The sequence below is a fragment of the Marichromatium bheemlicum genome, from assembly GCF_012276755.1.
Taxonomy (GTDB): Bacteria; Pseudomonadota; Gammaproteobacteria; order Chromatiales; family Chromatiaceae; genus Marichromatium; species Marichromatium bheemlicum.
This window is the reverse complement of record NZ_JAAXKX010000021.1, coordinates 1-56,255: the sequence shown is the minus strand read 5'-3', so window position 1 is coordinate 56,255 and position 56,255 is coordinate 1. Positions and strand designations below refer to the sequence as shown.

Genomic DNA, 56,255 nt, shown 5'->3' with positions numbered 1-56,255 from the left:
CGGCGCCACCGCCAAGGCGAGGCCTCGCATGTCCGATCCGCAGCACCTCTATCTCTCACTGATCCCGCAGGCGCTGATCGCCTCGATGCTCGACCCCCAGGCGTTCGGTAGCTACTACTCGATCGGCGCCAAGGTCCACGTCCAGGGTGAATCGATCTTCTTCGAGGTCGACCCCGGGTTCCGCAACGCCGACTTCCCCTTCGAGCTGATCGCCGAACGCTGTGTGCGCACCCCCGAGGGCGCGCTCAAACGCTCGGTCTATCTCGCCATCTACCGGGTGCTCGAACGCATCCCGGTCGCCGCCCTCGGCAACCTCCATCTGGTCACCAACGACGGCAAGACCCTGACCCTCGAGCGCACCCCCTACAGCCCCAGCCCACAGCCGCGCTCGCACCTCTACCAGGAGTTCAGCCCGGTCACCCCGCTGGTCGCCAGCCGGCTCGAACCGCACGATTTCTGCGACTTCATCACCGACCCGGGCAATCCCGTGCACGTGCCCCGGGTGGTGTTCTCCGAACTCCACCTCGGCGCCCTCGCCACCGACCCCGAACACGGTGCCGCTGACGACCTGCCCTACCCCAATCTCGCCCATCTGCGCGACGTCCTGGTCGAACTCAACAGCGACGCCACCACCAAATCGAGCAAGTTGGTGCTGCGCCAGGTCAAGGCCGGGGTGTTCTACCGCATGGTGCGCAACGGCTTCTATGTCGGCGATCAGCAGGACTTCGCCTACTATCGCTTCCCCGATCACGGGATGCTCGAGGACCAATACCGCGACTGGTGGCGCTCGGCCCAGCTCGGTCCGCTCGAATGACCTGCAACCCCGTCAGGGAGACACCCGATGAATGAGATCGCCTTCTGGATCGCCCCCGTCGCCGCCCTCAGCGCACTGGTGGTCGCGACGCGCTTCTTCCGCGAGATGCTCGCCGAGGACCAGGGCAACGCGCGCATGCGCGAGATCGGCGACCATGTCCGCCACGGCGCCATGGCCTATCTGCGCCAGCAGTACCGGCTGATGCTGCTGGTGTTTGCGTTACTCACCGCGCTGTTCGCGCTGCTCTCCCACGGGTTCGGCCTGCAGAGCACCTGGCTGCCGGCGACCTTCGTCTGCGGCGGGCTGTTCTCGGCGCTGGCCGGCTACATCGGCATGCAGACGGCCACCCGCGCGGCCACCCGTACCGCCGCGGCGGCACGGACCTCGTTGCCCCAGGCGCTGCGCATCGCCTTTCGTAGCGGCGCGGTGATGGGGCTAGTGGTGGTCGGGCTCGGACTCGGTAACATCGTCGTCTGGTTCGCCCTCGCCGACTGGTTATTGCCGGCCGGCGAGGATACCGGGGTGCGCATGGTGCTGGTCACCACCACGGTGTTGACCTTCGGCATGGGCGCCTCGATGCAGGCGCTGTTCGCCCGAGTCGGCGGTGGCATCTTCACCAAGGCCGCCGATGTCGGCGCCGACCTGGTCGGCAAGGTCGAGAGCGGCATCCCCGAGGACGACCCGCGCAACCCGGCGGTGATCGCCGACAACGTCGGCGACAACGTCGGTGACGTCGCCGGCATGGGCGCCGACCTGTTCGAGTCCTACTGCGGCTCGATCCTCGCCGCCTGCGCCCTCGGCGCCGCGGCCTATGTCGGCGACCCGACACTCCAGATCAAGGCAGTGGTAGCACCGATCGCCATCGCCGGGCTCGGCGTGCTGCTGTCGATCCTCGGGGTCTTCCTGGTGCGTACCCGCGAGGGCGCCGACCAGCGCGCCCTGCTCGGCGCCCTCTCGCGCGGGGTCAACACCGCCGCAGCGCTGATCATCGTCGCCAGCGCACCATTGCTGTGGGCGCTCGGCGTCGCCAACCCCTGGGGGATCTGGGGCGCGGTGGTCAGCGGACTGCTCACCGGCATCGTCGTCGGGCGCGCCACCGAGTACTACACCTCGCCGAGTTATGCGCCGACGCTGCACATCGCCAACCAGGCCGAGGGCGGACCGGCGACGGCGATCATCGCCGGCATCGGGGTGGGGATGCTGTCGACGGCGGTGCCCATCCTCGCCGTCGGCGCCGGCACCCTGGTCGCCTTCCTCTGCGCCTCGGGCTTCGACCCGGGCGCGCTCAATCAGGGGCTCTACGGCGTGGCGATCGCCGCCGTAGGGATGCTCTCGACGCTCGGCATCACCCTGGCGAGCGATGCCTACGGGCCGATCGCCGACAACGCCGGTGGCAACGCCGAGATGAGCGGCCTCGGCCCCGAGGTCCGCGCCCGCACCGACGCCCTCGACGCCCTCGGCAACACCACCGCCGCCACCGGCAAGGGCTTCGCCATCGGCTCGGCGGCGCTCACCGCGCTGGCGCTGATCGCCTCCTATGTCGAGGTGGTACGCATCGAGCTGATCCGCACCGGGGTCGCCAGCCTCGAACTCGGTCACGAGGTGGTGGTCGCCACCGCCGGGGCGACCCTCGCCGACTTCATGGACTATTTCGACGTCACCCTGCTCAACCCCGCGGTGCTGGTGGCGGTACTGCTCGGGGCGATGGTCGCCTTCGTCTTCAGTGGGCTGACGGTGCAGGCGGTGGGCCGCGCCGCCGGGCTGATGGTCGAGGAGGTGCGCCGTCAGTTCCGCACCGACCCCGGCATCCTCGCCGGCACCTCGGAGCCGGACTACGAGCGCTGCGTGGCGATCTCGACGCTCGGCGCCCAGCGCGAGATGCTGGTGCCGGCGCTGATCGCGGTGAGCGCGCCGGTGGCGGTGAGCCTGCTGCTGGGTGTGGCGGGGGTGATCGGGCTGCTGGTCGGGGGGCTGTCGAGCGGTTTCGTGCTGGCGGTGTTCCTATCGAACTCGGGCGGCGCCTGGGACAACGCCAAGAAACACATTGAGGCCGGGCACCACGGCGGCAAGAACTCACGCGCCCATCGCGCCTCGGTGATCGGCGACACCGTCGGCGATCCCTTCAAGGACACCTCGGGACCGAGTCTCAACATCCTGGTCAAGCTGATGAGTGTGGTGGCCATCGTGATGGCGGGGGTGAGCACCAGCCACAGCCTACTGTGAGGGTTGACCGTTGACCGCCCGGCCCACGCCGGGCCGGGCGGGGGAACTAGATATGGGTCGAGAGCGGGGCCTCGTGGGCCAGCGGCTCGCCCAGCTCGTCCCAGCTGAACAGGTTGAAGGCGCGATGGCCGTTGTGATCGAGCACCCGCAGGTCGTCGGTCTCGGTAAAACCGTTGGTGACCTTACGGAAGTGGCCGCCATAACGCTGTTCGGCCAACTCCAGCGGGATCTCATAGGCGAGAAACTTGGGGATCCCCTTGTTGTTGAGGCGATCGAGCAGCTTCGGGTTCTCGATCGAATCGTAAGAGGTCAGGATCACGATCGGGCCGTTTCCGGTCAGGAGCATGACGCATTTCATAACCAACTCCCCTGGTTGACCACCCGCGCAAGCGCGGTGCGGTGATGAAGGCAGGACTGCCTGTCAGGTCGGCATGCGCAAACCGGCATGCCTCCGAGGCCCGATTCTAGCACCGCCTCGAAACCGCAGGGCCGCAGTCGATCTCAAACCAGCGGGTCAGACCCCATATGGCTCCCGACACCAATCACGCAGTATCCGCAGGTCGCGTGCCGGCAGGTAGGCATAGGCCCCCATCAGATCGGCATGCACCGCTGCGGCGAGCCGGTGCGACACCCGCGGGTCGGAGAGCATGTGGAAGTACCAGGCGAAGGGATAGCCCTGGCTGCGATCGAAGGCGTGGAGCCGATTGGCCAGGGCCGCGCCACGCACCCCATCGACCCACTGTAGTGACACATCCGGGGTACCGGTAGCCGCCACCGGCCGCGCACGGTCATGTCCATCCTCATCGCGTACCGCGACAATCCAGTGGTGACAGAATTGCACCTGCTCGGCGGCTGAGCTTCGTATCCAGTCGGCGAGAAAGCGCGGTAATCCACAACCGTACCCGGTCCGGGCGAGCAGCGGCTGTAACCGCAACACACGCCGCAACACCAGACGCGGCGGCGCCACCGGCTCGGGTTCGAGTCTGGGGAAGTCGGTCGGATCGACGAATTCGGCAAGCCCCTCCGGGTACCAATCGGGGTCGGTCAGCGGGCGCTCGAGTACCTCTCTCAGCTCCTCGAGCTCGATTTGGATGGCGGCCTCGGGGGCCGGGCCAGTGGCAACGCTCAGATAGTGGGTACGGCCCTCGACGCGGGTGACGAACAGCCGCCCCAGGGGCAGGCCGTCGAGCAAGCGCTCCAGATCTCCACCCGCGGCGGCGAACGCGGCCTCGGCCCAGGGGCGGACCTGCTCAGCCACCCGCCGGCCCTCGAGGTCGATCACGCCCCCCAGTCGATACCAACCACCACGGGTGAGGACATGGCGCAGCGGTTGCCCAGGAAACATCGCCTGGAGGCGCTCGCTCAAGGCCGCAACCCCACCCCCTGGCGACCAATCCCGACAGACCCGGGCGATGGCCTGTTCGAGTTCGCCGACAGGCGGACGGACGGAGGTGTTGGCGATCATCGTCATCGGACTGGACTCGATTCGGTGACAGGAGCACGGGCCGGCCCCGGCTCATGCGTGGGTGGCGAGCAGCAGCCCGCTGGCCGCATCCGGGTCATCGGTCAGGGCGGCGCACCCCGAGGCGCCGGCGCCGACCAGATAGAGGCTCACCCCGAGCAGCTCGCGATAGGGCTCGCGGACGCCGACCTCATCCTCCAGACAGAGGGTGAAGTGCAGCTCGTCGAAACTCTCGCGCAACGCCTGCACGGTCTGCGCGTTGGCACCGATGCGCGAGACCACGGCAACAACCTGCTCGATGCGCTCGGGCGCGATCATGCCGCCCCCCCGGCCGGGGCAACGCCCTGGCGCATGACCTTGGCCAGCCACGGCGGAGCATGCCCGGCAAGCACGTCCTGCAGCGCACGCAGGTGCTCCCGGATCTCACCACCAGCACCGAGGCGGATCGGGTGGACGTCGACCTTGACCACCTTGGCCGCCGCCGGCCCCCCGATCGAGGCGACGTAGAGCAGCTGACAGTCGGCGATCAGGCCGGCACGATAGCTGTTGCGATCGTCCTCGGCCCGACCGTCGTCGATCTCACGGACCTCGATCAACCGGATCTCCGCGGTCGAGACCTGATAGACCAGGAAGCGGCGCGCCGCGCCGAAGTGACCATCGAGCTGTTCGCCCGAGTCCGAGGCGCAAGCGACCCGGATCGAGCCCGGCAGCTCACCCTCGACATAGGGCTCGGGCAAGGGGGGCGGTTGGGTGTCACCGACCTCGCCCCTGAGGATGGCGAGCGCATCCTTCAGCCGCTCGGGCTCGAGATCGGCGAGCGCGCCGTCGGCACCCTGGCGCAGATCGCGCAATCGCAGACGCTCGAGCGTGTCAGCGGTCGGAGGTAGCCCCAGGGCGGAGTCGAGCACGCGCAACAGACGCGCGACACCGATCTCGGGGAGGATCCGGGCGGCAAGCCCGATGCGCAGCGCGATGTCGTCGGAGAGTGGTACGGCGGTCATGAGGGTGACTCCCTGGTGTTGGCGGGACCCGTCCCAGCGCATCGGGACGGGCCGGATCCGGCTCAGGCCGGGACGATGCAGTCCTCTTCCATGCAGGCGTCGAGGCACTGTGGCATCCCCGGCTCGCCCTCGCCGTCGCACTCGGTACAGGTGGCGGCATCGATCCGGTAGACCCCCTTCCAGGGGCTGATCGAGTGGCTCGGGCAAGCCTGCTCGCAGTCGCCACAGGCGGTGCACAGGTCGCGCAGGATTTGATAGGCCATGATGGGGTGCCTCCTCAGGGCGGTTTAGTCGTCCACGCGGCGGAAACGCAGCGTCGTGGGGAAGTTCGGCGGCGGGCTGATCGGGTCGATGTACCAGCGCGAGCCGTCGGTCAACGCCACCTCCCCGCCCCAGCGCTCGGCGCTGTCCTGCTCGACCGAGGCGATGGTCTCTTCCATGTCCTTCTTGGCGACATAGAAAAGCAGCGCCCCGGTTTCGTTCTTGCGGATCATCACGTTAGGCATCGGTTTCGCCTTGTCTGCGATGCGGCGGGAAAAACCGCGAAGACGCGAAGAGCGCCAACAGCACCTACCCCGTCCACGGCATTCGGTTTCCAGGCTCTCCGGCCCGCGCGCATCTGATGGATCGGCACACATGGGGTGCTTACGGACCTGCTTGTGTTTCGCCCCGGGCGACCTTGCGAACAGCCTTTGCGTCCACCAAGAGTCGGGCGAGCGATGGTCGGCAGCGCACCCCACGTGCGTGGCTCGACCGCGAAGGCAGCGGGACGCGCCCATCACACCTTTGCGTCCTTGGCGCCTTCGCGGTTCCAGGTCAGCGCACCAGGTCGTAGTTGAAGTCGGTCACGCCCATCTCGCGCGTCTCCTCGTCAAGACGCTCGAGCACCGCGTTGACCAGGGTGGTGAGGATGTACATCGCACCCTCGTAGCCCAGGGTGGTCATGCGGTGGAGGTGGTGACGGTCGAAGATCGGGAAGCCGAGGCGGATCAGTGGTACCTCGGCGTCCTTGCCCTTGTGCAGGGTGTCGCGCTGGATGAACTTGCCGTAGCTGTTGCCGATCAGGAAGTCGGGCTTGTCGGTGAAGCACAGCGAACGCAGGTGCCAGAGGTCGTGGTTGATGTAGACCTTGCCCGAGGCGCCATAAGGCGACTCGGCGAGCAGCTTCTCGACGGCCTTCTTCCAGCGCTTGTTGGCGTGGCTGCAGAGGATGTGGGTCGGCTCGGCGCCCAGCTCCATGAGGAACTGGGTCATGCCCATGACGAAGTCGGCGTCACCGTAGAGCGCAAACTTCTTGCCGTGCAGCCAGGTGTGGCTGTCGGTCATCATGTCGACCAGACGACCGCGCTCGCGGGTCAGCGACTCGGGGATCGGCTTGCCGGTGAGTTCGGAGACCTTCATCAGGAAGTCGTCGGTCCACGCCAGCCCCATCGGGATGTTGAGTGCCGGGACATCGTGCTTCCAGGTCTGCTGGGTGAACTTCTTGGTCTTGACCAGCTGCCAGGGCTGCAGCAACAGGGTGTCGACGGCGTTGGGCGCGTCCTTGACCTCGGCGATCGGGGTGCCGCCGTCGTACATCCGGTACGCACCGTCGGCCGGGGTATCGAGCACCTCGGCGGGATCGCACAGCAGGCTGTAGTCGACCCCCATCTCCTGCATCATCCGGTGCATCACCCGGTAATTGCCGAGATAGGTCTCGAAGCCCGGCACCAGGTTGATCTTGCCGTTGGAGCCGACCGCCTTGTCTTCCATCGCGTTGAGGGTGAAGTAGCGCTGGATGCCCTCGAACATGTTGTCCCAGCCGGTGGTATGGCTGCCGACGAAGCTCGGGGTGTGGGCGAAGGGCACCGGGAAGTCCTCGGGGACATGCCCCTCCTTGCGCGCGTTGCCGATGAAGGCGTTGAGGTCGTCACCGATGACCTCGGCCATGCAGGTGGTGGAGACGGCGATCATCTCCGGCTTGTAGAGCGCGCGGGCGTTCTCCAGCCCGTCGAACATGTTCTTCTGGCCGCCGAACACCGCCGCGTCCTCGGTCATCGAGTCCGAGACACAGGCCACCGGCTCCTTGAAGTGACGGTTGAAGTAGGTGCGGAAGTAGGCCACACAGCCCTGCGAGCCGTGCACATAGGGCAGCGTCTTCTCGAAGCCGAGCGAGCAGAGCACCGCGCCGAGCGGCTGACAGGCCTTGGCCGGATTGATGGTCAGCGCCTGGCGCTGGAAATTGAGTTCTTGGTACTCGGCGCTGGTGGTCCAGGCAAAGGTCTCCTCGATACGCTCGGGCGAGACGATCTCTTCGACGGTCGCGCGCTTGTTGGCGAGGCTCTCGGCATAATCCGCGTCACAGAACAGCGGGTAACAGGGCTTGATGTTGTCGACGGTCTGGCTCATGGCGTGTGCTCCTACCGCGCCGCAAATCCGCGGACGACGGCATCGGGTCCTGGGAAAGAGAAGATCTTGAACCGCAAAGACGCAGAGGACACCAAGGGGTACTGGCAGGTCGGCTGGCTCCACCGCACGGCAGAAGGCCAAACCTTGGTGGACACCTTTGCGCCCTTCGCGCCTCGGCGGTCCATCTACTGCAGTGCTGCCTCAGGCGCTGGCGGCAATCGCCTCGGTCTCGACCGCGGTCGGCTTGAGCCAGGGGGCCTGCATGCTGTTCCAGCAGGGGTTGTTGACGGTCATGTCCATGTCGCGGGCGAAGATGGCAAAGCCGTCGTAGCCGTGGTACGGACCCGAGTAGTCCCAGGAGTGCATCTGGCGGAAGGGCACGCCCATCTTCTGGAAGATGTACTTCTCCTTGATCCCCGAGCCGATCAGGTCGGGCTTGACGCGCTTGACGAAGGCCTCGAACTCGTAACCGGTGACGTCGTCATAGAGCAGGGTCGCATTGCCCATCTCCTGAATGGTGCGGTCGTAGTCGTCGTTGTGGGCGAACTCGTAACCGGTGCCGACGACCTCCATGCCGAGGTCCTCGTAGGCGCCGATGACGTGACGCGGTCGCAACCCGCCGACATAGAGCATCACCTTCTTACCCTCGAGACGCGGACGGTACTTGGCGATCACCGCCTCGTACTCGGTCCGGTACTTGGCGATGACCCGTTCGGCGTTGGCCTGGATGGTCTCGTCGAAGAAGGCGGCGATCTTGCGCAGCGACTCGGCGATCTTGGTCGGCCCGAAGAAGTTGTACTCCATCCACGGGATGCCGTACCTCTCCTCCATGTAGCGGCTGATATAGTTCATCGAGCGGTAGCAGTGGATCAGGTTGAGCTTGACCTTAGGGGTCAGCTCCATCTCCGGTAGGGTACCGTCGCCCGACCACTGAGCCACCACCCGCAGCCCCATCTCCTCGAGCAGGATGCGCGAGGACCAGGCGTCACCGCCGATGTTGTAGTCACCGATGATGGCCACGTCATAGGGGCTAGTCTCGAAACCCTCGTCGTCATCGCGGTTGCCGAGCACGTGATCGCGGATCGCGTCGTTGGCGATATGGTGCCCGAGCGACTGCGACACGCCGCGAAAGCCCTCGCAGCGTACCGGCACCACCGGCTTGCCGTGCTCCTTGGTCTTTTTCTTGGCCACCGCCTCAATGTCGTCGCCGATCAGGCCGATCGGACACTCCGACTGCACGCTCACGCCCTTGACCAGGGGGAAGAGCTGCTCGATCTCGTCGATCAGCTTCTCGAGCTTCTTGTCCCCGCCGAAGACGATGTCCTTCTCTTGGAAATCGGAGGTGAAGTTCATCGTGCCGAAGGTGTTCACCCCGGTGTGGCCGGTGTAGTAGTTGCGACGCCCGGCGCGCGAATAGGCACCACAACCGACCGGGCCGTGGGAGATGTGCACCATGTCCTTGATCGGCCCCCACACCACGCCCTTGGAGCCGGCGTAGGCACAGCCGCGGATGGTCATCACCCCGGGCTGCGACTTGCGGTTGGAGATGATGCACTTCTTCGACTGCTCGACCGACTGGTCGTTGGCCGCGAGATGCTTGGCGCGGTCCTTCCGCGCCTTGTCGGGATAGGCCTCGAGCACCTCTTGGATGAGGGCCTTGGTCTCTTCGAGGGTCATGGTCGACATGCTGTGTCCTCTATACGGCGCCGCGGCCAATCCGCCGACGGTCGCGCGGTGAGAAACGCTGGGGGGGCAGGACGTCGCCGACGGCGGCGTGTCCGCACAAGGGGTTGGAACGGGGTTCAGGCCACCGCCTCGTCTGCTGCGGTCTTACCGACGATGCTCTCGTCCTCTTCCTCGAGCACGCCGAACTCCATCAGCAGGTCCTCGAGTGCATCCATCGAGATCGGCGTCGGCACCACGAACATCTGGTTATCGATGATCTTCTGCGCCAACGTGCGGTACTCGTCGGCCTGGCCCGACTTGGGGTCGTACTCGATGACCGTCATGCGACGGATCTCGGCACGCTGCACGATGTTGTCGCGGGGGACGAAGTGGATCATCTGGGTGCCGAGCTGACGCGCAAGCTCCATGATCAGCTCGTCCTCGCGGGCGGTATTGCGGCTGTTGCAGATCAGCCCGGCGAGACGCACGCCGCCAGAACTGGCGTACTTGACGATGCCCTTGGCGATGTTGTTGGCCGCGTACATGGCCATCATCTCGCCGGAACAGACGATGTAGATCTCCTGCGCCTTGTTCTCGCGGATCGGCATCGCGAAGCCACCGCAGACCACGTCGCCGAGCACGTCGTAGAAGACGAAGTCGAGATCCTCCTCGTAGGCACCCTCTTCCTCGAGGAAGTTGATCGCGGTGATGACGCCGCGACCGGCGCAGCCGACACCCGGCTCGGGACCGCCGGACTCGACACACTTGATGTCGCCGAAGCCGACCTTGAGCACGTCCTCAAGCTCCAGGTCCTCGACCGAGCCGGCGTCGGCGGCCATCTGCATGATGGTCTCCTGGGCCTTGGAGTGCAGGATCAACCGGGTCGAGTCGGCCTTGGGGTCGCACCCGACGATCATCACCCGCTTGCCCAGCTCGGCGAGCCCGGCGACCAGGTTCTGGGTGGTCGTCGACTTGCCGATGCCGCCCTTGCCGTAGATGGCGCACTGTCGTGTTGCCATGGTAGGTTCCTCTCGTTGGCCCGCACTCGCGAGCGTTGCTCGATGTCATCCACACAAGGGCATTTGCAGCCCTTGTGCCAACATCAAGCAAACGACCTACCGCATTGATTATGATCGATTATTGAAAGCCGATCGGGGTCCACTCGGATGGTCGCATCCACGACAAAGCCGTAAGGGGTGTATGGATAGCAACAGACAATCGACCCACCGTGTCGCCCCGCCGCTGCCCTCGCTCCCGGCCCGCGTCCGCCTCCCGCTCAACCGCTGCAACCTGCCGGCGGTGATCCTCGGTAGCCTCACCTATCAAAAACACCCGATCGATCTCGAACTCGACGGCATCGCCCCGCTCCACACCCCGCTCCTGCGCAACCTCGACGCCATCCCCGAGCCCCGCGACCGCGCTCACCACTTCCAGGACTACATGCGTTGGCGCTTCCTCCTCGATCGCCCCGAAGAGGCCGGACTCGGCCGCGACAGACGCGGACGCGCCAAGGCCGACTACCGACGCCTGGTGCGCGGTTGGTCGTTCGACGCCGATGGACGCGAAGGGGCGGTACTCAAGCGCTGGGTGGAGAGCCGCTTCGGCCTACTCGCCCGCCACCATGCCGGCCCCCTACACGAACGCACCAGCGAGACCTATCTGCGTTATATCGCCGCCGGCGCCCAGGGTCTCTATGCCACCAACGCCCTCGAGGCCCAGCTCGACCTGCTCTACACCTATGGCCAGTACGAGTTGCAGCGCCGCGACCCCGGGCGCACCCACCTGCGGCTCTATCGCGGGGTCAACCGCATCGACGAACACGAGGTCCTCGAACGGGTCGGACGCCATCGCTACCGCGTGCTGCTCAACAACCTCAACAGCTTCACCAGCGAGCGTGAGCGCGCCGACGAGTTCGGCGACTACATCCTCGAAACCGAGGTGCCGCGCCCCAAGGTGTTTTTCTACAACCGGCTGCTCCCCGACCTGCTCAAGGGCGAGGACGAGTACGTGGTGATCGGCGGGGTCTACGAGGTGCGGATCTCGGTGCTATGAGCCGCCGGGCGGCGCGGACAGGGAGGGCGCGACGCGGATCCAAACCGGCGAGCCCCGGCCTCGGAGACGGGTGGGCACGCCGAGGGAGCGAACCATGGAGCAGCCGAGCGACACGGCGACAGACCGAAACCATCCCGCCACCGCCCCGACCATCCTGCTCGCCTTGACCCTACTTGGCAGCGGCTGCGCGGCGCCGCCCGAGCGCCCCGCGCCGGAACCGGTCGACGCCCCAGTCGCGACCGCACCCGCCACGGTCGCCACCGAACCACAACCACCTGGAACACCCCCGACCACCGACCCCGGACCGCCGAGCGGGCCGAGCGACGCCGCCAGGCGCACCATCCGCATCGATCTCGGCGAGCAGCGCTTCACCTATATCGAGGACGGCGAGCCGGTGCACAGCGGCCCGATCTCATCGGGCCGCGCCGGCCACCCCACCCCGCGCGGGCGCTTCGCCGTGCTCGCCAAGGACATCGACAAGGTCTCCTCGCGCTACACCAACCAGCTCGGCTGGCAGGCGTGGATGCCCTACGCCATCCAGTTCCACGGCCACTACTTCCTCCACGAGGGCTGGCTTCCCGGCTACCCCGACTCGCACGGCTGCGTACGCGTCGGCGAGCAGGATGCCCGCTTTCTCTTCGAGCGCCTGCGGCTCGGCGACCGCGTCGAGGTCGTCGACTGATGCCGAGGCAGCGCAGCCTTTACCCGAGATTTCACTATCAGCAACGCCCTCGGTCTTGCGCGGGCGCTGCTCCAGCATGTCCTCGATCACCGCAGACGTGGAGGCTATGCGCCCCATGACCAGATCAGCGCTCGACATCATGGTGCAGGCAAGGGTTTATCAAAATTAATGAAATCGATATTCGTTTTCATTTAAAATAGGCATCGGCACGGGGATCTCGACGAACGGCCGCGGCATTGCATGCGAAGGACGGATCCTGGCCGACGGCGCACCGCGAGCGATGCCCGACTCACGCTTCACCAGGCGGTTGCTCGGTCTGCACATCAAATAGATCGAACACGAGATCGACGACAGTCACCTCTGCCACTGCCCCCCGTATCGCAAACGCCCACCAAGCCGTCCTGTCTCCCCGCCGCCGACACGCCATTCAGCCCGCGAGATTGACTCACGTCCATCGCGGCGCAGGCACGACGTCCCTCTTAAGACAGGTGGTTCAACATGACTCGACGCAATACCAGAGACCCGGCTGCGTGGCCCCGAACCGCGTGCAACGGACGCCGAAGACAGCCGGTCGCCCTGGCAATCGCCGGCGCCTTATGCCTCGGCACCACCGCAAACGCACTGGCCGAGGAAGCCGACGATGCGGCAAGCGAGGCCGCGGTGACCCTCGACACCCTGACGGTCACCGCGCGCCGAGCCGCCGAGCTAGCCAAGGACATCCCCTTCAGCATCTCCACCGTCAGTGGCGAGCAACTCGAGGAGCGGCGGCTGCGCTCGCTGAGCCAGATGCTGCAACAGACACCGAGCGTCGACTTCGTCTCGAACATGGGTATGAGCAACCGGACGCTGCGTATCCGCGGCGTCGGTTCGCTGCAGAAGGTCAGCGGCGAGGACACCTCGGTCGTCATCAACCTCGACGGCCTGCCGCTCTCGGCGACCAGCTCGACGATGAACCTGCTCGACGTCGAGCGCGTCGAGGTCCTCAAGGGTCCACAGGGCACCCTGTTCGGGCGCAACTCCGAGGCCGGGGCCGTCAACATCACCACCCGCCGGCCGACGCGCTGGACCGAGGGCTATGTACGCGGCGAGGTCGGTGAGGACAATTACTGGATGCTTGAGGCGGCAGTCGGCGGGCCTGTGACCGAGACCCTCAGCGCCCGCATCGCCGCGCGCACCTCTCGGATCGACAGCTTCGTGACCAACGAGGTCGACGGCGACCCGGTCGTCGAGCCGACCGATCAGGCCGTCCGCGGCTCGCTGCTGTGGGAGCCCGTCGTCGGCACCAGCCTGCTGCTCACGGCCGGTCACGAGGAGCAGAAGGACAGCGACGTCGACTACGTACTCTACCCCTACAGCGATTCCCCCAGGGTGAACCAACCCTCGGGCAGCCTCTCCGACAGTCACCGGATGAACCGCTTCACCGCCGAACTCAACCATGAGCTGAAACATGCCGTGCTGACGCTCTTGAGCGGCTACTCGGAGTCGGACAACAAGAACACCACGCCCATCTACGAGGGACGGACCTATCAGCAACTCGTCGGCACGCAACCGGACGCGCGCTGGAGCACCGTCTCCGACGAGACCGTCTATAACAACGAGATCCGTCTATCCTCCAAACCCGGATCCGAGCTCTTCTGGGTCACCGGTGTCAATTACTATTACTCCGACCGCACCTGGGACAGCCGCGACAACTACGACAACTTCTATCCTTACAATCCCTACAACGCCAGGATCGACCGCGACTTCACCACCGAGGCGCTCGCCGTCTTCGGCGAGACGACCATGCCCATACCGAACATGGAGCGCCTCAAGCTGACCCTGGGCGCCCGCTACACCTGGGAGGAGAAGGACTACGAGGCCGACTGGGTCGCCAATCCCAGCAATCCCAGCTCGATCCGCACGGCGCACGACGAGCAGAGCCTGAGCGACGACTACCTGACCGGTCGCATCGCCCTGGGCTATGCGCTGACCGAGGAGATCAACCTCTACGGTCTCTTCGCCCGCGGCTATAAGAGCGGTGGCTTCAACCAGGAGGGCACCAACTTCACCGCCGGTGGCGAAGACCCGCCCTACAAGGCCGCGACTGTCAACAGTCTGGAGACCGGCTTCAAATTCGAGAGCGCCGACGGTCGCTTCGGACTCAACGGCGCGCTCTTCTACAACAAGGTGAAGGACGACCACCTGCTGAGCTTCGATCCCCAGTCGATGTCGACCCTGGTCGAGAACTACGACACCGAGAGCAAGGGTGTCGAGCTGGAAGGCGTCTGGCGGGTCGGCAACGGCCTCACCCTCAGCGGCGCGGTCACCTACCTCGACGCCCACATCCTGGTCGACGGCGACGACAGCGCGAGTCCCGTCAAGGACGACAACGAGGTACCCGAGGTGCCGAACTGGGGCGCCAGCGTCTCCATCAACTACATCAGGTCGCTACCGGCCTTCCTGGGGCTCGACTCGCCCACCCTGAGCACCGAGCTGACCAACCGCTACGTCGGCTCACGTCCCGCCAACCCCGAGAACCACTTCGAACTCGACGCCTACAACAAGCTCGACCTGCGCATCGGGCTCCAGGAAAAGGGCGTGGAATTCTATGTCTGGGGCGAGAACCTGCTCGACGAGGACTACGATCTCTACGGCTACCACATCGCCCCCTACTACCCGGGAGGCAACAGCGCCCGTATCGGCTATCCGGGTCGGCCACGCAGCTTCGGCGTCGGACTGAGCTACGTCTTCTGAGCCACACCCGCCATGCCCGGGAACGGATGACCGGGCATCCCCTCCTCCACAGCCCACCACGGACGAAGACGCAGCGCCAACCGTGAGCCCATCGACGGGGAGACCATGCCAAGGAAGGCCTGCGGGTCGACCCCGTCCGCAGCGTCTTCGCGACCCGATCAACCGTCGAAGGAACGTGGGATCCGGTCAGCTCGTCGGTCGCTGCCCCGTTCATCGAGGCCGACGCGCATGAACCACGCGCGGCGCACAGACCGCGTCCTCAGACGATCGTGTAGGGATCCGGGCAGGTGCGCCGCGCCACGCCGGCGCCGAGCGCATCGATCGCTCGCATCTCCTCGGCGTCGAGGACGAAATCGTGGATCGCCTGGTTCTCGACCATGCGCTCTGCCCTGGAGGTCTTGGGCAGCGCGGTGCGACCGCTCTGCAGGTGCCAGCGCAACACGACCTGACCGGGGCTCTTGCCGTGACGCCCGGCGATGGCGACCAGGACCGGGTCACGCAGCAACTCGAAGGCCCCGCTGGCGAAGGGCGCATAGGCGGTGACGACGATGCCCTGCGCGCGGCAGAAGGCCTCCAGCTCGGGGTCCCGGCAATAGGGGTGAATCTCGACCTGATTGACCGCGGGACGGTACGCCGGCTCGGGCACGTCGGCGATCAGCTGGCGCAGATGGTCGATGGTGAAGTTGGAGACACCGATGGCGCGCGCCGCGCCCTTGTCGGCAAGCTCACAAAAGGCGCGCCAGATGGTGGCACGGACGCGCCGCGAGACCTCCGGGTCGCCGCCGGGCGGCGCGCTGAAGCTCCCCGGCCAGTGCACCAGCAGCAGGTCGACATAGCCGAGCCCGAGATCATCGAGGCTGTCGACCATGTCGTCGCGGACCCGCTGGGCGATGTCCTCGACCCGATCGGCGTCCCAGGTCCGCTTGTGCGAGACGTTGAGGTGCGGCGGCGCGGCCGGATGGGCGAGCTTGGTGGTGATGAAGACCGCATCGCGAGTCAGGGCGCCGCTGGCAAAGCGCTGACCGAGCAGGGTGCCGACCATGCGCTCGGTCCCGTAGACATGGGCACAGTCGAACGCCCGATAGCCGTTGTCCAGCGCCAGATCGACGGCGCGCCAAGCCTGTTCGGGGAGGAAGCCCTGGAAGGCGGTCGCGCCCACCCAGTCGCCGAAGGCGGTGCCGAAGGCGAGGGTCGGCATCCGCACGCCGTTGTGCAGGGTGACGGTTCGCAGGTCATGGTGCGCGTCGCGCATGTCTCGCACTCCCAGGGTTGGTCATGTCGAGGCAACACTAGCAGCGCGGCGACGACGGACCAACCCGGCCCGTCGCGCCAACCGACCGGCCTCAGCCGCTGACCTGCACCTCGGCGCCGAGCATCCGCCGCAGCGTGCCGTCGCGATCAATCAAATGGTGCTTGAGCGCGCCGACGAGGTGCAGCGCCACGGCACCGATCAGCAGGTTACCGCCGAGACCGTGCAGCCAGTGACCGAGCTGCGCCAACAGCGCGTTGATCGGCACCACCTGCTGCGGGTCGGCCGGGTCCGGGTTCGGCGCCACCAGCTCCAGCCCGAACAGCGACACGCCGTGCCCGCCCAGCGCCGACATCATAAAGCCGGAGACCGGCATCAGCACCGTGGCGACGATCAGCAACCAGTGCACCACTCTGGCCAACCACTGTTCGATCTGGGTATAGCGCCCGACGTGCGCAGGCCAGCCGTTACGGATGCGCCAGAGCACTCGCAGTGCCACGAACAACACGATCAGCACGCCGAAGGACTTGTGCCAGGGGTAGAGCGCATAGACCCCGGCCTGTTCCATGTAGAGCCCACTGAGGGTCAGCACGATCATCATCACCGCGACGATCCAGTGCAGCGCGATGGTATTGCCGCTCAGTCTGGTGGGAGTATCTGGACGCATCGTTCAATCTCCATCTGGTGCCGCCGCAGCGGCGGCGATTGGGTTTCAGGACGGCCAGATTAGGCCGCCCCCAACCATGCTTCCAATGCATAGATGAGATAATGCATATTCACCGGATGGATCTTCGTGACCTCGACTTGAACCTGCTCGTGGTGCTGCGCCAGCTCTTGGAGGAGCGTCACGTCTCGCGCGCCGCCGAGCAGCTCGGTATGAGTCAGCCCGCCGTCAGCCGGGCGTTACAACGCTTGCGTACCCTGTTCGATGACCCGCTGCTGGTGCGCACCTCCGGCGGCTATGTACCGAGCGCGCGCGCCGAGCGACTGCTGCCGAGGCTGCGCCAGCTGCTCACCGAGACCGCGCGACTGGTCGCCGACCCGGCCTTCGACCCGGCGACCTCGACCCAGACGGTGCGCTTCCACGGTCCCGAGCCTGAGATCGGCTGGTTCCTGCCACCACTGTTCGCACGCATGAGCCAGCTGGCGCCGGGAATGGTGTTGGAGGTCCAGAGCGAGCCGCGCGAACACTTCGGCCAGCTCGAACGCGGCGAGGTGCACTTCGTGCTTTCGGCGCTCACCCCCGCCACCGGCGCCGGCGAACTCCACCGCACCCCCCTGGCGCCACTGACCTTCGCGCTGGTGATGCACGCCAACCACCCGCTGGCACGCGGCGAGCTGACGCTCGAGCGTTATATCGCCGCGCGTCACGGCCTGGTCTCGTTGACCAGTCGCGGCGGCGGCCTACTCGGGCAAGAGCTGGTCGAGCAGGGACTGCTGGCACCCGGCGAGCGGCTCAACGAGCCGCTGCGCCTGTCGAGCTTCAGTTCTATCGCCGCCTTCTGCGAGCACAGCGACGTCGTCTTCCGTCTGCCGCGGCGCTTCGCCGAGACACTGAGCCGGGGCCGCGCGCTGGTGGTGCGTGAGGCACCGACCACCACCACCCTGGATCGCCCGCAGATCCACCTCTACTGGCACGAGCGCTTCCACCGCGACCCGATGTGCCTGTGGATCCGTCACCAACTCAAGGCCGCACACGGGCAGTCGGTCGACACCGAACACTGACACGCGACGCACGACACCCTCACACCCCGTTGGCCTCGGCCCACGCCTTGAGCTGCTCCAGCACGCTCAGCAACGAGCGTCCGAAGGCGGTGATCTCGTAGGTCACGGCGATCGGGCGGGTGCTGAGCACGGTACGCTCCACCAGCCCCATCTCCTCCATCTCCCTGAGCCGCTGCGCGATCATCTTCCTGCTGGCACCGCCGAGCTGGCGCGCCAGGTCGTTGAAGCGTACCGGTCCGTCCTGCAGGTGCCAGAGAATCGAGCCCTTCCACTTGCCACCGATGATGCGCATCCCACGCTCGATCGGACAGGGCTCGGGACAGGCATCGAGGACGGCCTTGCACCCATCGGGTATCGGTTCGAGGGAGGGCTTCGGTGTCTTCATGTAGTTACAAAAAGTATACTGATTGACGATGGTTACCGGTTGTCACACCATACCACCACAGTCTCACACGGTGGAGCCGCAGCGATGTCGAACATCCTCATCATCAACGCCCATGAGCCCTACCCGTCCTCACCCGGCCGGCTCAACGCCACGCTCGTCGACCGCGCCCGTACCTGGCTCGGGGACCAAGGTCACGCCATCCGCACCACTGTCGTCCACGATGGCTACACGCTCGCCGACGAACTCGACAAACACCAGTGGGCCGACATCATCCTGCTGCAGACCCCGGTCTACTGGATGAGCGTGCCCTGGACATTCAAGCGCTACATGGACGAGGTCTACTCGGCGGGCATGGAGGGTGAGCTGTGCGAGGGCGACGGTCGCACCCGCCGCGACCCTTCCAAACAATACGGCTCCGGCGGCACCCTGACCGGCAAGCGCTATATGCTCTCACTGACCTTCAACGCCCCCCGGGCGGCCTTCGACGACCCCGGGCAATATCTCTTCCAGGGCCGCTCGGTCGACGACCTGTTCTTCCCCGTGCACATGAACTTCCGCTTCTTCGACATGACGCCGCTCGCGACCTTCGCCTGCTACGACGTGATGAAGAACCCGGACATCGAGCAGGCCCTGAGCCGTTTCGATGCCCATCTGGCAGAACACATCGAGGCAACCGCGACATAGCGGACCGGTCCCGGCGATGGTACTGCCAGCCAGTCCTATCCGACTGGCGGTGCATGACGGCGGCATGTCGTCAATAATCGGGAGCAGCTCAGGTAGAGCGATAGCGGCAGGCCTGCAAGGAACATGACGCCCAGGCCACAGCGCCCCTGATCAAGTCTCGGGACGCGGGATCGGCAGAGACCGGGGACGTGGGGGATGGAGCTGGCGGACGGATTCGAACCGACGACCTACTGATTACAAATCAGTTGCTCTGCCAACTGAGCTACGCCAGCCTTGAGGTAGGAGACCCGGCACCCAAGAAAGGTGCCGGGGGTGGCGATTCTAGCGCGAAGCGCACCCGATGCTCAAACGCCGTCGTCCGTCCCGACCGACGGCACCGACCCCAGCGCCGAGGAGACCGCCGATGAGCCGGATCCAGCCACCCGGACGTCCGTTCGACGACCCCGAGCTGTGCGCCAGCCGCGCCGAACTGGCGCGCGCGCTGCGCACCGTCCTCCCCGCCGAGGCGGTACTCGCGCGCGAGGAGGAGGTGCGCCCCTACGAGTGCGACGGGCTCTCGGTCTATCGCCAGACGCCACTGCTGGTGGTCCTGCCGCGCGATGTCGCCGAGGTGCAGCAGGTGATGCGGCTGTGTCACCAGCGTCGGGTGCCGGTGGTCGCGCGCGGCGCCGGCACCGGCCTCTCGGGCGGCGCCTTGCCCTGCGGCGAGGGCATCGTGCTCAGCCTGGCGCGGCTCGACCGCATCCTCGCGCTCGACCCCGAGGCGCGGCTGGCGCGGATCCAGCCCGGGGTGCGCAACCTCGCCATCAGCGAGGCGGCCGCCGCCCACGGGCTCTACTACGCCCCCGACCCCTCCAGCCAGATCGCCTGCACCATCGGCGGCAACGTCGCCGAGAACTCGGGCGGGGTGCACTGCCTGAAATACGGCCTGACGGTGCACAACGTGCTCGCGCTCAAGCTGGTCAGCGCCGCGGGCGAGCTGATCGAACTCGGCGGCGAGGCGCTCGACGGCCCCGGCTACGACCTGCTCGCGCTCTATATCGGCTCCGAGGGCATGCTCGGGATCACTGTCGAGGTGACGGTACGGCTGCTGCCCCGCCCGCCGCTGGCGCGCGCCCTGCTCGCCGCCTTCGACGACGTCGGCCGGGCCGGCGCGGCGGTGGGCGAGATCATCGCCGCCGGCATCCTCCCGGCGGGACTGGAGATGATGGACGGCCCGGCGATCCGCGCCGCCGAGGACTTCATCGGTGCCGGCTACCCGGTCGAGGCCGCCGCCATCCTGCTCTGCGAGCTCGACGGTACCGAGGCCGAGGTCGCCGCTCAGGTCGAGGCGGTCGAGACCCTGCTCGCGCGCGCCGGCGCCACCGAGGTGCGGGTCTCGCGCGACGAGGCCGAACGCGTGCGCCTCTGGCAGGGGCGCAAGTCGGCCTTCCCCGCCGTCGGTCGGATCTCCCCCGACTACTACTGCATGGACGGCACCATCCCACGCCGCGCCCTGCCCGAGGTGCTGTGCCGCACCGCCGAGTTGGCCGCCGAGCACGACCTGGCGGTGGCCAACGTGTTCCACGCCGGCGACGGCAACCTGCACCCATTGATCCTGTTCGACGCCAACCGTCCCGGCGAACTCGAACGCACCGAGGCGCTCGGCGCCCGTCTGCTCGAGCTGTGCGTCGAGGTCGGCGGCACCATCACCGGCGAGCACGGGGTCGGGGTGGAGAAGCTCGGACAGATGTGCGTACAGTTCAGCGCCCGCGAACTGGCGCAGTTCCACGCGGTAAAATCGGCCTTCGACCCCGCGGGACTGCTCAACCCCGGCAAGGGCGTGCCGACGCCACGACGCTGCTCGGAGTACCGTCAACTGCCCTCGCCCGCACACCCGCACCGACATTGATCGGCCCGGCGCGCGCCGGGCCCACGCCAGCGAGGACGTGACCGTATGACCCGAACCCCATCGATCAGACCGCTGCCGACATGGCGCGCGACGGCGGCGTTGCTGCTCGCGCTCGGCGCGCTCGCGCCGCTGCGCGCCGCGCCGCTCTCGGCGACCCTGATCGCCGAACGCGCCTGCCCGGCCACCGTCGCCATCCGTCACGACGCCAACCCCGGGGCGATCCATCTCGACCCGGGCGCACGCTACCCGGTGGTCGGTGCCAACCGCCCCGACCAGCCCAGCCACTACCTGCTGCGCCTGCAGGGCGTCGAGCCTTCCCAGCGCTGGGTGGCACGCGACTGTGGGCGGCTGGTCGAGGTCGCCGACACCGCCACGCCGCCAGCCCCAACCGGCGAGCCGCGCTATCTGCTCGCGGTGAGCTGGCAGCCGGCCTTCTGCGAGCGCCGTGGCCGCGCGCCGGAGTGCCGCAACCAGACCCCGCAGCGCTTCGACGCCCGCGCCTTCTCGCTCCACGGGTTGTGGCCGCAACCGCGCGACAACGTCTATTGCGACGTCCCGGCGAGGGCGCGGGCGCTGTCGCGCGACGGCGACTGGCAGCAGCTGCCAGCGCTCGCGCTCGCACCCGACACCCGGCGCGAACTCGACCGGGTGATGCCGGGCACGCGCTCGGCGCTGCACCGTCACGAGTGGGTCAAGCACGGCAGCTGCTACGGCGACGACCCCGAGGGCTATTTCGCCGACTCGCTACGGCTGCTCGCCGCGCTCAACGCTTCGCCGGTCCGTGACCTCTTCGTCTCGCGCATCGGCCAGCACCTGCGCGCGAGCGAGGTACGCGCGGCCTTCGACAAGGCCTTCGGCAAGGGCGCGGGCGAGCGGGTGCAGCTAGTCTGTCACGACGGTCTGATCAGCGAGCTGCGCCTCGCCCTCAAGGGGCCGATCGAGGCCGGGCACGGGCTCGACGCGCTACTGCGCGCCGCGCCACCGCGCGCCGCCGGCTGCAAGGGCGGACGCGTCGACCGCGCTGGTCGCGACTGAACACATCGCCCCCCTGCACCCCCGACCGACATCTGTACAATGTGCCCTCGACTTCAGGAGCACGGAGACACTATGGCCAAATACGACATCTATGGGATCGGTAACGCACTCGTCGACATGGAGTTCGAGGTCGACCCCAACGATCTCGGTATCCTCGGCATCGACAAGGGCGTGATGACCCTGGTCGACGAGCAGCAGCAGGCGGCGATCATGCATCACCTTCGTGAACGCCAGCATCAGCGTGGCTCGGGTGGGTCGGCGGCCAACTCCGTGATCGCGGTCGGTCAGTTCGGCGGCAGCGGCTTCTATTCCTGCAAGGTCGCCGACGACGAGCTCGGCCACTTCTATATGCAAGACCTGGTCGAGGGCGGTATCGACACCAACCTCCACACCGAGAAGGAGGCCGGCGACACCGGGCGCTGCGTGGTGCTGGTCACCCCCGACAGTGATCGCACCATGTGCACCTTCCTCGGCATCAGCCAGGGGCTGTCGCCCCAGGAGCTGGTCGAGGAGGCGCTGCGCGACTCGGGCTGGTTCTACACCGAGGGCTATCTGGTCACCTCCGACAGCGCCCGTGAGGCGGCCAAGGCGGCCAAGCGCATCGCCGACGAGGCCGGCGTCAAGACCGCCTTCTCGCTCTCCGACCCCAACATGGTGAAGTTCTTCAAGGACGGCCTGCTGGAGATGATCGGCTCGGGCGTCGACCTGCTGTTCGCCAACGAGTTCGAGGCCATGGGCATGGCCGGCAGCGAGGACCTCGGCGACGCCGTCGCCTATCTCAAGACCCTCAGCCACAGCTTCGCCATCACCCGTGGCCCGCAGGGCGCACTGGTATGGGACGGCGCACAGATGCTCGAGATCGCCCCGGTGCCGGTCAAGGCGGTCGACACCGTCGGTGCCGGCGACATGTTCGCCGGCGCCTTCCTCTACGGTCTCAGCCAGGGCTGGGATCATCAGCGCGCCGGCGACCTGGCCTCGGCGGCCTCGGCCCGACTGGTCACCAGCCTCGGTCCACGTCTGACCAGGGAGCAGGCCCAAGCGGTGCTGCGCGACTTCGCCTGACAACATCCGCCCCGGCACGCCGGGGCCTCGGCCCCGGCGTCATCGCCCGTTACCAGCGGGCACCATCGATCACCCCGGTAACCCCACCATCATGAAGCTCCTTGCGATCGACACCTCAGGTGAGACCTGTTCAGCCGCCCTGTTGCAGGACGGGACCCTGACCCAGCGCCTCGAGACCGCCCCCAGACGCCACGCCGAACTCATCCTGCCGATGATGCAGCAGCTCGTCGACGAGGCCGGGCTGCGGCTCGCCGACCTCGACGCGCTCGCCTTCGCGCGCGGGCCGGGATCCTTCACCGGGGTGCGGATCGCCGCCTCGGTGATCCAGGGCGTGGCCTTCGGCGTCGACCAGCCGGTGATCCCGGTCTCGACCCTGGCGGCGATCGCCCAGGGCGCCTACCGTCGCAGCGGTCACACCCGGCTGCTGGTGGCGCTCGACGCGCGTATGGACGAGGTCTACTGGGGGGCCTTCGAGATCAACGAAGCCGGGCTGGCCGAGGCACGCGGCAGCGAGCGCGTCTGTGCACCCGAGGCGGTGCCACAGCCCGAGGGTGAGGGTTGGTACGGGGTCGGTCCCGGCTGGACGGCCTATGACGCGCGACTACGCCTGCGGATCGGCACGGCGCTCGCCGGGGTGCTCGAGGAAGGGATCTGCGAGGCGCGTGATCTGGCGCTGCTCGCCGAGGCCGAGCACCGGCTCGGTCACGAGGTGGTACCGGAACTGGCCATCCCCGTCTATCTGCGCGATCAGGTCACCCGCAAGGGCTGATCCCGGGAATGACCGACGATCGGCGCCTGCTCATCGACTGCTTCATGGCGGCGATCGCAGCCGTCGGCGGCACCCCGGCGGTCACCCGCGCACTGGAGGCGCGGGCGCCGCGTCATCCGGTCGAGCTGTTCGCCATCGGCAAGGCCGCCGCCGCCATGGCCCGAGGCGCCTGCGACGCCCTCGGCGACGAGGCGATCACCGGCGGCCTGCTGATCACCAAGCCGGGCCACGCCGACCCAGCAGACCTCCCCCGACTCGACTGCCGCTACGGCGGTCACCCACTACCCGATGTCGGTAGCCTCGATGCCGGGCGTGCACTGATCGCGCGGCTCGCCGCGCTGCCCGCCGGGGTCGAGCCACTCTTTCTGATCTCGGGCGGCGCCTCGAGCCTGGTCGAGGTGCCGGTCGCCGGGGTCGATCTCGACACCCTGGTGCGGGTCAACGACTGGCTGCTCGCCAGCGGCCAACCGATCGCGACGATGAATCTGGTGCGCAAGGCGCTGTCGCGGATCAAGGCCGGCGGCCTGCTCGCCGCCTGCCCGGCGGGGTGCACCCCCCGGGTGCTGGCGATCTCCGACGTCCCCGGCGACGACCCCGGGGTGATCGGCTCCGGGCTGCTGGTGCCCGAACCGGAGCTGGCGGCACGCTGCACCGGGCTGCACGGGCTGCCCGACTGGCTCGACCGGCTGGTCCGCCACGGACTGGCCGCGCGCCCTGTACCCACCGGCCCTGGCCCGGAGATCGAGCTAGTGGCCACCGCCGCCCACGCCCGCGCCGCCGCGCTCGCACACGCCCGCGCACGCGGGCTCGCCACCTGGGCACAACCCCAACCGCTCGCCGGGGACGCCGCCGGCGCCGGCGCGCACCTGGCCGCCCGGCTCGCCGCCACGACCGCGCCGGGGCTTTACCTATGGAGCGGCGAGACCACGGTCACACTGCCGCCCCGCCCCGGACGCGGCGGGCGCAACCAGCACCTGGCGCTGGCCGCGGCCATCGCCCTCGACGGTCGCACCGACGTCACCCTGCTCAGCGCCGGCAGCGACGGCAATGACGGTCCCACCGAGGAGGCCGGGGCGCTGATCGACGGGGCGAGCTGCACGCGGGCACGCCGGCTCGGGCTCGACCCCGGCCAATACCTCGCCGCCGCCGACGCCGGCACCCTATTGGCCGCCACCGGCGAGCTGCTGCGCACCGGTCCGACCGGCACCAACGTCATGGACCTGGTCATGGCACGCAAGCACTGAGCAGACGATCAGTCGCGCAGGTAATCGAGCTGGTCGACGTTGAACGGGGTCGGGGTCAGACCGAGCCGGGCGAAACTGTCGTTCTCGGTGCAGACATTGCTCTCGAGCAGCATCTGGATCTGGTCGCGACTGATCGGGAACCAGGGATAGCGGTCGAACAGCCCGGCCATCGCCCGGACCGCAAACACCGGTGCCGGGACCATCGCCTTCTGCTTGCCCACGGCCGCGGCGATGGTGCCGAGGATCGCCTTCCAGCTCAGCCGCTGTGGACCACACAGACTATAGGTCTGGGACTCGGTGCGCGGCTCGGCGAGCGCCAGGGTGAAGGCGCGGGCGACGTCGTCGATGTGCACCGGCGCCAGCTCGAAGGCCCCGGCCTGCTGCGGCAACAACCCGTCGTAGAACAGCGGTGCCGGGATCGGCGCGGCGATGATGTCCTTGTTGAGCTGCGAGCAGAACTCCATGCGCCCACGCGGGTCACCGAAGACCACCGAGGGACGGAAGATGGTCCAGGCCAGGCCCGAGTCCCGGAGTGCCTGCTCGGCGGCGAACTTGGTACGCTGATAGGCCGTACCATCGGGTCGCACCCCATTGGCACTCATGAGCAGGAAGCGACCCACGCCGGCGGCCTGGGCCGCGGCGATGGTATCGACCACGCCCTGATGCTGGAGCCCCTCGAAGGTGATGCCGCGCGCCGGGAACTCGCGCAGGATACCGATCAGATAGATCACCGCGTCGGCACCGCGCACGCAGGCATCGAGCGCGGCGCGCTCGGCCACGGTACCGGTCACCAGCTCGCACTCGGCACCACGCTCGACCTTGGACTCGCTGCCCGGACGCACCAGCAGCCGTGGCACATGACCGGCGCCGAGCAGGTGATCGACCAGATGGGTACCGACGAAACCGGTCCCGCCAATGATTGCAACCTTCATCTCGTAGAACTCCTGTTCACACAACCCGCGCCCAACGCGCGGCTGGACGCTCGAAACCGACACGGACACGGCGTCCGTCCCCGCCTACGGCGAAGGATGTGGGGGCACGAGCGAATGGAGCGAACCCCGGGTGGGGCAGCAAGGGGACGACCGGGGCGCTACGCGAGGCCCCGGCGGGACGACGCCTCAGTGGCTGGCGATCTCGGCGGCACGGTCACCCGACTGGGTGGCCGGCGCACGCTCGAGCACGCCCTGCCAGCGCACTCGACGCACGCTCCGACGCGCCGCACCAAATACCCCGGCAATCGCCTCGTTGGCGCTCTTGCTGGCATCGCGCACCACGACCTGGCGGCCCTGGGCGAGCTTGATGCAGAGTTCGCAGCGCACCCGATGACCGTGGAGCCGGTCGAACTCCTCCTGGATGGTGGCCTGTGTCTCGATACGCTCATCGGTGAAGCGGTCCTCGAGCTTTTGGGCCTCGGATTCAATCTGACGACGAATATCGGCATCGAGCGCGAGGGTATCGCCGCCTATCTTAATGGACATACTTGATCATCTCCCAAGACTCGGTCCGGGCGGAAAGAACAGACCGCGATGTCGATGACCGAGTGGATTCGCAATGAGGGCTACCGCATCGACTGTGATGGCGTCGCAGAGACTTCTCCGGGGAGGAGAACGGACGCGGTGCGATGGACTGCGGCAGTGCCGTGGATCATGGCGGCAAGACCGACGAAAAGCAAGGGCCCCGTCCCTGCCCACGGCCCCTGCAACCGATCAGCAAGCCCTCACAATGATCCGGATCAGCGATTGTCAGCATCGCACAACCCGTTGGGCAGATCGATCGGGACGGAGCAGACCGAAGACACCAGCTCATGTACCCTCTTGGTCTTGTCGTCCAGCTCCCCCTCTGCAGATGCCGCACACCACCAGCGATTGGCTCCTGTTGTTCGCCCTGACCGTGCTCTGGGGCTCATCCTTCGCCTTCACCCAGGTGGCCGTCGAGGCATTACCGGTACAACTGGTGGTCGCCGCGCGACTGCTGATCGCCTGCGCCCTGTTGCTGCCGGCGGCACTGTTACTCGCCCGGCGTCCAGCGCACAGCCCGCGGCTGTGGGCGGTCTATGGACTGATCGCGCTGTTCGGCAGCGCCCTGCCCTACTCACTGGTGACCTGGGGACAGCAGACGGTGGCCAGCGCCCAGGCCGGCATCCTGATGGCGGCGATGCCCCTGGCGACCCTCGGCATGGCGCACTATCTCGTCCCCGGCGAGCGTATGAACCGCCATCGCGCCGGGGGGTTCCTGATCGGTTTCTGTGGGGTGGCAGTCCTGCTGGGCCCAGCGATCTGGCGCGAGGTCGACCCCCAGCAGCTCCCGGCGATGGCCGCGATCCTGCTCGCCGCCTGCTGCTACGCCATCACCTCGATCCTGGCGCGCCTGCGACCACCGAGCGACGCGCTCTACAGCGCCGCGGCAACGACCACCTTGGCGACCCTGATGCTGCTCCCGGCACTGCTCGCGCTACCGGCCGACCCAACCGCCACCCTACCCACGGGACGCCACCTGCTCGCCCTATTCGCCCTCGGTGCCGGCTCGACCGCGCTGGCGGCAATCCTCTACATGCATCTGGTCAAGCGCACTGGCGCGGCCTTCGTCTCCCAGCTCAACTATCTGATCCCACTGTGGGCGCTGGGGGTGGGCGTCGGCCTACTCGGCGAGCCGCTCGCCCCACGCCATCTGATCGCCCTGGCGTTGATCCTCGGCGGCATGGCCGTGGTGCGACGCGAACACCAACCCCCGACCAAGATCCGTGTGGTTCAATCGAGTTCGGATTCGAACAGGTCGGCGAAGGCGCGGGCAAAGCGTCGATAGGCCTCCCAGCCGTCCTGATCCATCACCTGATCGATCACCCAGCGATTTTCCTGCCCCTCGCCCATCAGCCGCTGGATCTCGAAACCGAGATGACGGAACCACGGATAACTCGGCCCCTCGTCGGTAAAGCCGTACTCGGCATAGTCCCCGGAGCGGGTATTGAGGCGCTCGATAAAGGCCGCACCGTGCGCACCCGGTCCGAGCAGGTCGGTGGCGTTGTCCTGGACGTGGTCGAACACCCGCCGCGCCAGCCCGGTGATCAGGATCCGGCGTCGCTCCTCGTCGAGACGGGTGTGGGCGAGCCGATCGGCGATCTGGATCAGGAACACCAGATATTCCTCGATCACCGCCAGGCGCTGAGCGTCGTCACGGTAGGCGAAACGCGCGCAGTGCAGGTTGATCGCACGATCGAGGGCGATGCGCCAGGCGATGAAGGCCAGCGCGCCAGCGATCTCGTCGAGCGCGCGGGCGCGCTCCGGGTTCGACCAGTGACTCTTGATCCGCAATGCCATTGTCTGTCCCCTGTCGGTTGTCGAACGTGCTCAATCGCGCAGCACCGGATGGACCCAGTCGATGCCCTCACCCCGGTACGACACCCCAGCGGTCACGAACCTGCGCAGCCCCGAGCGCAGCTCCGGGGGCAGCGGCCCGACCCGGCGTTGCAGCGCCCCGAAACCGACCCCCTGACGCACCAGATAGACCAGATAGCTGTGCCACAGCGCCTCGGCGTCGACGCCGCGCCGCTCGCGTAACCTCGAGGCCCCGGCAGCCCGGCCCAACACCGCATCGAGACGCGCCAGCCCCGGCACCGCAGCCCCCGTCTCCCAACCCGCGAGCAGCGGCTCGAGCCAGCCCCAGGCGGCCGGTGCAAGCGCCAGCTCGCGCCGCCCTCCCCCGGGGACCTCGACCGTCCCCAGGGCGCGATCGAAGCACTCGGGCTCAAGCAACGCCAGCTCCCGCCGCGCCACCCCGGAGAGCAGCAGCGCGCAGAGCCCCCGCACCTCGGCATCGACATCGCGCAACAGCAGCTCAATCTCGGCCGGTTCGAGCAAACGCGGCAGACGCGGCAGGTCGATCACCGCCGCGCGCGGCCCCTGGGCCTCGAGCGAGGCCGCCTCCACACCCGCATCGAACACCCGCACGCGAGGCTCGACCAAGCGTCCGTCCTCCCCCTCGCCGTCGAGACGCACACCGACATAGGAGACCCGGGGCGCACTCGCCCGCTCGCCGAGATAATCGGTCAGCCAGGTCAGAAACAGCGCGGCCATGAAGGCCGCGGCGAGCCCGATGAGCAGGTCACGCGGGTAATCGGGACGTAACGGCAACGTCGGCGCATAGGCCCACTCGACGACCTGGATCGGGGGGTACTGCGCGAAGTCGCGCAACGCGATCTCGGCCAGGCGCTGGGCATTCTCGGCGAAGCGCGCCTCGTGCCGTTCCAGACCCTCGCGCAACCCCTCGAAGGTGGCAAAGTGATGGGTGAAGGTCTGCACCGCGTGCTGTTGTCGCTCACGCTCGGTCTCGAGCAGGGCGACACGCGCGCGCGCCGCCTCCAACGCCTGGCGGGCCTCGTCGCGCACGGTGATGCGCGCGACCAACAACGCGCGTTCCAACGACTGCTCGAGCGCCGCCTGCTCACCCGGCAGGTCACGCAACGCCGGATCGAGATCGATATAGGCCTGGGTGTAGCGCGCATAGAGTTGGTCGAGGCGCTCGCGACCGCGCTCGACATACTGCTGCAATCGCGCGATATCAGCCCGTTGTTCACGCGGGATCAAGCGCTCGCCACGCGCCACCGCCTCATCGAGGGCCTGCAACCGGGCCAGCGCCTCGACCTCTTGACTACGCGCCTCGCCGAGCGCGTCGTTGAGGTCCTCCAACTCGGCCAGCACGCGACTCTCGGCGCGCTCGATACCGACGATGTCGTGCGCCGCTGCAAAGCCCTCGAGCTCGGCGCGCGCCGTCTCGATACGCCGCTCCAATTGCGTCTGCTGCTGTTCGAGTTCGCTGCTGGTGAGACCGACACGGCCCTCGACCTGCGCGGCGCGCAACCGCTCGTAGGCACGCGCCCAATGATTGACGATCAGTGCCAGACGCTCCGGGTCGCCGCCCTCGGCACGCAGCTCGAGCAGATTGGTCTCGGGGACCGGCACCACGGCGAGGCCAGCGCGCAGCTCCGGCACGTCACGCACCACCCCGACCGCCGCGAGATCAACGGCAAGCTGTTCGAGCAGCGCCTCACCGAGCAACAACCGACGCTGGATCATCACATGCTCGGGGTCGGCGCTGGCACTCGGCGCATCGACCGCCTTGGGCTTGACCGTGAGTACCGAGGCGGTGGCGCGATAGACCGGCTCGCGCCCATAGACGATGCCCAGCGCCAGGGTCACGCAGAGGACACTGGCCAGGACGAAGACCAGGGCACGACGGCCGAGCAATGGATGTATTCGGGCGACACGATGCGAGGAGCGGCGAGTCACGGGCAATCACCTCCGGGCAGGGCGCGCCCATTGAGGTGGCGCGCCGGATGACGACGACGGAGCAGACGGCCATGGCCTTGCCACTCCTTGCGCATGGTCGTCGAGCCCATCCCCGGCATCGCCCTCAGGCCGTCGCGGCGGCGACGAACCTGGCACAGTTGGCGCTCAGGTCGCCGCGATGCAGATCGCCCCCGATCAGGAGGATGGCGTCGCGACCGTAAAATTCGAGTAGTGACTTGACCCGATCGAGACGCATCCCGCCCGCCGGGACCGGCAGCATCGGGCGCAACCCGGCAAAGGGACGGCTGGCCCCCGCGACCAGCGCGCGACACACCTCCGGGGTATAAGCAAAGCGCCCGCCCCAACTCGGGAAGATGGTCGCATCGGCCCCGGCCAGACGATTGAACAGGCCATAGAGCACAGCGTGCGCGAGCCCGCCGTCGGGGCTGGCGCAGTGCGCGCCCTGGAAGGCGGGATGCGCGAGGATCGGCAACCCCAGGCTGTCGTCATCGGCCAGCGCGCGCATGGCATCGAGGCCGACCAGCCCGGGACAGACCAGCAACCCGCCGGCACCGACCGCGCGCGCCAACCGCGCGCGTGCCCTCAGCTCGTCGGCCGGCGCGGTGACATTGGGAAGATAACGCGCGTGACCACCACACTCACGATTGGCGCGCGCCACCGCCTCGGCACACAACCGCACCCGAGGCTCGAAGCGACAGAAGGACTGGTCGGTGAGCCCGTGGTCGTCCTTGATCAGGTCGATACCGCCGCACGCCAACCGGTAGGCCAGCTCGGCCAGCTCGGCGGGCGAGCGCCCCATCGGCTTAAGCGCGGTGCAGAGCAGCGGGCGCGCCGGATCGCCGCAACAGGCACGCAGCCCCTCGCGCCCGAAGCGCGGACCGCGATAACCGGCGGCGAACCCGGGCGGCAGTTCGAGGTCGACCAACCGCACCCCGGACTGAAGGCTGATGTTGCCGAACACCAGATTGATCAGCTGGGTCAGCTCGGCCCCCGCCGCCTCCACCGCATAGGCCACCACCAGCTCGAAGCGCCCCGGCGCGAGCGGGCGCAGCGCGCGCACCTCGCCGATCACCTGATCATGGATCGCGGTCTCGGCGATCAGCTCGGGGGGGAACTCGACGGTCTGCTCGACACAGATCGCCCGTGCCCGCGCCTCGGCCTCGGCGGCGCTCGCGCGCAGGTGATAGGTGGCGGTCAGTCGCTCGCCGCTCAGCGCGAGCCGGGTGCTGTCCTGCATGACGATGGGGTCCGGTGACGATCGAGGGCCATAGACTAGCCGATCCCCCCGCAGGGGTCTCGATCACCCGACCCCTGGACGCCAGGCGGCCCGCGCCAGCCGACACAACCGATGGGGACGCAGTCGATGTCCCGGCGGAAGCGCCGGATGCTCGAAGGGTTGAGGGTCGGGACGCATGCCGAGACGCGCCATCAGCGCCAGCGAGCGCTGGTTGTGGAGGCTGGTGAAGGCAACGATCTCGTCGAGCCCGAGGCGGGCGAAACCGAAGCCCAGCGCCGCGCGCGCCGCCTCGCCGGCGTAGCCCTGGCCCCAGGCATGATGGGCCAGACGCCAGCCGATCTCGACGGCAGGGGCGAAGGGTAGCTCGGCGCCACAGCGATGCAGCCCGACGAGCCCCAGGAAGGCACCCTCGGCGCGCCTCTCCACGGCCCAGAAGCCCCAGCCCTGAACAGCGATCAAGTGCCGGCAGCGCGCCGCCATGGCCGTGCTCTCGGCGCGACTGAGCGGACGCGGCAGCCAAGCCATCACCCGGGGATCGGCGTTGAGCGCGGCGAAGGCGGCGAGGTCGCGCCCGTGCCACTGACGCAGCCGCAGCCGCGCGGTCTCGAGCACGGGTGCCACGACCTCAGAGGTCCTCGGTCCGCTCGGCGCGCCCCATGGTCTCCAGACGCACCGCGGCGAGCGCCGCCTCGTCGATCCCCAGCGGCTCGCCGACCAGTCGCTCGGCGGCGCGCACCAGGGCCATGGCGTCGAGCCCGTACTCGCGCATCAGGTACTGACGGCTGGCGCCATGGGCATAGGTATCGCGCAACCCGAGACGGATCAGCCGGGCGCCGATGCCGCGCTCGGCCATGAGTTCGGCCACCGCCGAGCCGAGCCCGCCGACGATGCTGTGGTTCTCCAGGGTGATGACCCCGAGCCGGGCGCTGGCGAGCGCCGCGCGCACCCGGGGGTCGTCGAACGGCTTGAGGGTGGAGACGTGCAGATGCCCGACCGAGAGGCCGTGGGCACGCAGCGCGCCGGTGGCACGCAGCGCCTCCTCGGTGCAGATCCCGGAGGAGAGCACGATCAGGTCCTCGCCCTCGCCGAGCAACCGCGCCCGCCCCAACACCATCGGCTCGGCGGGGTCGAACAGCCGCGGCACCTCGCCGCGCAGCATGCGCACATAGACCGGTCCCGGTACCGCCTGGGCGAGGTCGAGCACCTGCTCGACCTCGGTGGCGTCCCCGCACTCGAGCACCGTCATGTTCGGCAGCAGACGCATCAGCCCGATGTCGTCGACCGCCTGGTGGGTGACGCCGCCCGGGGTGGTGATCCCGGGCAGGAAACCGATCAGCCGCACCGGCAGGTTCGGATAGGCGATCGACATCGCCACCTGGTCGAAGGGCCGGCGCGAGACGAAGACCGCGAAGGTGTGGACATAGGGGAAGAAGCCTTCGCGCGCCAGCCCGGCGGCGAAGCCCATCATGTTCTGCTCGGCCATGCCCATCGAGAAGAAACGCTCTGGATAGGCGTCGCGAAAACCGTCGGCCTCGCACGAGCTGGTCAGGTCGGCCGAGAGCACCAGCACCTCGGGACGGTGCTCGGCCCAGCGCACCAGGTGACCGTGATGTGGCCGCTGCACGATCTCCATCAGTCATCTCCCTCGGACAGGCCCGCGAGCAGACCACGATACAGGTTGAACTCCGCCTCGCTCTTGAAGCGCACGTAGTGGAGCTTGGGCCAGCGCTCGCGCAGCCGGTCGATGCCGCGACAGGCGTCGGTGCGCGCGATCACCACCCGTGGGGCACTAAGCCCACCGACCCCGGCACCGGCCTCGGCCAGTGCCTCCGGGTCATGGCCATTGACCTCGCGCACATCGGCGCCGAAGGCCCGCAGCCGCGCGGCCAGCGGCTCGGTGGTCATCACCGTATCCATCGGGCCGTCGCATTGCTGGGCGTTGGCATCGACATAGATGCCGATGTTGCCCAGCCGGTGATGGGCCAGCGCGGCGAAGGCCTCCCAGGTCTGTCCCTCCTGGAACTCGCCGTCGGACATGAACACCCACACCCGACCGCTGTCTCCGCGCAGCCGCCGCGCCAACGCGATCCCACCGGCCTGGCTCAACGCCTGACCCAGCGACCCAGCGGTGACCTCGTGACCCGGTGAGTGCTCGGCGCCGATCAGCTCGACGGTACTGCCGTCGCGATTGAACGCGGCGAGCGCATCCGGCCCCAGCCGACCGAGTTCGATCAACAGCGCGTAGAGCACCAGCGCATAGTGCACCGGGGAGAAGATGAAGCGATCGAGTTCGGGCGCGGGCGCACCATTGTAGTCGGCACCGGTGAAGGCGTGCGGATTGTCCGCCCCGGGCACCCCGGCGAAGGGTCGAGGGATCGGCGGCGCCGTGCTCGGCCCGAGCTGCATCACCCGCAGATACAGAGTGGCGAGGATCTCGGCCGAGGAACAGGCCTGACTGAGATAACCGCCGTTGTTCTCGAGGGTGTGCTCGAGCACCCGACGCCGAATCGCGGTGGCGACACGACGGATGTCGCCCGGCGCGATCGCGACACCGGGGCGCACTGGGATGGATTCCATAGATGTGATCGTCTCGACTGCCTGCTCTTCAAGCCGCGCACCGACCAGGCCGAAGCGCTGCCCCGGACGACCCTCGCCCGGCGAGGCAAAATCCTAGCATGAGCAGCCACCTGGCGCGGAGAGGATGGAGCGCCGGCGGCCAGCCGCCCCCCCCCACGATCGGTCACCGAGGCCCCGGCCGCTGCGTGCGCCGCGTCGACTCCGCGACAAGCGCGACCACAGCCCCTTGTCGCAAAACCATCAATCCACGGCGACCCAGATGGCAAGCCATTGAATCCAATAGCCTAAAACGCTGGCACCGGCTTTGCAGACAAGCTCTGTCAAGTGCCGTACGGAGCCTATCGATGAAGGATTCAGCCCGACCGATCACCATCAACGACACCACCCTGCGCGACGGCGAGCAGTCGGCCGGGGTCGCCTTCTCGCTCACCGAGAAGCTCGCCATCGCCCGCGCGCTCGACGCCCTCGGCGTCCCCGAGCTGGAGATCGGCATCCCGGCGATGGGCGCCGACGAGCGTGACGCGATCCAGGCCATCACCCACCTCGGGCTCTCGGCGCGGCTGATGCTGTGGTGCCGGATGCGCGAGGACGACATCGCCTGCTGCGCCGGGCTCGATGCCGACCTCGTCGACCTCTCGATCCCGCTCTCCGACCAGCAGCTGGCGCGCAAGCTCGGCCGCGACCGCAACTGGGCGCTGCGCCAGATCGCGCGCTGCGTGCCCGAGGCGCGCGCGCTCGGGCTGGAGGTCTGCATCGGCGCCGAGGACGCCTCGCGCGCCGATCCCGAGTTCCTCGCCCGCGCCGCCGAGGTCGCCCAGGCGGCCGGTGCGCGCCGCTGCCGCTTCGCCGATACCGTCGGACTGCTGGAGCCCTTCGGCGTCTATGCACGCATCGCTACGCTGCGCGCCGCCTGCGACCTGGAGATCGAGATGCATGCCCACGACGACCTCGGGCTGGCCACCGCCAACACCCTGGCCGCGGCCCGTGCCGGCGCGACCCACCTCAACACCACGGTGCACGGACTCGGCGAGCGCGCCGGCAACGCCGCGTTGGAGGAGGTGGTGATGGGGCTCAGGCACACCCAGGGGATCGACCCCGGGGTCGACCTGCACGCCTTCGAGCAGGTCTCGACCCTGGTCGCCCAGGCCTCGGGTCGCCCAGTGGCCTGGCACAAGAGCCTGGTCGGCGACGGCGCCTTCACCCACGAGGCCGGGATTCATGTCGACGGCCTGCTCAAGGACCCGCTCAACTACCAGGGCATCGACCCGGCCGAACTCGGGCGCAGCCACCGCCTGGTGCTCGGCAAGCACTCGGGCCGCCAGGCGGTACGTCAGGCCTATGCCGAGCTGCTGCACCAGGAGGTCGGGCTCGATCAGGCCGAGCGGTTGCTGCCGCTGGTGCGCCGCTTCGTCACCGCGACCAAGCGCGCACCGGTGGCCGCCGACCTGCAGCGTTTTCTCTGCGAACTACCCACGGCAACCGCCCACATCGTTTGAACCGGAGCCGCCGATGAACGACGACCGCGATCTGCACGACCTGGTCAGCGCCGAGGACTTCCTCGAGCACTTCGAGATCGACTACGACCCGGCCGTGGTCCGGGTCAACCGGCTGCACATCCTGCAGCGCTTCCACGACTACCTGGCCGACGCCGAGCCCCTGCCCAAACAGGCCGAGGCCCGTCACCAGCGGCGCGCCGAGCTGCTCACCCGCGCCTATCACGACTTCGTTGCATCCGACGCGCGCACCGAGCGGGTGTTCCGGGTCTTCCATCTGCACGGGCCGCGCAGCGGCGTGCGCGTCGACCTCCAACTCGACCCGGCGGGAGCTGGCCATGCGCCCCAACTTTGAGTTCGGCGACGCGGTGCGGGTGATCCGCAATCTGCGCAACGATGGCACCTTCCCCGAGGGCGCGCGCGGCGACCTGCTGGTGCGTCGCGGCGCCGTCGGTCATGTGCGTGACGTCGGTACCTTCCTCCAGGACCAGATCATCTACGCGGTGCACTTCATCGAAGAGGGCCGCGTGGTCGGCTGCCGCGAGGAGGAACTGCAGGCGGCCGACGCGCCCTGGACCCCGAGCCGCTTCGAGTCGCGCGAGCGGGTCGCCGCCACCCGCCGACTGGCGTTGCGTGGCGAGGTACTGGTCGAGCCAGGTGAGGTCGGCGAGGTGCTGCGGGTCGAGCGCGATCACCCGCAGGGGGTGTGCTATCAGGTGTTGTTCGCCGGGCGTACGCCGCTGCTGGTGCCCGAGTCGGCGCTGGACCAACCCGAAGATCACCCCGAACCTCAGGAGGCCGGATGAAGGCGTGCATCGACCCCTATCACCTGATCCGCGCCTCGGCCTCCCGCTTCCGGTGCGCGCCGACGCGGCTCGATCCCACCCAGCGTGCCGAGGCCGAACGGCTGGCCGAGCGCAGCCAGCAGCTCGAGGCGCTGGTGCTCGCCACCCCGGAGGCGGCGACCACGCAGATCAGCGCCGGGCAGATCGACACGGGCCTCACCGAGCTGCGCCAACGCTACCAGGACGAGCGCGCCTTCGCGGCAGCGCTCTCCGATAGCGGCCTGGATGTCGCGGCACTACGCCGCGCCCTGGAGCGAGAGCTACGCTTCGACGCCGTGCTGCGTCGCATCGGCGCCCAGGCGTCGGCACCGGGCGAGGACGCGCTGCTGACCTTCTATCAGCGCCACCGCGACCGCTTCGCCCAGCCCGAGCGCCGCGAGGCCCGCCACCTGTTGATCACCATCAACCCCGATTACGCCGAGAACCGACCCGAGGCCGCGCACACGCGCATCGCGGCGCTGGCCGAGCGACTCGCCGCCGACCCGGCTGCCTTCGGCGCGCTCGCCAGGCGTCACTCGGAGTGCCCGACCGCGCTCGCAGCGGGGCGCCTCGGCATCCTGAGACGCGGCCAGCTCTACCCCGCGCTCGACGCCGCGCTGTTCGCACTCGCGCCGGGGGCGATCAGCGCTGTGCTCGAGAGCCCGCTGGGGCTCCATCTGCTGCGCTGCGAGCACGTCTACCCGGGGCAGACCCTGCCGTTCGAGGCGGTCCGGGAGCGATTGCGCGCCCAGCTCGGCGAGCAGGCCGCGCGCGCCCACCAGCGCGACTGGATCAACGCGCTGCGTGGGCGCATGGCGGTGACCTGAAGGCCGCTCGGATCAGGCCACCTCCTTGTCGTTGCCCTGGACCTGGCGGATCAGCGGATAGAGGTGCTCGGTCTCGCGCTGGATGCGATCCATCACCAACGCCATCATCTGCTCGGTGTCCTGGAGGAAGGCGGCATGATCGCCGATGGTGAGGCTGTGACGCTGCTGCGAACACCATTGCTTCACATAGGCGGCGAAGATGCGTTTGATCTCGGTCGAACCCGAGAGGAAGCGATTAGCGGTGTTCTTCACCCGCTGCTCGGAGTGGGCGATGAGCCGACCGCAGAGTTCGCGATCGACCAGCTCCATGTGCTCGCGGATACGCGTGGTGAGATCAAAGAAGAGATCGCAGGCGACCTCGGTGTCACACATCGAGCGCTCTCGCACCAGATAGAGAAAGACGTTCGAGAGTTCGATGATCTTGTGGTTCTGGGCATGCAGTTGGGCAAACGCGACCATGGCCATGCTCCTCCGGCTCGATTGGTGGTAAGCGCAATCGTTCAGGACCCGACGACCGGTGCGGCCACGTTTTTCAGATCGCGGCTCATCGTCCCATCCGGCCGGCGTCCGGCCAGTCTACATCCAGAGCGAGCGGGTGCGAAGCGCGTAGCGGCCAGCGGCCAGCGGCCAGCAAGCGTTTGAACCGCGAAGGCGCCAAGGGCGCGAAGGGGGAATAAGCCAACAGCCTCGTAGGTTGGGTTAACCGTCCGCCCACCATGCCATCGACGAAGCTGCGGCGTTCGTCGACGGTTAACCCAACATCAGGCGCGATCGCAGGCTTCAACGCATGAACCGCGAAGCGGCCAAGGGCGCGAAGGGGGAATAAGCCACCAGCCTCGTAGGTTGGGTTAACCGTCCGCCCACCATGCCATCGACGAAGCTGCAGCGTTCGTCGACGGTTAACCCAACATCGGGCGCGATCGCAGGGCTTCAACGCATGAACCGCGAAGCGGCCCAGGGCGCGAAGGGGAGAAGAGCCTCCAGCGGTCAGCCGCCAGCCACCAGTGGCGGTCTACCCTCAAACACGGCTGCCAGCCTCGTAGGTTGGGTTAACCGTCCGCCCACCATGCCATCGACAAAGCTGCGGCGTTCGTCGACGGTTAACCCAACATCGGGCGCGATCGCAGGGCTTCAACGCATGAACCGCGAAGCGGCCCTGGACGCGAAGGGGAGAAGAGCCTCCAGCGGTCAGCCGCCAGCCACCAGTGGCGGTCTACCCTCAAACACGGCTGCCAGCCTCGTAGGTTGGGTTAACCGTCCGCCCACCATGCCATCGACGAAGCTGCGGCGTTCGTCGACGGTTAACCCAACATCAGGCGCGATCGCAGGCTTCAACGCATGAACCGCGAAGCGGCCAAGGGCGCGAAGGGGGAATAAGCCACCAGCCTCGTAGGTTGGGTTAACCGTCCGCCCACCATGCCATCGACGAAGCTGCAGCGTTCGTCGACGGTTAACCCAACATCGGGCGCGATCGCAGGGCTTCAACGCATGAACCGCGAAGCGGCCCAGGGCGCGAAGGGGAGAAGAGCCTCCAGCGGTCAGCGGTCAGCGGTCAGCCGCCAGCCACCAGCCTCCAGCGACCAGCCTCCGGTCGCCAGTGGGTAGGCGCCCTCGACAACAGCACGGCGAGCCGTCAGCCGTCGCGCACGTCCTTGACGTCCACAGGCGGCCACAGGCCGGCTGATCGCTGGCAACCTGAACACCTCTTTGCGTTCTTTGCGGCTTAGCGGTTCAATCCGCTGGCCGCTGGTAGCTGGTAGCTGGTAGCGAACAGCTGACAGCTCCCCCTCCTCACCCCACCACCGGGAAGGTCACCGCCACCGCCGAGGCGAAGGCCAGGGCGTTGGCCAGGGCGCCGGCGAGCGGGTGGTTGACGCGGCGATAGACCCAGCCGCTCAACAGCCCGTAGACCAGGAAGAAGACCAAGATCGCCGGGATGATGATCACCAGGAAGAACAGCTCGGCGAGGTTGAGCGCCACGGCCAGCGCCAGCGACAGCAGGAACAGCAGCTTGGTCGCGGCATAGGCGCCGCGCCCGGCGCCCTGCCCCCGGGTCAACCACTCGTCGGTGCCGAAATAGAGCGCGGTGCCGCAGAGGATCGCCAGCACCAGCGGCAGGCGGTGGGCGTCGGGCACTAGGGTGGTGACGAAGCGATCGACCGGCAGGGTCAGCGCCACCCCGAAGTAGAGCATCACCGCGAGCGTGGCCAGCGCCAGCCGCGACCAGTCGACCGGAGACGCGGCGGGCGGCTCGCCACCCACGCCGCGCCGACGCACCCACCACAACCCGGCCAGGGTGAGCAGCCCGTAGAGCCCGAAGTGCAGCGACAGATAATCACCGAGCAGGATCGGCAGCCAGCCGGTGGGCAGCGGCCACAGCAGCAGCGGGGTCAGGATCGCAGGGGCCACCGCCACCGGCCACAACCGCCGCCAGCCGAGCCCGGCGCCGCGCGGCGTCGCGGCCGCCCGTGGCAGCAGCGCCGCCAGCGGCCAGGCGAGCGCCACCAGCCCGAGAAAGAGCAGTGCCAGCGCACCGCCACGCCGATCGACGCCGCCCGCGCTGACATGGCCGAAGCTGCGATCGAGCCAGTCGAGCGCCAGACGCTGCCCACCCTCGGCATAGAGCACGCCGATGTGCTCGGCGCCCTCGACCAGCATCAGCCCGCGCCCGTCGCCCGCCTCCGGCGCGCCGTGGATCTCGCCCGGCGCCACCTCGGTGTCGAGCACCGCTGCGAGCCGCTCGAGCCCCTGCGCGTGCAGCATCTCGGGTTCGAGCGCGCCGTAGACCAGCAACAGGTTGCGGATCGAGGCAACCTCGGTCTCGGGCGAGAGATAGGGCGAGAGCAGCACGTTCGCCACCACCGTCTCGGGGTGGGCCGCGGCATGGCGCGCGAGCACGTCACCGGCCATCGAATGACCGAGCAGCGCCACCCGCCCGCTCGGATCGGCGTGTTCGAGGGCGAGCGCCACCGCCGGGGCGAGCCCGGCGCTGAGGGTCGCGAGACGCCGTTGCTGGTCCTCCAGCGAGGCGACGAAGGGGGCCGGGTTGCGCCCGTGACCGGCGAAGTCGAAGGTGACGGCGACATAGCCGTTACGCGCCAGGGTCAGGGCATAGGGCTGCATCATCCGCTGCGAGCCGGCGAAGCCGTGGGCGATCACCACCGCCGGGGCACGCTCGACCCCCGCGGGTCGGTACAGCGTCAGCGGCACCCCGTCGACGCGCTGGGTGCTGATCTCGACCCCGGCGCTGGCCGCGTGCAGCCGCCACAGTGAACCGAGGATGGCGACCAGGGCGATGACGGCGACGAGCAGGCGCAGCAGACAGCGCCCCCGACAACGGGCGAGCGATGGCATGGACATGGGCGATATCGAGGATTCCGGTGGTTGCAGGGACCGCCCCGACACCCTAGGTCCCGGGACGGGCGTGCTGAACGCCCATTCTAAGATGACGCCGGGCGCGATCTCCAGAGCGGCCAGCGGCCAGCGGCCAGCGGCCAGCGGCCAGCGGCCAGCGGCCAGCGGCCAGCGGATTGAACCGCTAAGCCGCAAAGGACGCAAAGAGGTGTTCAGGTTGCCTGCGGTCAGCCGGCCTGTGGACGCCTGTGGACGCCAAGGACGTGCGCGACGGCTGACGGCTCGCCGTGCTGTTGTCGAGGGCGCCTACCCACTGGCGACCGGAGGCTGGTCGCTGACGGCTAGCGGCTGACGGCTGACGGCTGATTCCCCCTTCGCGCCCTTGGCTGCTTCGCGGTTCATGCGTTGAAGCCCTGCGATCGCACCCGATGTTGGGTTAACCGTCGACAAACGCCGCAGCTTCGTCGATGGCATGGTGGACAGACGGTTAACCCAACCTACGAGGCTGACGGCTGACGGCTGATTCCCCCCTTCGCGCCCTGGGCTGCTTCGCGGTTCATGCGTTGAAGCCCTGCGATCGCACCCGATGTTGGGTTAACCGTCGACAAACGCCGCAGCTTCGTCGATGGCATGGTGGACAGACGGTTAACCCAACCTACGAGGCTAGCGGCTGGTGGCTGGCAACCGCTGCGCCCTCCGCAACCGGATCACGACCTCGCGACGCTCGTCCCCGTCTGCCCGGCGCGCTCGCCAGCGCAACCGTCGGGCGGGTAAACTCAGCCCAACCTGGGGCACCGGCGCGGTCCGCCCCCATCCATTGCTGAGGAGAACAGAATGCTCGACAAGAAACTGCTCGATATCCTGGTGTGCCCGGTGACCAAGGGTCCACTCATCTTCGACAAGGCGCGCAACGAGCTGATCTCGGTCTCGGCCCAGCTCGCCTACCCGATCCGCGACGACATCCCGGTGATGCTCGAGGACGAGGCACGCAGGCTCTCCGCCGATGAACTCGACACCTACCGCGAAGCCAAGGCGGGCTGAACCGGCCCGCAGGCTCGGTCACATCCTCGCGCTCGGCCTGCCGCTCTGGCTCGCCGGCTGCGCCAGCGGTGTGCCCGAGGCCATCCGCCACGCCACCGGGGTGGCCACCACCCCGGCCGCGGCACAGCAGGCCCCGATGGCCCATCTCGGCGAGCGGGTCCGCTGGGGCGGCACCATCCTCGCGGTGCACAACCACGCGGAGCACACGACCATCGAGCTGCTCGCCCGCCGGCTCGACGGCCGCGGCGAGCCCGCCCCCGACGCCCCTGGTCAGGGACGCTTCCTCGCCGAATTCCCGGGCTTCGTCGAGCCCACCGATTATCCCGAGGGGCGTACGCTGACGGTCGTCGGCATCCTGCTGCCGACCCGCACCCGTACGGTCGGTGACTATCCCTATCGCTACCCAGTGGTCGCGGTCGAGCTCTCGCACCTATGGCCGAAGCCGGTCCCGGCGCCACGCTATCCCCCCGGCGTCTACACTCCCTATCCCTGGTACGGCCCCTACGGTCCCTGGCGAGGCCCGTGGTACGGTCCGTGGTGATGCGCCTCGGGAAATATGCGGGGCTCTTGCTCGGGAGCTTGCTGCTACAGGGTTGCGCCGGGACACCCGAGTACTGCCACCATCCCGTCGGCGCCGCCACGCTCGCCCCGCAGACGGCGCGCGCCAGCGATCAGGGCGCGGTGGTGAGCTGGGGCGGCGTGTTGCTCAGTACCCGCAACCTTGCCACCACCACCGAGCTGATGGTCGAAGCGCATCCGCTCGATGACTGTGGCCGCCCGCGTACTGCTCAGCCCGGCCGGGGTCACTTTCTGATCCGGCAGCCGGGGTTCCTCGACCCGGTCGATTACCGCCCGGGGCGCGCGCTCACTGCCACCGGCCGGGTCGCACTGCGCCCAGGCGATCCACCACGGCTCGACGAGGCATCGCTGCAACTCTGGCCCACCCCGGAGGCCGCGCACACGGCCCGCGTGCCGCTGACCCGTCCCTGGATCAGTATCGGCATCGGCAGTGGCGGCATCCACGGGGTCGGCGGCGGCATCGGTATCGGTTTCTGAGGCCGTCCTCGGTGAACGGCGATCAGGCGACCACCACCAGCCGCACCGCATCGAGACGCAGATGGGTCTTGCCCAGATAGCGCTCGAGCTGGTCGCGCTGGGCCTCAAGCAACGCGATCTCGTCGGCGCGCACGTTGGGATTGACCGCGGCAAGCGCGTTCAGGCGCGCCAGCTCGGCCTCGAGCCCGGCACGCATACGCACCCGCGCCGCACCCTCGAGCCGCTCACGCGCCTGCTGCGCCAGTGTCTCGGCGCGCAGCAGCATCGCCGCCAGGCGTGGTGCCTGGGATTTGATCAACGAGCGGGCGAGCTTGATGTTGCGGGTCAGGCACTCGCCGCCGAGGCTCTCGTGCGCCAACCCCTCGGCCAGATCATTGCCCTCGGGATCGATCAGCAGACGTAACGGGGTCGGCGGCAGGAAACGCCCCACCCCGAGCTCACGCGGGGCGACGCACTCGGCGACATAGAGCACCTCGAGCAGCATGGTGGTGCGCTCGAAGCGCGCGTCTCGCATCAGCGTCACCGCCGAGGTGCCGAGATCGGAGTCGCACAACAGCTCCATCGCCTCGCGCACCATCGGGTGCTCCCAGGTGAGGAATTCGCGGTCCTCGTGGGCGAGCGCGTCGGCACGATCGAAGGTCGCCGTCAGCCCCTCGGCGTCGAGCCTGGGGAAGCGCTCTTGGAGCATCTTCTGCCCCGGTCGCACGATCACCGCACCACCGCTACCGGGCTCGTACTCGACCCCAAAGGCGTCCCAGAAACGGTTGATGTAATCGGCCACGTCACGCCCGGCATCCTCGGCCTCGATCGCCTCGACCAGCGCGGCCGAGCGCTCGGGACGGTGCGAGTGCAGCTCGAGCAGGCGATCACGACCGCCGGCCAGGTCCTGCTCCAGCGCCGTGCTGCGCGTGCGCGCGGCATCGAGCAACGTCGGCAGACCCTCGGGATCGCGCAGGACCTCGAGCAGCTGCTCGGAGAGCGACTCGAACACCGCGGTGGCCGCCGGACGCGGGTGCTCGAAGGCACCCAGTCCCTCGGCATACCAGCGATACAGGATCTCGCCCGGACCACCGGCGAGATAGGGGACGTGGATGCGGATGGTCTCGCGCTGACCAATACGATCGAGCCGACCGATGCGCTGCTCGAGCAGATCGGGCTCGAGCGGCAGATCGAACAGCACCAGATGGTGGACGAATTGGAAGTTGCGCCCCTCGCTGCCGATCTCCGAACACATCAGCAGCTGGGTGCCGTCCTCGTCGGCGGCGGCGAAATAGGCTGCGGCACGGTCGCGCTCGACGATCGACATACCCTCGTGGAACACCGCGGCATGGATCCCGGCACGTCGCTGCAGGGTCTCGCGCAGGGTCAGCACGGTCGCAGCATCGGCACAGATCAGCAGCACCTTGGCCGGACGCAGCGCGCGCAGGGTCTCGATCAGCCAGTCCACCCTGGGGTCGTGCGCCTCCCAATCGGGACCAAAACCGCGCTCCGGGTTGAGCCGTGCGCCGGTGCCCGGGATCGCGGCGAAGGCCGCAGGCTCGGGCAGGGGGTGGGGGATCAGCTCGCGCACGGGGAAGCCATCGATCGCCGCGCGGGTGTTGCGGAACAGCACCCGCCCGGTGCCATGACGATCGACCAGACGCTCGATCAGCGTGGTGCGGTCGACCCCCTCGATGTCACCGACCAGCCCGGTGAGCAGTGCCGTCTGGTCCGGGTCGAGCGGGGTCTCGTCGAGCAGCCGCGCGGCCAGCTCGGCGACCGGCGCATACTCGGCCTCCTCGGCCTGGAAGCTGGCGTAGTCGTGGAAGCGCGCCGGGTCGAGCAGACGCAGTCGGGCGAAGTGCCCGGCCCGCCCGAGCTGCTCGGGGGTGGCGGTGAGCAGCAGCACCGCCGGGGTGATCTCGGCGAGCGCGGCGATCAGGTCGTACTCGAGGCTTGCCTCCTCCTCGCCCCAGGTGAGGTGGTGGGCCTCGTCGACCACTAGCAGATCCCACTGACCATCGAGCACCGCACGCGCGGCATCGGGCTCGCCGGCGATCAGATCGAGGCTGCAGAGCACCTGCTGCTCGGCGTGGAAGGGGTTGTCCTCCTCGATGGCATCGAAGCGTTCGCGATCGAACAGCGCAAGACGCAGATTGAAGCGTCGGCGCATCTCCACCAACCACTGGTTGAGCAGCGGTTCGGGGGTCACCACCAACACCCGGCGCGCGCGCCCGGTGAGCAGCATGCGGTGCAGGATCAGGCCGGCCTCAATGGTCTTGCCCAGCCCTACCTCGTCGGCGAGCAGCACCCGCGGCGCGGCACGCTCGGCGACCTCGGCGGCGATATAGAGCTGGTGCGGCACTGGCGCGACCCGACCGCCAAGCAGGCCGAACACCTCGCTCTCGGCCTCGCGCTGACCGCGCAACCAGGTCTGGTAGCGCAGGCTGAACCAGCGATCGCTGTCGATCCGGCCGGCGAGCAGACGCTGTTGCGGCCGATTGAAACGCTGGCGATCGTCGAGTTCGAGTTCGGGCAGCTCACACCGCAGCCCCTCACAATCCTCGCAGACATAGGTGATCAGACCGCCCTGGGTACGGGTGTCGGTCACCACCAGCTCACGTCCAGCGCGATCGCGAATCCGTTCACCAGGGGTGAGTTCGACCCGGACCAGGGGCGCGGTCTGACGCGCGTAGAGTCGCGTCTCACCCACCGCCGGGAAGGCGATCTGCACACAGCGTGCGTCAACGGTGGAGACGATGCCCAGACCCAGCTCCCCCTGGGCCTCACTCAGCCAGCGCTGGCCGGGTACGAAATCATCCATCATGCTCAATATCAAATCGTCGGAGAAAAGCGCGCTATGCTACACCGACGCTCTCGGCAACCCCAGGGGCAAAAGGCAAAGAAACCAGCCAGCTACCAGCCATCGCACCTCCCCCCCGATGATGGCGAGAGACACGACAGACTCCGAGGGCAGAGGATCCAGGCACGCGAACGCGTGGACGCGACATATCCACGAGCGTCTTGCACTCGACCGGCAAAGACACAGCCGCGATCGCCCGCGTCATCCAAAGGGACTTGAGCCCCCCCCTGCGCCGATCCGTCCCGCCGCCAGTGACGGACGCGCCCTTCCCCATGACTAGCGGTTGGCACCGCTCCCTGCCGCGCGCGCGCGTGCCTCGAAGCCACGCAGCACGCGTTCGAGTTCGAGCAGGTGACGGGCCTGGGGGTCGAGCCGACGGGCATGCGCGAGATAACACCGGGCACGTTCGACGTAACCGGCATCGCCACCCAGGCGGTGGAGATAGAGCAACAGCGCCTGCACCAGCGCGGAGGCGAACAGGGTCGACTCCGGGGCCTGGTCGGCGAGCCACTGCAGCTCGCGGATCGCCGGCTCCAGCTCGCCGGCGTCGACCGCAGCGACTGCGGCGCGATAGCGCTCGCGCCACTCCAGGTCGGGGATGCGCGCGGCCGGGACGCGCGCGCGCCGGGCCCCACCACCGAGCCGCTCCGACCACCGCGACCAGGGCCCGGGCTCGCCCTCGACCAACAGCGGCAACAACGCCAGACGCTGCAACGGCGAGGGCGCTGGCCGGGTGACGAGCAGATAGAGCGCGGGGATGAAGAACAGCGTCAGCAGGGTCGAGAAGGCCAACCCCCAGACGATCGCGGTGGCCACCGGCCCCCACATCAGTGACGCGCCGGCGAGCCCGGTGGCCAGCGACACCAGCCCGGCGATGGTGGTCAACGAGGTGATGATGATCGGCACCACCCGGCGGCGCGCGGCGGCGACGATGGCGCGCGTCACCCCCAGCCCATGGGCGAGATAGCGGTTGGCGGTGCTGATCAGCACGATACAGTCGTTGGCCGCGATCCCGGCCAGCGCCACCACGCCGTAAAGGGTATAGAGACTGAGCGGGTTGGCGCTGGCGAACAGCCCCACCACCACGCCGATGAAGGCCATCGGCACGGTGGCGAGCACCAGCAACGGTTGGCGGTAACTGACGAACTGGGCGCCGAGGATGAGGTAGATCAGCCCGAGACCAACGAGAAAGAGCACCAGGATGGCGTTGAGGCTCTCCTCGATGTCGTCGTTCTGCCCGGTGAGGTCGATGTCGACCCCGGGGTAACGGCTGCGCGCCTCGGCCCAGAAGGCACGGATGGCGGCATTGGCGCTGACGGTGTCGGTCCGCGCGCTGTCGATGTCGGCCTCGACGGTGATCGCGCGCCGGAAGTCGTAGTGCCGGATGTTGCTGGTGGTGCGCTGGGTCTCGACCCGCAGCAGCTTGCCGAGGGCGATCTCGCTACCGTCGGGCAGCCCCACCGGATGATCGAGGAAAGAGCGGGTGTCGAGCAGCGCGCGCGGCGCGCCGCGCACCCGCACCTCGAGCCGCTCACCCTGGTGCTGCATGCTCGCCACCACCTCGCCATCGGCATAGAGGCGCACCATCCGCACCACCTCCGCCGGGCTCAGCCCGGCGCGCACGATGGCATCGGGGTCGAGGCGCACCTCCAGCTCCATGCGCCCGCGAGTATCGTCGTCGCTGATGTCGACCACCCCCGGGGCGGCGGCGAGGAAGCGCTTGATCTCGGCGCTGGCCGCGCGCAGCTCGGCGACGTCGTCGCCACGCACCTTGACGTTGATCGCCTTGAGCGTCGGCGGCCCGATCTTGCGCCGCAGGAAGGAGACCTCGAGCGGTCCCGGCACCGCCTCGACCGCCGCGCGCACCGCCGAGATCAGCGCCTCGACCCCGCGCCGTCCGGGCGCGGCCGGTTCGAGGCTGACGAACACCTGCCCCTTCTCCTCGCCGAACATCGGCTCGGTCTCGGTGAAGCGCTGCCCGGCATAGCTGATCAGCGCCCGCGCCTCACCCTCACGCAGCTCGGCGCGCACCCGCTGCTCGATCGTCTCGAGGGTGGCGAGGGTCTTCTCGACCTTGGTGCCGGGCGGCATCTCGACGTTGATGTAAAACAACCGATAGAGATCGGTAGCGAAGTAATCGACCCGCACCAGCCCGCCGCCGACCATCGCCACCGCGCCGCCGAGCAACACCACGCCGAGCGGCGCAAGCCACCAGCGCAGCCCGAGGAAGCGCACCAGTGCCCGCGCGAAGCGCCGCCGCAGCCAGTCGGTGGCGCGCAGTCGGGCGCGCTGCACCTTGCCGGGATGAGCCGGGTCGACGCGCGCCTCGAGCATGTGACTCGGCAGCATCCAGTAGGCCTCGACCAGGCTGATCAGCAGCGCTAGGGTGACCACTGCGGGGACGAACTTCATGTAGTCGCCGAGCACCCCGGGGATGAGCATCAGCGGCAGGAAGGCGGCGATGGTGGTGAGCACCGCCGAGCCCACCGGCACCGCCACCTCCTGCAGCCCGGCGATGGCCGCGGCCACCCCCTCGTAGCCCTCGCGTAGCTTGTAGTAGATCGCCTCGACCACCACCACCGCATCGTCGACCAGCATCCCCAGGCTGATCACCACCGCCAGCAGGGTGGTCGAGTTGAGCGTCTGGCCGAACAGCGCGAGCAGGATGAACACCCCACCGAGCACGAAGGGGATGCCGATGCTGGTGAGCACCGCCACCCGCAGGCCAAGGAACAGCCACACCATCACCAACACCAGCGCCAGCCCGACCAGGGCGTTGCGCTCCATCACCCGCACCGCGTGCTGGGTGGCCAGGGTCTGGTCCTCGAGCAGCACCAGCTCCAGCCCCAGGGTGGCGAACCCGGTGTTGGCCCCGTCCATGTAGTCGCGGATGCGTGCGAGTAGCTCGATGTTGTTGATCTGGTCGGCCTTGAACACCGACAGCAACACCGCTGGACGCCCCCCATAACGCACCAGCTCGTCAGGTTCGTCATGACCGCGCACGACCTCGGCCACCGAGCGCAGCGGCAGCTCACCCAGTGCGGTGACGATCGGCAGGTCCTCGAGATAACGTGGGTCGTCGCTGGTGCCGAGCACGCGCACGAACCACTGCTGATCGCCCACCGAGATGCTGCCGGCGGCGAGATCGCGAAAATAGGCGGTAACGGTATCGGCGAGATCGACCGGCGAGACACCGAGCCCGACCAGGTGCTCGGGGGAGAAGTCGACCTGCAGCTCGGGGTCGGTCTGGCCGATGGTCTCAACCCGGTCGACCCCGGACATCCGCTGCAGATCCTTGCGCACCTGCACCGCCGAGCGGCGCAGCTGCTCGTCGGCGGCGCGCCCCACCAGCGCCAGGGTCGCGGTGGGGAAGGCGTTGGCGCTACTGACCTCGACGATCTCGGGCTGGCGTGCCTCGGCCGGCAGCTCACGCAGCTGGCTCTGGATCTCGCGCCTGAGGTCGTCCATGCGCTTGTCGAAGGCCGCGGGGCCGATGTCCTCGAAACGCACCAACACAGAGGCGATCCCCTGGCGACTGTTGCTGCTGACGAACTTGGTGTCGTCGACCCGCTCGATGCCCTCCTCCAGCGGCTCGGTCACCCGGGTCTCGACGTCCTCGGCCGAGGCCCCGGGCCACACCACCCGCACCGTCACCCAGTTGAAGTTGACGCTCGGGTCCTGCTCGCGCGGCAGCTGCAGATAGGCGATAGCGCCGAGCACCACCACCAGCAGGAAGGTCAGGTTGGTGAGGACGTGATTGCGGATCAGCTGCGCGAACATAGCCGTCTCAATCCGCCCTCACCGCCTCGCCGTCCTCGACCCGGAAGCGCCCGTCGACGATCAACCGCGTGGTGGGAGCCAAACTGGTGGCCGCCGGATGCCCCGCGCGTGCCTCGGGCAGCGACTGGAAGCGCGCGCGACCGTCCTCGAGCACGAACACCCCGAACCCACCATCACGGCGCACCAACAGATCGGCGGGGATGCGCCCGCCACCGACCCGCCAACGCAACCGCCCGGCGGCCCCCGGCGGGGCCGGCTCGGCGACGAAGCGCAGCCTCACCTCGTAGGTACGCAGCCGCCGTTCGAGCAGCGGTAGCACGGTACGCAACCGCACCGGGTGATCACGCAACCGACCGACGAAACGCACCTCGGCGGCGGCCTCCAGGCCACCGAGATCCTGCTCCTGGACCTTGGCGCTGACCTCGATGTTCTCGTCGTCGAGCAGGCGCAGGATCTCGGTGCCGGGTACCGCATAATCGCCGACACTGGCGATACGTTCGATCACCACCGCGTTGAGCGGTGCGACGATGGTGCACTTGGAGGCGGTGTATTCGGCGGCGTCGAGCGCGGCCTGGAGCCGGTCGAGTTCGGCCTTGCGGGTGCGCGCGTCGGCCTCGCGCTTGTCGAGTTCCTCCTGCGAGATGCTGCGCCGCGCCGAGAGCCGGCGTGCGTTGTCGAGCTGCAGCTCGCTGAACTCCAGGGTGGCACGCCCGGCGGCGAGCGCGGCCTGGGCGCGCGCGACCTTGATCTCGTGCGGGGTACAGTCGAGCCGGGCGAGGACCTGACCGCGCTCGACCCGATCACCAACGGCCACATCGATCGCGGCGATCACCCCGTTGATCTCGGCACCGAGCCGGGTGTCGTTGAGCGCCACAGCCTCGGCCGGCGCCTCGCGTACCGGGTGGACCAGCACCGTGCCCAGCTCGACCGTGGTCACCGACAGCACGGCCTCCGCACCCGCCAGCGCCGGTAGCAGCAACAAGACCCCGTTGAAGAATGATCGCGGCATCATCGCAACCCTGGGTCCGACGGGACCCTGTCGGCGCTATCTTGATGGTCGGCAAAGGGCTTCGCCCAGGGGCTCGGGCACGCGTCGGTCACAGCCCCTCCCCCCTCACCGAGACGCGTCCCCCAAGCATAGACCGCTCCGCGACAGAGTCGGGGTGGCCGTGTAGCATTGGCCGACGTCGACGAGCACATGCCGGACGCGCACGCCCACCACCGGCGTCATCACACGAGGTACAGTCATGAGCCCGACGCTTCTCATCCTGTTGGTCGCCCTGGCACTGCTCGCCGTCTATGCGGTCGCCGTCTACAACGCCCTGGTACGGCTCAAGCACCAGGTGGCCAAAAATTGGTCGAACATCGATATCGCACTCAAGCAGCGCCACGACGAGCTGCCCAAGCTGGTCAGCGTCTGTCGTCAGTACATGCGTTACGAACAGGAGACCCTGGAGCGCGTGGTCGAGGCGCGCGGAGCGGTGTTCGCCGCCCGCGAGCGCGGTGACCTGCGCCAGCTCGGTACCGCCGAGACCAGCCTGCGCGCCGGGCTCGGCCAGCTGCTGGCGCTCGCCGAGTCCTATCCCGAGCTGCAGGCCGACCGCGCCTTCCGCGACCTCGGGGCACGGATCAGCCAGCTCGAGGACACCATCGCCGATCGCCGCGAGCTCTACAACGACAGCGTCAACCTGCTCAACGTCCGCATCGCCCAGTTCCCCGACCTGCTGATCGCGCGCCGACTCGGCTTCACCCCGGCCGACCTCCTCGAATTCAGCGAGGCGCGCGCCGACGTCGATCTCGACGCCTTGTTCGGCTGAGCCGGCGACCATGCTCGAGACGCTCGCCGATGCCCTGACGCAGGCCCCCGCCGAGCAGTTCTGGATCGGCTGGGCGATGGTCACCGCCGCGGCGCTGTTCGCGCTACGCTGGACCCTCGGCCGCTATCACGACCTGCGCCGGGTCACCGACACCCCGACGGCGCGAATCCGCTCCGCCGCCCAGGGACAGGTCGAGCTGCAGGGACTGGCCGCGCCCCACCAGGCGCCCCTGCTAGCACCGCTCACCGGGGCCCCCTGTCTGTGGTATCGCTACCGTATCGAGGAGCGCCGCAACAGCGGTCGTCAGCAGCGCTGGGTCAAGGTCGAGGCAGACAGCTCCGAGGCCCCCTTCCTGCTCGATGACGGCACCGGACAGTGTCTGGTCGACCCACGCGGCGCCCGGATACGTTGTCATCGCACACGAGTCTGGTACGGCCCGCACCGCGGCGCCCCGCCCGGCACCTCACCGAGCGCCTGGCAGCAACTGCTCGGCGGCGCACGGCGCTGGCGGATGCGCGAGGAGCGCATCGAGCACCACGACCTACTCTATGTCCTCGGTCACCTCGAGACCCCGCGACGCGGTCCCGAGGCGCGCGATCGCCTCACCCGCGCCCTGTTGAGCCGCTGGAAACGCGATCCCGAGCGGATGCGCGCGATCGATCGCAACGGCGACGGCGAGATCGATCTCGACGAGTGGGAGCGGGCACGTGCCCAGGCCGCGCGCCTTGCCGAACACGCCGAACGCCAGCTCGCCGCGACCCCGGCGCTGGCGCGTGTGGGACGCGGCCCCGCCCCCCGACTACGGCCCCTGATCGCCAGCGGCGACGAACCCACCCTGATCGGTCAGTTACGCCGGCGCACCGTGCTCGGCGCCATCCTCAGCGGCGCACTCACGTTCGCCAGCGCCCTGGCCGCGCTGCTCCGACACGGCGTCTGATCGACGACGCCACGACCGCCACACCGACCGCCCATCCGGACGGGGCAGGCCACGCTTGCACGGCCGATGCCCGCCACCACAGTGAGCAACAGCCCCGCGCACCAGCCTGGCACGCCACGTGCTGAACAACCGGCACATCGACATGTCCTGTCGGCCGATCTGCACCAGGATCGTCGGCCCCTGACCCCTGATGGACCCAGATATGCGCACAGCCCTTCTGCTCTCTACCCTTGTTCTCTGCACCAATGTGTTCGCCTCACCCGCCACAGTGCTCGACGTCGGTGCACGACTCGATCTCATCTGGGTGCTGGTCGCCGCCGGACTGGTCTTTTTGATGCAGGCCGGATTCACCGCGCTCGAGTCCGGCCTGGTGCGCGCCAAAAACAGCTACAACGTCGCGATCAAGAACATCAGCGACTTCCTCGTGGCGGTGATCCTGTTCTGGCTGATCGGCTTCGCGCTGATGTTCGGCACCAGCCAGAACGGCTGGATCGGGCTGCACGGCTTCAACGGCGCGTTGCTCGACGCGCCCGGCGACTACGCCTTCTTCCTCTTCCAGGCGACCTTCGTCGGCACCGCCGCGACCATCGTCGCCGGCGCCGTGGCCGAGCGGATGAAGTTCAACGCCTATCTGATCATCTCGGCGATGATCAGCCTGCTGATCTATCCGGTCTCGGGACACTGGGCCTGGGGCAGCGCCTTCGCCGACACCACCCCCGGCTGGCTCGAGGCGATGGGCTTCATGGACTTCGCCGGATCCACCGTGGTGCACTCGGTCGGCGGCTGGGTGGCGCTCGCCGGGGTGATCGTGCTCGGCGCGCGCCGCGGGCGCTTCGATGCGCGCGGCGAGCCGCAGCCCATCCCCGGTCACAACCTGCTGCTGGCCACCCTCGGCATCTTTATCCTCTGGTTCGGCTGGTTCGGCTTCAACGGCGGCAGCGCCCTGGCCGCCGATGCCTCGGTCCCCAAGATCATCCTCAACACCGTACTCTCGGCGTGCGCCGGCGGGCTCGCCAGCCTGCTGCTCGCGCTCACCCTCAACCAGGGGCAGGTCCCGGTCGAGCGGGTGCTCAACGGCACCCTCGCCGGGCTGGTCTCGATCACCGCCGGCTGCGCCTTCGTCGAGCCGGGCAACGCGCTGTGGATCGGTGCGATCGGCGGTCTGCTGGTCTATGGCATCGAATCGGCGCTGCTCCATCTCGCGCACCTCGACGACCCGGTCGGGGCGATCGCCGCGCACGGCTTCGGCGGGGTCTGGGGGACGCTGGCGCTCGCCTTCTTCGCCCCCGCCGACCAGCTCGCCACCGGCGGCCACCTCAGCCAGTTCGGGGTGCAATTGATCGGGGTGGCGGCGGTGTTCGTCTGGGCCTTCGGCAGCGGCCTGGTGGTGTTCCTCGGACTGCGGCTGTTCCACGACCTGCGGGTCAGCCCGGAGGAGGAGGACGAGGGGCTCAACGTCGTCGAGCACGGCGCCCGCACGGTCTGGCTCGACACCATGCGCACCATGCAACAGATCGTCGAGAGCGGCGACCTGCGGTTGCGCGCGCCGGTGGAGAACGCCACCGAGGCCGGCGAGACGGCGCGCGCCTTCAACCGCATGCTCGAGCGCTTCCAGGAGAGCATCCGGGTGATGACCGAGGTCGCCGGTCGGGTCCAGCTCGACAGCGACCAGCTCGCCGCCCTCGCCCACCAGACCCGCGACGGCGCGCGGCGTCAGCGCCAGGACGCCGAGGAGGCACGACGCTTCGTCGAGCAGATGCTTGGCCACGCCGGACACACCCTGGCGAGCGCCCAGCGCGGGCTAGCCTCGGGACACAGCGCCGAGCAGCGGGTGGAACACGGCAGCGGCCAGATCGGCCGGCTCAACACCCTGGTCAGTCAGCTCGCCGGCCAGCTCGACGGCGCCTCGGAGCAGGCCGGATCGCTCTCGGCGCAGAGCCAGTCGATCGGCGAGGTGGTCGACCTGATCCGCGAGATCGCCGATCAAACCAATCTGCTCGCGCTCAACGCCGCGATCGAGGCGGCGCGCGCCGGCGAGCACGGGCGTGGCTTCGCCGTGGTCTCGGGCGAGATCCGTCAGCTCGCCACCAAGACGCGGCTGGCCACCGACGACATCCGCGAGCGCATCGAGCAGTTGCAGAGCGAGAGCCAGCGCACCGCCGAGACGCTCAGACGCGGCATGGCCGAGGCCAACCAGAGCGCCGAGCAGGCGGCGGCGACGATGCATGCGCTCGGTGAGATCGTCGAGGCGGTGGCCGAGATCAGCGCGGTCAACCGCGAGATCGTCGAGGCGGTCGAGCAGCAGCACGCGCTCTCCGAGCAGGTCGACACCCGCATCCGCGCGATCCACGACGTCTCCGAGGAGAGCAACCAGGGCAGCGCGCTGATCGCCGAGAGCGCCACCGGGCTACGCACCCAGGTCGGCACCCTCAACACCCAGGTCGCCGGCTTCAGTACCTGAGACGGTCGTCCGGGTCGCGCCCCGGCGGCGACTCCTCGTCGGGGTCGGCGTCGGGGAGGCGGCGCGGGTCGATCTCGTCCTCGTCCATGAGGATGCGCCGCCCGTCGCCATCGAGGTCGTCGAACTGGCCGTTGCGCGCGGCCCAGAAGAGCACCGCGACCGCAGCTAGGCCGAGCACCAGCATGCCGGGGATCAGTGCATAGATGACGTCCATCGGTCGGTCTCCGCGTATCAGCGAGGCGCGCGCCCCGGCCCCGGCTGCTCGTCGAGACCGGGGCGGATGCGCGCGGAGTTGGCGATCACCGCCAGCGAACTGAGCGGCATCGACACCGCGGCGATCAGCGGGGTGATGATGCCGGCCATCGCCAGCGGCACCATGATCAGGTTGTAGGTCATCGAGATGGCGATATTCTGGCGGATCGCACGCAGGGTGCGCCGCGCCAGCACCACCGCCTCCACCACACGCTCCAGCTCGCCGGTCATCAACACGATGTCGGCGCACTCGATCGAGACATCGGTGCCGCTGCCCATGGCGATGCCGACGTCGGCGGCCACCAGCGCCGGGGCGTCGTTGACGCCATCGCCGACCATGGCCACCGCCGCGCCCTCGGCGCGCAGCCGCTCGACCACCCGCGCCTTGTCCTCGGGCAGCACCTCGGCGATGGTCGCCATGCCGCCGAGACGCTCGGCCACGGCGTGCGCGCGCGCCGCGCGATCGCCGCTGAGCAGGGTCAGGCGCAGCCCCGCGGCGCGTAACCGCGCCAACGCCTGCACAGCATCGGCGCGCAGCCGGTCCTCGATACGCAGCGCCAGCACCAGTTCGCCGTCGATCGCGCAACAGACCTCGCCGGGCTCACCCTCGGGCAGCGCTACACCCGCCCCGGCCAGCCACTCGGCGCTGCCGGCGAGCACCTCCCGCCCTGCCACCCGCCCCCGTACCCCGCGACCGGGCAGCGCGACGAACCCCGTGACCGGCAGCCCGCCGTGCGCCACGCCGAGCGCCGCGCAACAGGCCACCACGGCGCGCGCCAGCGGGTGCTCGGAGTGCTGCTCGAGCGCACCGAGCGCGGCCAGGGCCGCGCGCTGCGCCTCGCTCAGCCCGGTCTCGGGTGCGCGCCAGTCCTCATCGGGGGCACGCAGCGCCACCACCCGCGCCCGACCCTCGGTGAGGGTGCCGGTCTTGTCGAAGACCAGGTGACGGATCGCCGAGAGCCGTTCGAGCACCGCGCCGTGCTTGATCAGGATGCCGCGCGCCGCGCCCCGCCCCGAGGCCACCGCCACGGCCATCGGCGTGGCCAGCCCGAAGGCGCAGGGACAGGTGACGATCAGCACCGCGGTCGCCGCCATCAGCGCCGATTCGAGGTCGTGACGCACCCAGATCATGAAGGTGACGAGCGCCAGCCCCAGGGTGGCGGCGACGAACCAGGGCACCACCCGGTCGGCGAGACGCTGGATCGGTGCGCGCGAGCTCTGCGCCGACTCGACCAGGGCGATGATCCGCCCCAGCGCGGTTTCGGCGAGCACCCCGCCGACGCGCAGCCGCAGCGCGCCGGCGCCGTTGAGGGTGCCGGCGGCGACCGTCGCGCCCCGGGCCCTGGGGGCCCCGGGGGCCCCGCCCCGGGGGCAAGGCAACGCGGCCCCC

At 68.6% G+C, this 56,255-nt stretch carries 50 protein-coding genes and 1 tRNA gene; 23 read left to right on the top strand and 28 right to left on the bottom strand.

What is annotated here, in order from left to right; translation table 11 throughout:
* Positions 1–28: 28 nt before the first annotated feature.
* Together HF203_RS13195 and HF203_RS13190 are read left to right on the top strand one after the other, a co-directional pair.
* Complete coding sequence (locus HF203_RS13195; protein ID WP_168670460.1) at positions 29–814, top strand: hypothetical protein; 786 nt, start codon at positions 29–31, stop codon at positions 812–814.
* Positions 815–841: 27 nt separating this feature from the next.
* Positions 842–3,037, top strand: coding sequence for a sodium-translocating pyrophosphatase (locus HF203_RS13190; protein WP_168670458.1), 2,196 nt, complete (start codon positions 842–844; stop codon positions 3,035–3,037).
* Positions 3,038–3,083: 46 nt separating this feature from the next.
* Here HF203_RS13190 and HF203_RS13185 read toward each other — a convergent pair whose 3' ends face one another.
* The 9 genes from HF203_RS13185 to nifH form a co-directional block, all read right to left on the bottom strand.
* Complete coding sequence (locus HF203_RS13185) at positions 3,084–3,383, bottom strand: hypothetical protein (RefSeq protein ID WP_246221780.1); 300 nt, start codon at positions 3,381–3,383, stop codon at positions 3,084–3,086.
* A 168-nt stretch (positions 3,384–3,551) separates the two neighbouring features.
* The gene (locus HF203_RS13180) at positions 3,552–4,508 is read right to left on the bottom strand and encodes a hypothetical protein (RefSeq protein WP_168670454.1); all 957 of its coding nucleotides are present in this window, start codon (positions 4,506–4,508) and stop codon (positions 3,552–3,554) included.
* Between the two features lie 45 nt (positions 4,509–4,553).
* On the bottom strand, positions 4,554–4,817 hold the full coding sequence (locus HF203_RS13175) for a DUF6129 family protein (protein ID WP_168670452.1): 264 nt from the start codon (positions 4,815–4,817) through the stop codon (positions 4,554–4,556).
* Entirely contained in the window at positions 4,814–5,500 is a 687-nt protein-coding gene (locus tag HF203_RS13170) for a dinitrogenase iron-molybdenum cofactor biosynthesis protein (protein ID WP_168670450.1), read from the bottom strand. The genes HF203_RS13175 and HF203_RS13170 overlap by 4 nt, the downstream gene beginning before the upstream one ends.
* Before the next feature lie 62 nt (positions 5,501–5,562).
* On the bottom strand, positions 5,563–5,763 hold the full coding sequence (locus tag HF203_RS13165; protein ID WP_168670448.1) for a 4Fe-4S binding protein: 201 nt from the start codon (positions 5,761–5,763) through the stop codon (positions 5,563–5,565).
* Between the two features lie 24 nt (positions 5,764–5,787).
* Positions 5,788–6,006 (bottom strand): putative nitrogen fixation protein NifT, encoded by a 219-nt coding sequence (gene nifT / locus HF203_RS13160; protein ID WP_168670446.1) that lies wholly within the window; start codon positions 6,004–6,006, stop codon positions 5,788–5,790.
* Positions 6,007–6,316: 310 nt separating this feature from the next.
* The gene (nifK, locus tag HF203_RS13155) at positions 6,317–7,888 is read right to left on the bottom strand and encodes a nitrogenase molybdenum-iron protein subunit beta (RefSeq protein WP_168670444.1); all 1,572 of its coding nucleotides are present in this window, start codon (positions 7,886–7,888) and stop codon (positions 6,317–6,319) included.
* A 201-nt stretch (positions 7,889–8,089) separates the two neighbouring features.
* A complete protein-coding gene (gene nifD / locus HF203_RS13150; protein ID WP_168670442.1) occupies positions 8,090–9,574 on the bottom strand; it encodes a nitrogenase molybdenum-iron protein alpha chain in 1,485 nt (494 codons plus the stop codon).
* 116 nt (positions 9,575–9,690) lie between these two features.
* Complete coding sequence (gene nifH / locus HF203_RS13145; protein WP_005224879.1) at positions 9,691–10,572, bottom strand: nitrogenase iron protein; 882 nt, start codon at positions 10,570–10,572, stop codon at positions 9,691–9,693.
* Between the two features lie 181 nt (positions 10,573–10,753).
* Between nifH and HF203_RS13140 the strand changes: the two genes are divergently transcribed.
* From HF203_RS13140 to HF203_RS13130, 3 genes are all read left to right on the top strand, one after another.
* Positions 10,754–11,605, top strand: coding sequence for an NAD(+)--dinitrogen-reductase ADP-D-ribosyltransferase (locus tag HF203_RS13140; protein WP_168670440.1), 852 nt, complete (start codon positions 10,754–10,756; stop codon positions 11,603–11,605).
* Positions 11,606–11,699: 94 nt separating this feature from the next.
* Positions 11,700–12,287: a L,D-transpeptidase gene (locus tag HF203_RS13135; protein WP_168670438.1), complete on the top strand. Its 588-nt coding sequence runs from the start codon at positions 11,700–11,702 to the stop codon at positions 12,285–12,287.
* A gap of 660 nt (positions 12,288–12,947) precedes the next feature.
* On the top strand, positions 12,948–15,020 hold the full coding sequence (locus tag HF203_RS13130; RefSeq protein WP_343043924.1) for a TonB-dependent receptor: 2,073 nt from the start codon (positions 12,948–12,950) through the stop codon (positions 15,018–15,020).
* Between the two features lie 259 nt (positions 15,021–15,279).
* On the opposite strand, the gene HF203_RS13125 is transcribed toward HF203_RS13130, so the two are convergent.
* Positions 15,280–16,272 (bottom strand): aldo/keto reductase family protein, encoded by a 993-nt coding sequence (locus HF203_RS13125; protein ID WP_168670434.1) that lies wholly within the window; start codon positions 16,270–16,272, stop codon positions 15,280–15,282.
* A gap of 91 nt (positions 16,273–16,363) precedes the next feature.
* A complete protein-coding gene (locus HF203_RS13120; RefSeq protein WP_168670432.1) occupies positions 16,364–16,936 on the bottom strand; it encodes a cytochrome b in 573 nt (190 codons plus the stop codon).
* Positions 16,937–17,052: 116 nt separating this feature from the next.
* Between HF203_RS13120 and HF203_RS13115 the strand changes: the two genes are divergently transcribed.
* Positions 17,053–17,994: a LysR family transcriptional regulator gene (locus tag HF203_RS13115; RefSeq protein ID WP_168670430.1), complete on the top strand. Its 942-nt coding sequence runs from the start codon at positions 17,053–17,055 to the stop codon at positions 17,992–17,994.
* Between the two features lie 19 nt (positions 17,995–18,013).
* Here HF203_RS13115 and HF203_RS13110 read toward each other — a convergent pair whose 3' ends face one another.
* Positions 18,014–18,379, bottom strand: coding sequence for a winged helix-turn-helix transcriptional regulator (locus HF203_RS13110; protein WP_168670428.1), 366 nt, complete (start codon positions 18,377–18,379; stop codon positions 18,014–18,016).
* Positions 18,380–18,463: 84 nt separating this feature from the next.
* On the opposite strand from HF203_RS13110, the gene HF203_RS13105 reads away from it, so the two are divergent.
* A complete protein-coding gene (locus HF203_RS13105; protein ID WP_168670426.1) occupies positions 18,464–19,063 on the top strand; it encodes an NAD(P)H-dependent oxidoreductase in 600 nt (199 codons plus the stop codon).
* Between the two features lie 196 nt (positions 19,064–19,259).
* On the opposite strand, the gene HF203_RS13100 is transcribed toward HF203_RS13105, so the two are convergent.
* Positions 19,260–19,335 (bottom strand) — tRNA-Thr (locus HF203_RS13100).
* A 131-nt stretch (positions 19,336–19,466) separates the two neighbouring features.
* Between HF203_RS13100 and HF203_RS13095 the strand changes: the two genes are divergently transcribed.
* From HF203_RS13095 to HF203_RS13075, 5 genes are all read left to right on the top strand, one after another.
* Positions 19,467–20,954, top strand: coding sequence for an FAD-linked oxidase C-terminal domain-containing protein (locus tag HF203_RS13095; RefSeq protein ID WP_168670424.1), 1,488 nt, complete (start codon positions 19,467–19,469; stop codon positions 20,952–20,954).
* 45 nt (positions 20,955–20,999) lie between these two features.
* Positions 21,000–21,989 carry a ribonuclease T2 family protein gene (locus HF203_RS13090; RefSeq protein ID WP_168670422.1) on the top strand — a complete coding sequence of 330 codons (990 nt, stop codon included), beginning with the start codon at positions 21,000–21,002 and terminating at the stop codon, positions 21,987–21,989.
* Between the two features lie 72 nt (positions 21,990–22,061).
* The gene (locus tag HF203_RS13085) at positions 22,062–23,051 is read left to right on the top strand and encodes an adenosine kinase (protein ID WP_168670420.1); all 990 of its coding nucleotides are present in this window, start codon (positions 22,062–22,064) and stop codon (positions 23,049–23,051) included.
* A 91-nt stretch (positions 23,052–23,142) separates the two neighbouring features.
* On the top strand, positions 23,143–23,820 hold the full coding sequence (gene tsaB / locus HF203_RS13080; protein WP_168670418.1) for a tRNA (adenosine(37)-N6)-threonylcarbamoyltransferase complex dimerization subunit type 1 TsaB: 678 nt from the start codon (positions 23,143–23,145) through the stop codon (positions 23,818–23,820).
* 8 nt (positions 23,821–23,828) lie between these two features.
* Complete coding sequence (locus HF203_RS13075; RefSeq protein ID WP_210424776.1) at positions 23,829–25,064, top strand: DUF4147 domain-containing protein; 1,236 nt, start codon at positions 23,829–23,831, stop codon at positions 25,062–25,064.
* A gap of 8 nt (positions 25,065–25,072) precedes the next feature.
* Here the strand turns inward: HF203_RS13075 and HF203_RS13070 are convergent, their stop codons facing one another.
* On the bottom strand, positions 25,073–25,996 hold the full coding sequence (locus HF203_RS13070) for an SDR family oxidoreductase (protein ID WP_168670416.1): 924 nt from the start codon (positions 25,994–25,996) through the stop codon (positions 25,073–25,075).
* 186 nt (positions 25,997–26,182) lie between these two features.
* Positions 26,183–26,542 (bottom strand): HPF/RaiA family ribosome-associated protein, encoded by a 360-nt coding sequence (locus tag HF203_RS13065; protein ID WP_168670414.1) that lies wholly within the window; start codon positions 26,540–26,542, stop codon positions 26,183–26,185.
* Positions 26,543–26,909: 367 nt separating this feature from the next.
* On the opposite strand from HF203_RS13065, the gene HF203_RS13060 reads away from it, so the two are divergent.
* Positions 26,910–27,866 (top strand): DMT family transporter, encoded by a 957-nt coding sequence (locus HF203_RS13060; protein ID WP_168670412.1) that lies wholly within the window; start codon positions 26,910–26,912, stop codon positions 27,864–27,866.
* On the opposite strand, the gene HF203_RS13055 is transcribed toward HF203_RS13060, so the two are convergent.
* The 6 genes from HF203_RS13055 to HF203_RS13030 form a co-directional block, all read right to left on the bottom strand.
* On the bottom strand, positions 27,812–28,378 hold the full coding sequence (locus HF203_RS13055; protein ID WP_168670410.1) for a hypothetical protein: 567 nt from the start codon (positions 28,376–28,378) through the stop codon (positions 27,812–27,814). The genes HF203_RS13060 and HF203_RS13055 overlap by 55 nt on opposite strands.
* 30 nt (positions 28,379–28,408) lie before the next feature.
* On the bottom strand, positions 28,409–30,346 hold the full coding sequence (locus HF203_RS13050) for a GumC family protein (RefSeq protein WP_168670408.1): 1,938 nt from the start codon (positions 30,344–30,346) through the stop codon (positions 28,409–28,411).
* A gap of 124 nt (positions 30,347–30,470) precedes the next feature.
* Positions 30,471–31,604 (bottom strand): RuBisCO large subunit C-terminal-like domain-containing protein, encoded by a 1,134-nt coding sequence (locus HF203_RS13045; RefSeq protein WP_168670406.1) that lies wholly within the window; start codon positions 31,602–31,604, stop codon positions 30,471–30,473.
* Between the two features lie 63 nt (positions 31,605–31,667).
* The gene (locus HF203_RS13040) at positions 31,668–32,225 is read right to left on the bottom strand and encodes a GNAT family N-acetyltransferase (RefSeq protein ID WP_168670404.1); all 558 of its coding nucleotides are present in this window, start codon (positions 32,223–32,225) and stop codon (positions 31,668–31,670) included.
* 4 nt (positions 32,226–32,229) lie between these two features.
* Complete coding sequence (locus HF203_RS13035; protein ID WP_210424775.1) at positions 32,230–33,237, bottom strand: transketolase family protein; 1,008 nt, start codon at positions 33,235–33,237, stop codon at positions 32,230–32,232.
* The gene (locus HF203_RS13030) at positions 33,237–34,181 is read right to left on the bottom strand and encodes a transketolase (protein WP_168670402.1); all 945 of its coding nucleotides are present in this window, start codon (positions 34,179–34,181) and stop codon (positions 33,237–33,239) included. The genes HF203_RS13035 and HF203_RS13030 overlap by 1 nt, the downstream gene beginning before the upstream one ends.
* A 344-nt stretch (positions 34,182–34,525) precedes the next feature.
* Here HF203_RS13030 and nifV point away from each other — a divergent pair, with 344 nt between their 5' ends.
* Genes nifV through nifM form a run of 4 tightly spaced genes read left to right on the top strand, consistent with a single transcriptional unit; the run spans position 34,526 to position 37,325 of the window.
* Positions 34,526–35,677: a homocitrate synthase gene (gene nifV / locus HF203_RS13025; protein ID WP_168670400.1), complete on the top strand. Its 1,152-nt coding sequence runs from the start codon at positions 34,526–34,528 to the stop codon at positions 35,675–35,677.
* A 13-nt stretch (positions 35,678–35,690) separates the two neighbouring features.
* The gene (gene nifW, locus HF203_RS13020; protein WP_168670398.1) at positions 35,691–36,029 is read left to right on the top strand and encodes a nitrogenase-stabilizing/protective protein NifW; all 339 of its coding nucleotides are present in this window, start codon (positions 35,691–35,693) and stop codon (positions 36,027–36,029) included.
* Positions 36,013–36,480 carry a nitrogen fixation protein NifZ gene (locus tag HF203_RS13015; protein ID WP_168670396.1) on the top strand — a complete coding sequence of 156 codons (468 nt, stop codon included), beginning with the start codon at positions 36,013–36,015 and terminating at the stop codon, positions 36,478–36,480. The genes nifW and HF203_RS13015 overlap by 17 nt, the downstream gene beginning before the upstream one ends.
* Positions 36,477–37,325, top strand: coding sequence for a nitrogen fixation protein NifM (gene nifM / locus HF203_RS13010; protein ID WP_168670393.1), 849 nt, complete (start codon positions 36,477–36,479; stop codon positions 37,323–37,325). The genes HF203_RS13015 and nifM overlap by 4 nt, the downstream gene beginning before the upstream one ends.
* Before the next feature lie 12 nt (positions 37,326–37,337).
* Here the strand turns inward: nifM and HF203_RS13005 are convergent, their stop codons facing one another.
* Together HF203_RS13005 and HF203_RS13000 are read right to left on the bottom strand one after the other, a co-directional pair.
* A complete protein-coding gene (locus HF203_RS13005) occupies positions 37,338–37,784 on the bottom strand; it encodes a hypothetical protein (protein ID WP_168670391.1) in 447 nt (148 codons plus the stop codon).
* 1,332 nt (positions 37,785–39,116) lie between these two features.
* Entirely contained in the window at positions 39,117–40,685 is a 1,569-nt protein-coding gene (locus HF203_RS13000; protein ID WP_246221779.1) for an alpha/beta hydrolase, read from the bottom strand.
* Positions 40,686–41,513: 828 nt separating this feature from the next.
* Between HF203_RS13000 and HF203_RS12995 the strand changes: the two genes are divergently transcribed.
* From HF203_RS12995 to HF203_RS12985, 3 genes are read left to right on the top strand one after another with little or no spacing between them, the layout of a single operon-like run.
* Positions 41,514–41,720 carry a Trm112 family protein gene (locus HF203_RS12995; RefSeq protein ID WP_005222694.1) on the top strand — a complete coding sequence of 69 codons (207 nt, stop codon included), beginning with the start codon at positions 41,514–41,516 and terminating at the stop codon, positions 41,718–41,720.
* On the top strand, positions 41,683–42,261 hold the full coding sequence (locus tag HF203_RS12990) for a Slp family lipoprotein (protein ID WP_168670389.1): 579 nt from the start codon (positions 41,683–41,685) through the stop codon (positions 42,259–42,261). The genes HF203_RS12995 and HF203_RS12990 overlap by 38 nt, the downstream gene beginning before the upstream one ends.
* Complete coding sequence (locus tag HF203_RS12985; RefSeq protein ID WP_168670387.1) at positions 42,261–42,776, top strand: Slp family lipoprotein; 516 nt, start codon at positions 42,261–42,263, stop codon at positions 42,774–42,776. Before HF203_RS12990 ends, HF203_RS12985 begins: the two co-directional genes overlap by 1 nt.
* 22 nt (positions 42,777–42,798) lie before the next feature.
* Here HF203_RS12985 and rapA read toward each other — a convergent pair whose 3' ends face one another.
* The 3 genes from rapA to HF203_RS12970 all read right to left on the bottom strand — a co-directional run bounded on the left by rapA (position 42,799) and on the right by HF203_RS12970 (position 50,410).
* The gene (gene rapA / locus HF203_RS12980) at positions 42,799–45,582 is read right to left on the bottom strand and encodes an RNA polymerase-associated protein RapA (RefSeq protein WP_168670385.1); all 2,784 of its coding nucleotides are present in this window, start codon (positions 45,580–45,582) and stop codon (positions 42,799–42,801) included.
* Positions 45,583–45,894: 312 nt separating this feature from the next.
* Entirely contained in the window at positions 45,895–49,398 is a 3,504-nt protein-coding gene (locus tag HF203_RS12975; protein WP_168670383.1) for an efflux RND transporter permease subunit, read from the bottom strand.
* 7 nt (positions 49,399–49,405) lie between these two features.
* Positions 49,406–50,410, bottom strand: a complete 1,005-nt coding sequence (locus HF203_RS12970; protein WP_168670381.1) for an efflux RND transporter periplasmic adaptor subunit — start codon at positions 50,408–50,410, stop codon at positions 49,406–49,408.
* Positions 50,411–50,645: 235 nt separating this feature from the next.
* On the opposite strand from HF203_RS12970, the gene HF203_RS12965 reads away from it, so the two are divergent.
* From HF203_RS12965 to amt, 3 genes are all read left to right on the top strand, one after another.
* Positions 50,646–51,215: a LemA family protein gene (locus HF203_RS12965; protein ID WP_168670379.1), complete on the top strand. Its 570-nt coding sequence runs from the start codon at positions 50,646–50,648 to the stop codon at positions 51,213–51,215.
* A 10-nt stretch (positions 51,216–51,225) separates the two neighbouring features.
* Positions 51,226–52,152 (top strand): GIDE domain-containing protein, encoded by a 927-nt coding sequence (locus HF203_RS12960; RefSeq protein WP_168670377.1) that lies wholly within the window; start codon positions 51,226–51,228, stop codon positions 52,150–52,152.
* Between the two features lie 202 nt (positions 52,153–52,354).
* A complete protein-coding gene (gene amt / locus HF203_RS12955; RefSeq protein WP_168670375.1) occupies positions 52,355–54,613 on the top strand; it encodes an ammonium transporter in 2,259 nt (752 codons plus the stop codon).
* On the opposite strand, the gene ccoS is transcribed toward amt, so the two are convergent.
* Together ccoS and HF203_RS12945 are read right to left on the bottom strand one after the other, a co-directional pair.
* Positions 54,603–54,827: a cbb3-type cytochrome oxidase assembly protein CcoS gene (ccoS, locus tag HF203_RS12950; RefSeq protein WP_168670373.1), complete on the bottom strand. Its 225-nt coding sequence runs from the start codon at positions 54,825–54,827 to the stop codon at positions 54,603–54,605. The two genes, amt and ccoS, sit on opposite strands and share 11 nt — an antisense overlap.
* A gap of 17 nt (positions 54,828–54,844) precedes the next feature.
* A partial coding sequence (locus HF203_RS12945) for a heavy metal translocating P-type ATPase (protein ID WP_168670371.1) occupies positions 54,845–56,255 on the bottom strand: 1,411 nt, incomplete at its 5' end.

What these genes read in the sequence shown, in the direction of transcription:
- HF203_RS13135 (WP_168670438.1), top strand. Translation starts at nt 11,700, where the DNA reads ATGGAGCAGCCGAGCGACACGGCGACAGACCGAAACCATCCCGCCACC.
- nifM (WP_168670393.1), top strand. Translation starts at nt 36,477, where the DNA reads ATGAAGGCGTGCATCGACCCCTATCACCTGATCCGCGCCTCGGCCTCC.
- HF203_RS12960 (WP_168670377.1), top strand. Translation starts at nt 51,226, where the DNA reads ATGCTCGAGACGCTCGCCGATGCCCTGACGCAGGCCCCCGCCGAGCAG.
- HF203_RS12975 (WP_168670383.1), bottom strand. Translation starts at nt 49,398, where the DNA reads ATGTTCGCGCAGCTGATCCGCAATCACGTCCTCACCAACCTGACCTTC.
- HF203_RS13015 (WP_168670396.1), top strand. Translation starts at nt 36,013, where the DNA reads ATGCGCCCCAACTTTGAGTTCGGCGACGCGGTGCGGGTGATCCGCAAT.
- HF203_RS13120 (WP_168670432.1), bottom strand. Translation starts at nt 16,936, where the DNA reads ATGCGTCCAGATACTCCCACCAGACTGAGCGGCAATACCATCGCGCTG.
- HF203_RS13005 (WP_168670391.1), bottom strand. Translation starts at nt 37,784, where the DNA reads ATGGTCGCGTTTGCCCAACTGCATGCCCAGAACCACAAGATCATCGAA.
- nifT (WP_168670446.1), bottom strand. Translation starts at nt 6,006, where the DNA reads ATGCCTAACGTGATGATCCGCAAGAACGAAACCGGGGCGCTGCTTTTC.
- HF203_RS13030 (WP_168670402.1), bottom strand. Translation starts at nt 34,181, where the DNA reads ATGGAATCCATCCCAGTGCGCCCCGGTGTCGCGATCGCGCCGGGCGAC.
- HF203_RS12990 (WP_168670389.1), top strand. Translation starts at nt 41,683, where the DNA reads ATGAACTCGACACCTACCGCGAAGCCAAGGCGGGCTGAACCGGCCCGC.
- rapA (WP_168670385.1), bottom strand. Translation starts at nt 45,582, where the DNA reads ATGATGGATGATTTCGTACCCGGCCAGCGCTGGCTGAGTGAGGCCCAG.
- HF203_RS13055 (WP_168670410.1), bottom strand. Translation starts at nt 28,378, where the DNA reads ATGGCATTGCGGATCAAGAGTCACTGGTCGAACCCGGAGCGCGCCCGC.
- tsaB (WP_168670418.1), top strand. Translation starts at nt 23,143, where the DNA reads ATGAAGCTCCTTGCGATCGACACCTCAGGTGAGACCTGTTCAGCCGCC.
- HF203_RS12995 (WP_005222694.1), top strand. Translation starts at nt 41,514, where the DNA reads ATGCTCGACAAGAAACTGCTCGATATCCTGGTGTGCCCGGTGACCAAG.
- HF203_RS13085 (WP_168670420.1), top strand. Translation starts at nt 22,062, where the DNA reads ATGGCCAAATACGACATCTATGGGATCGGTAACGCACTCGTCGACATG.
- nifH (WP_005224879.1), bottom strand. Translation starts at nt 10,572, where the DNA reads ATGGCAACACGACAGTGCGCCATCTACGGCAAGGGCGGCATCGGCAAG.
- HF203_RS13165 (WP_168670448.1), bottom strand. Translation starts at nt 5,763, where the DNA reads ATGGCCTATCAAATCCTGCGCGACCTGTGCACCGCCTGTGGCGACTGC.
- HF203_RS13185 (WP_246221780.1), bottom strand. Translation starts at nt 3,383, where the DNA reads ATGCTCCTGACCGGAAACGGCCCGATCGTGATCCTGACCTCTTACGAT.
- amt (WP_168670375.1), top strand. Translation starts at nt 52,355, where the DNA reads ATGCGCACAGCCCTTCTGCTCTCTACCCTTGTTCTCTGCACCAATGTG.
- HF203_RS13095 (WP_168670424.1), top strand. Translation starts at nt 19,467, where the DNA reads ATGAGCCGGATCCAGCCACCCGGACGTCCGTTCGACGACCCCGAGCTG.
- nifD (WP_168670442.1), bottom strand. Translation starts at nt 9,574, where the DNA reads ATGTCGACCATGACCCTCGAAGAGACCAAGGCCCTCATCCAAGAGGTG.
- nifK (WP_168670444.1), bottom strand. Translation starts at nt 7,888, where the DNA reads ATGAGCCAGACCGTCGACAACATCAAGCCCTGTTACCCGCTGTTCTGT.
- HF203_RS13115 (WP_168670430.1), top strand. Translation starts at nt 17,053, where the DNA reads ATGGATCTTCGTGACCTCGACTTGAACCTGCTCGTGGTGCTGCGCCAG.
- HF203_RS13105 (WP_168670426.1), top strand. Translation starts at nt 18,464, where the DNA reads ATGTCGAACATCCTCATCATCAACGCCCATGAGCCCTACCCGTCCTCA.
- HF203_RS13180 (WP_168670454.1), bottom strand. Translation starts at nt 4,508, where the DNA reads ATGACGATGATCGCCAACACCTCCGTCCGTCCGCCTGTCGGCGAACTC.
- HF203_RS12970 (WP_168670381.1), bottom strand. Translation starts at nt 50,410, where the DNA reads ATGATGCCGCGATCATTCTTCAACGGGGTCTTGTTGCTGCTACCGGCG.
- HF203_RS13125 (WP_168670434.1), bottom strand. Translation starts at nt 16,272, where the DNA reads ATGCGCGACGCGCACCATGACCTGCGAACCGTCACCCTGCACAACGGC.
- HF203_RS12985 (WP_168670387.1), top strand. Translation starts at nt 42,261, where the DNA reads ATGCGCCTCGGGAAATATGCGGGGCTCTTGCTCGGGAGCTTGCTGCTA.
- HF203_RS13045 (WP_168670406.1), bottom strand. Translation starts at nt 31,604, where the DNA reads ATGCAGGACAGCACCCGGCTCGCGCTGAGCGGCGAGCGACTGACCGCC.
- HF203_RS13035 (WP_210424775.1), bottom strand. Translation starts at nt 33,237, where the DNA reads ATGGAGATCGTGCAGCGGCCACATCACGGTCACCTGGTGCGCTGGGCC.
- HF203_RS12965 (WP_168670379.1), top strand. Translation starts at nt 50,646, where the DNA reads ATGAGCCCGACGCTTCTCATCCTGTTGGTCGCCCTGGCACTGCTCGCC.
- HF203_RS13110 (WP_168670428.1), bottom strand. Translation starts at nt 18,379, where the DNA reads ATGAAGACACCGAAGCCCTCCCTCGAACCGATACCCGATGGGTGCAAG.
- HF203_RS13070 (WP_168670416.1), bottom strand. Translation starts at nt 25,996, where the DNA reads ATGAAGGTTGCAATCATTGGCGGGACCGGTTTCGTCGGTACCCATCTG.
- nifW (WP_168670398.1), top strand. Translation starts at nt 35,691, where the DNA reads ATGAACGACGACCGCGATCTGCACGACCTGGTCAGCGCCGAGGACTTC.
- HF203_RS13195 (WP_168670460.1), top strand. Translation starts at nt 29, where the DNA reads ATGTCCGATCCGCAGCACCTCTATCTCTCACTGATCCCGCAGGCGCTG.
- HF203_RS13075 (WP_210424776.1), top strand. Translation starts at nt 23,829, where the DNA reads ATGACCGACGATCGGCGCCTGCTCATCGACTGCTTCATGGCGGCGATC.
- HF203_RS13090 (WP_168670422.1), top strand. Translation starts at nt 21,000, where the DNA reads ATGACCCGAACCCCATCGATCAGACCGCTGCCGACATGGCGCGCGACG.
- nifV (WP_168670400.1), top strand. Translation starts at nt 34,526, where the DNA reads ATGAAGGATTCAGCCCGACCGATCACCATCAACGACACCACCCTGCGC.
- HF203_RS13065 (WP_168670414.1), bottom strand. Translation starts at nt 26,542, where the DNA reads ATGTCCATTAAGATAGGCGGCGATACCCTCGCGCTCGATGCCGATATT.
- HF203_RS13190 (WP_168670458.1), top strand. Translation starts at nt 842, where the DNA reads ATGAATGAGATCGCCTTCTGGATCGCCCCCGTCGCCGCCCTCAGCGCA.
- HF203_RS13140 (WP_168670440.1), top strand. Translation starts at nt 10,754, where the DNA reads ATGGATAGCAACAGACAATCGACCCACCGTGTCGCCCCGCCGCTGCCC.
- HF203_RS13060 (WP_168670412.1), top strand. Translation starts at nt 26,910, where the DNA reads ATGCCGCACACCACCAGCGATTGGCTCCTGTTGTTCGCCCTGACCGTG.
- HF203_RS13175 (WP_168670452.1), bottom strand. Translation starts at nt 4,817, where the DNA reads ATGATCGCGCCCGAGCGCATCGAGCAGGTTGTTGCCGTGGTCTCGCGC.
- HF203_RS13170 (WP_168670450.1), bottom strand. Translation starts at nt 5,500, where the DNA reads ATGACCGCCGTACCACTCTCCGACGACATCGCGCTGCGCATCGGGCTT.
- HF203_RS13000 (WP_246221779.1), bottom strand. Translation starts at nt 40,685, where the DNA reads ATGTCCATGCCATCGCTCGCCCGTTGTCGGGGGCGCTGTCTGCTGCGC.
- ccoS (WP_168670373.1), bottom strand. Translation starts at nt 54,827, where the DNA reads ATGGACGTCATCTATGCACTGATCCCCGGCATGCTGGTGCTCGGCCTA.